Below are 57,671 nucleotides of genomic sequence, written 5' to 3'. Positions count from 1 at the left end.
TAAAACCGAATTTCGTTGAGTTTGAAACCATTGTTGGGCAATGTGCCACGGACTCCGAGGTTCAAAAGAAAGGTGAGCTTCTACGAAAACAATTTAGTTGGGGAGCTTTGCTTGTCACCCGCGGAGAAGACGGGTTAGTACTTTTTGAAGAGGGTTGCGTGCCGTTCTCTTTGGCAACGACTGCTAAGGAAGTTTACGATGTTACTGGCGCAGGTGACACTGTTATTGCTGTATTAACCGCAATATATGTTACGAGTAAGCGCTTTAAAGATGCGGTTGAATACGCGAATCAAGCGGCTGGATTTGTGGTCGGAAAATTAGGCACAGCATCCATTACAGCCGATCAGCTAGCTGGTATTATGTATCAGCGTTCACATTCAACGAATTTTGGTGTCTTGTCTCCTACAGATTTACTAGAGCAAATTAAGCTCGCTCAAGTGAGTGGCGAAAAAGTTGTGTTTACGAATGGCTGCTTTGATATTCTCCACCCTGGTCATATTGCTTATATGAAGCAAGCAAAAGGCTTGGGTGACAGGTTAGTTGTTGCTGTTAATACGGATGCATCTGTAAAACGCCTCAAAGGTGAAAAGCGTCCTATTAATAACCTAGTTCATCGCATGGCTGTATTAGAAGGAGTTGGTGCTATCGATTGGGTAACTTGGTTTGATGAAGATACTCCTAAAGAGCTTATAGAGATGCTATCGCCAGACGTTCTTGTTAAAGGGGGGGATTACACCATTGACACTATTGTAGGGGCATCTCATGTGCTTGAACGAGGCGGAGAAGTAAAAGTTTTAACCTTTGTAGACGGTTATTCCACCTCATCTATTATTGAAAAAGCGAATTTGTAAATGCAAGATAAAGCGTCTCCGCCTTCTCCAGAACAGCCAAGTAAGCAAGCACCTCAATCTGGTGCAAGAGTATATTTTCGGTTGCTTGGATATGTTAAATCCTCTTGGTTATATTTATTGCTGAGTGTTCTTGGCTATGTAATGTATTCCGCGATGGAACCTGCTTTGGCTGCATTACTTAAGCATATTGTTGATGTCGTATCCGAAGGGAAAATAACAGAAAGTCGTTTACTAATACCTCTAGCCATTTTAGGTATCTTTGTTGTACGTGGAATAGGGACTTTTCTCGGTGGCTATTTTATGGCGCAAGTGGCTAATAAGGTTGTATTTGACTTGCGTACCAGCATGTTTAATAAGCTTGTACTTTTACCGTCGAGCTATTATCACTCCATTCCTACCGGTCGATTACTGGCAAAATTAACTTATGATACTGAACAGGTCATTGGCTCTATAACTCAGGCCATACGAGTGATTTTACGTGAAGGCCTAACCGTAGTCGGTTTGTTGGGTTATATGATCTATATGAACTGGCGCTTGTCTCTATTGTTCTTGCTGGTCGTGCCTTTAATCGGTTTGGTTGTTTCTTATGCTTCTAAGCGATTTCGTAGACTCAGCACTCGAATTCAAAATGCAATGGGTGGTGTTACTGATGTTGCTTCAGAGGCGATTAAAGGTCATGAGGTGGTCAAAATATTTGGCGGAAGTCGCTATGAAACAGAGCGATTTTATAAAGCCGCTTTTGAAAACAGGCGTTCGCAGCTAAAAATGGAGAAGACGAAAGCGTTGAATGTACCTATTGTACAATTTATCCTGGCCTTTGCTATGGCTGTTTTGATTTGGTTTGCCTTGAGTCCTTCTATTAGCTCAAATATGACTCCAGGGGATTTTATTGCCTTTCTTACGGCGGCGGGTATGTTGGGCAAACCTATTCGTCAGTTGACGGATGTGAATAGTGTTTTGCAAAAAGGCATTGCCGCTTCCCATAGTATTTTCGATTTCCTTGATATGGAAGAGGAAGCAGATAACGGCACTGTTTCAATTGATCGTTTGAAGGGCAACATCGAATGGAAGTCGATGTCATTCAAATATCCGAACGCTGAAAAGCGAGCGTTAAAGAATATAAATTTATCATTGCCTGCTGGAAAAACGTTGGCTTTAGTTGGTCGCTCTGGTAGCGGGAAATCAACAATGGCGAACCTTATCCCGCGCTTTTATGATATTGACGATGGATCTTTGAGTATCGACGGTATCCTAATTAATGATTATAAGCTGACGGAATTGCGTTCTAATATTGCTTTGGTAAATCAACAGGTGGTGCTATTTAATGGCACGATTAGGGATAATATCGCCTATGGCTATTTGCGTGATAGCGCTGAAGAAGATGTTATTGAGGCGGCAAAGGCGGCAAATGCTTGGGGCTTTATTCAAGAGCTTGACGAAGGTTTGGATACCATGGTTGGTGAAAATGGTGTGCTTTTATCTGGAGGTCAGCGTCAACGTATTGCGATAGCGAGAGCTATATTGAAAAATGCGCCTATTTTGATTCTGGATGAAGCAACATCTGCATTGGATACGGAATCGGAGCGAGCCATTCAATCTGCTCTAGATAATCTAATGGAAAATCGTACTACGATCGCGATCGCTCACCGACTCTCGACGATTGAAAATGCCGATATTATTGCGGTGGTGGACCATGGAGAGATTATCGAGCAAGGCTCGCATAGTGAGTTACTGGCGTTAGATGGCGCTTATGCGCAGCTTCACAATCAGCAATTCAGTGAGACTCCAGCTTAACTATGTGGCTATACCGTTCTTTATTGGTGTTATTAACGCCGGTTATTTTATCGAAAATACGGCGTTTTAAGAAAACCTATAAACATTATCGTGCAAAAGAAGCCTTTGGCTTTTGGTCTTCTGTTGAAGCGGATTTATGGATTCATTGTGCGTCTGTGGGGGAGGTACTGGCCGTTCGTCCTTTGGTGCTTCAGTGGCGTGAAAAGTATCCTACGCAAAAATTGTTAATTACTACAATGACACCAACGGGTGCAGAGCAAGTGGTTAAAACCTTCCCTTTTGCTGAGCATCGATATTTGCCAATGGACTGGCGCTCAAGTGTTAAAAGGGCGCTGAAAAAGCTGACTTGCAAACATTTATTGATTGTTGAAACTGAGCTTTGGCCAAACTTGTTGCAACTCGCTAAGTATAAAGGTCTGCGTGTTGAAGTTGTGAACGCACGCCTTAGTGATCGTTCTTTTCTACGTTATAAAAAGTTTTCGACTATTTCTAAGTCTTTGTTTGCCTTGCCTGACTGCTTTCTGGCTCATGCCCAAGCTGATGCTGTGCGCTTTGAAGAGTTGGGAGCGAAGAAAGTATTGGTGACAGGAAGTATCAAATTTGATCTTGCTGTCCCCCCTGAAGTATTCCAAGCCAATTGGCGTGGGCAATTAGGGGCTCGTTTTATCTGGGTGGGAGGCAGTACTCACCGAGGTGAGGATGAAATGCTCTTGCGTATTCATAAGGTGCTCTTACAGAAGTACCCTGATGCGTTATTGATACTGGTTCCTCGTCATCCCGAACGTTTTGAAGCCGTGCAAAGTTTGGCAAAACAGTATTTTGATCGAGTTGCGCTTCGCACTCAAACATCTCTCGATCAATGGACTAACTTCGAAGTGGTGGTCGGAGATTCTATGGGGGAGTTGATGCATTATTATCAAGCATCTGACTTGGCGTTTGTTGGTGGTAGCTTAATTAAGCGCGGTGGACATAACCCTATTGAGCCGGCTTTACTTGGTAAAGCTATTTTGGTTGGACCATATACCTTTAACTTTTTAGATATTACCGAACAGCTTTTACAGGTAAATGGCGCGATTCGTTGCCAAGACGAGGCGCAATTAGAGAAAGTTGTCATTGATCTAGCGGGGCAGTCGTCTCAGCGCTTCCGTCTTGGACAAGCTGCATTGCGTTTCGCAGAAAAAAACCAAGGAGCTGTTACTAGAGTGCTTGCCGAAATAGACTTCCGTTGATCGACTCTTTACAATGAGCGCTCATTATCTCATGGGGTGTTTTAGCATTTAATAAATGTTAAAGCTGAGAAGCGGATTGACCGCTAACCCACCGAACCTGATCCAGATCATGCTGGCGTAGGAATCGAGATAGCAAGTTGAGCTACCAACATGTGTAGTGGCTCAAATATCATTCTTGCCATTTCCCCTGTACGCCGCTCACTTATTTTAGGAGCGACACTTTGAAACCCTTTTCTTTATCCTCTCTTTTTTCTGCGGCTGCCGTTAGTCTTAGTGTGGTTATTTCGCCTGTAACATTGGCGACTGACACTCTAAATGTTTATACCTATGATTCGTTTGCATCTGACTGGGGGCCTGGTCCTAAGATAAAAGCTAATTTTGAGAAAGAGTGCGGCTGTAAAGTAAATTTTGTTGCGTTGGATTCTTCGGTTGGTATCTTGTCTCGTGTGCAGCTGGAAGGTAAATCGTCACAAGCAGATGTGCTTTTGGGACTAGATCTCAATCTAATGGAAGCAGCAAAGCAAACAGGCTTATTAATGGATCATAATGTTGATACTTCTGCCGTGACGATTGCTGGTGGCTGGTCTAATAAGACCTTTGTGCCATTTGATCAAGGTCATTTCGCCTTTGTTTACAACTCTGAAACGCTTGCAAACCCACCAAGGAGTTTGAAAGACGTAGTAGATAACCAAGATTTACGAGTGATTTATCAGGACCCTCGTACTAGTACACCGGGGCTTGGTTTATTGCTATGGATGAAATCTGTTTATGGGGACAATGCTGCAGATGCCTGGGAGCGCCTGTCTTCTCATACAGTAACGGTCACGAAAGGCTGGTCCGATGCATACGGTTTATTCTTGAAAGGCGAGGCGGATGTAGTGTTGAGTTACACGACTTCTCCTGCTTACCACATTGTTGCCGAAGGTGAGAATAAGTATAAAGCTGCAACTGCTAGTGAAGGGCTTTACCCACAAATTGAAGTGGCCGCTATGATGAAAGATGCACCTCATCCCGCGTTGGCTAAGCGTTTTATGCAGTTTATTCTACAGCCAGGATTTCAATCGACTGTCGCTACGGGGAACTGGATGTTGCCAGTGGTTAAGCTTGATGAGAAATTGCCAGCGGCTTTTGATAGTGCTTTAAAGCCTACAAACAATTTGGTCTTGCCAGCAAAAGACGTCGCGCAGTATCGAAAAGCGTGGATTAATGAGTGGTTAAATGCCACGACTCGATAATAGGCGTTAAGTTGCTTTCTTTTCGAGCTGTAAAAGGGTTGTGGCCAGCGCTATTGGGCGTTGGTTTTTTCCTGTTAATGGGGGCTGCCAGTTTGGCGGCTCTTTTGCGTTATAGTGAATTATCCTCCTGGTATGGTTACCTGCAGCAGCCTTATCTTTGGCGAGTTGTGCGCTTTTCCTTATGGCAAGCCTTGCTAAGTAGCGGTATTAGTTTGCTTATTGCTATTCCTGTTGCTTCTTGCCTTATTCATCGCCGGTTTTATGGGCGTGCCGCTTTACTTCAATTGTTTTCCGTCTCCATGGTGGTGCCAACCATTGTGGCTATTTTAGGATTGGTGGTTGTTTATGGACGAACTGGATGGTTGAACCAGTTGTTTGGGGTGCAAATTCCCTTATATGGTTTGGTGGGGATTTTATTAGCCCACGTGTTTTTTAATATGCCATTGGCGGTACGTCTTTTGTTGCAAGGGTATGACTTGATACCTTCAGGGCAGTGGCGCCAGGCTTCGCAGCTAGGGTTCTCTCGGTGGTCGGCTTTTCGCTGGATTGAATGGCACTATATTAAAAAGGTTCTGCCTGGTGCCTTTGTGTTAATTTTTATGTTGTGTTTTTCGAGCTTTGCTGTAGTGCTAAGCTTAGGCGGAGGGCCAAAATTTAGTACTTTGGAGGTTGCTATTTACCAAGCACTTAGGTTTGATTTTGATCTTGATAAAGCCAGTTTTTTAGCTTTGCTTCAGGTGTCGATATGTACTTTATTTGCGATTATTGTATATCGCTTAGCACCTATTAATCGTCAAGATGTGAGTTTGTTGGCGGTAAAAAGTTATGAGCTCAAAGATTCTGTTTGGGCTAAAACCGCTGATTTTTTAGTCATGCTTTGTGCGTTGTTATTGGTTATTCCACCCTTTTTAGCGATTTTTGATCCAATTTTCTCACCGGTTTTTTTGAAGACATTGCAATCCGTTGCATTGTGGAATGCTGTGCTAGTTTCCTTACAAATTGCGATTCCTGCTGCGTTGGTGAGTTTGTTGCTGGGTGTCTGCTTTGCTGTGCTTGCGCGTTTTTGTATGGCACGTCGATATTTGGCTTGGTTACCAAATAAGATTGAACATTTAGGGAATATTATTTTGATGGTGCCAGGGCTGGTGATTGCAACTGGGTTGTTTTTGACTCTACGTGACCTTGGCTTGGGGTTGCAGTCCAGTTATTGGATTGTTGTCTGGGTCAATGCTGTAATGGCCTTGCCTTTTGTGTTGCGGGCTTTGATGCCTGTCATGTATCAGCAGGAACGGCGCTTTCGAAATGTGTATGTGAGTTTAGGTGTTCAGTCATGGTCCCGATGGTGCTTAGAATGGCCGCTCGTTCGAAGCAGTGTTGCCCAGGCTTTGGGTTATGCGCTACTACTTTCTTTGGGTGATATGGGAGTCATTGCGTTATTTGGTAGTCAGGGCTTGGTGTCCTTGCCCTTGTATTTGTTTCAATTGATTGGTTCTTATCGTTTGGAAGAGGGAGCTTGTGTCGCAGTGGTATTAATCTCTCTGTGCTTGATGTTGTTTTATTGTTCATCTCGCTTTATTGGTGGAGTAACTGATCGTGTTAAATATTAACCTTCAATATGATTGGGAGAATTTTCATGCGAGCTACAGTGTGGATATTTATCCCGGTGTCACTACTTTGCTTGGAGGTAGTGGCGAAGGAAAAAGTACCCTCTTACATTTGCTGGGGGGATTTTTAATCGGTCGAGGATCGCTTTCTTTCAACGAGGAATCTCTGCTTTCTTTGCCTGCCTATGAAAGGCCAATCTCGACCTTATTTCAGAGTGATAATTTATTCCCGCAATTAAGCGTTTGGCAAAATGTTGCTATAGGCTTGTCTCCTTCTTTGTCCTTGAGCAAAGAGCAAAAGCAAAAAGTCCAATGGGCACTTGATAAAACGCAATTGATTGATAAAGCCGAACGTTTCCCGCAGGCTTTGTCTGGCGGTCAAGTTCAGCGGGTGGCTATTGCTAGAGCACTGGTTCGGAAAAAGCCGATTCTATTACTTGATGAACCTTTTAGTGCCTTAGATCCAGCGTTACGAGAAGAAATGCTCTACTTGGTGAACGACGTGACGTTAGAACTGGGATTGACTACTTTGCTGGTGTCGCATTTGCCGCAGGAAGCGAGTCTAGTTGGTGGTCGTGTGATTTTGATAGAGCAAGGTTGCGTAACCGCTCATGAGAACGTGTCGGTATTGTCTCAGGCTGAGCCTCATCCGCTTTTCTCTCGTTACTTTGGTGTTTCTAGTGCTGGAGAGATTTCGCGTCGTAATGTCTAATAGCTCGACAAGTTAGCCTTGTTAGGTTAAATACTTCTGCTGATTTTCTTAAATAAAGAGTGACCGAGTGCTTGATAATCATGAGTTGTTGAAAAAAGGGATTATGATGACAATCGCATATGCGTTTGTAATGTCCCTTACGGCCTTAGCGGCTAAGCAGGCGCAAACCATAATTGCCGTATCAACTTTGGTTTTTTGGCAAAGCTTGTTTTGCGCTTTAATTTTGTTACCGCAAATGCGTGGACGTTGGCAGAAACGATCTTTTTCAGTGTGGAGGATTCATTTTTTACGTAGCTTCGGTGGCTTTATTGGTTTTCTTTTTTATTACTGGTCATTGAATCATATCCCCCTTGTAGAGGCTTCTTTACTCCGAACTTGTGCGCCATTGTGTGTTCCGTTTGTGGTATTGATACTGCATAAAATTAGGATTCCGAAGGCTCGTTGGTTGCCGCTTATTATTGGTTTTATTGGCGTGGCATTTATTATTCACCCTACACCAGATCACTTAAACCCTTGGCACATCGTGGGGTTTGCTTCAGCAATCGGTTTGGCGTTGTCTATGGTGACCACACGGATGCTGTCTCAACAGGTGTCAGGCCAAGAGACATTATTTGTGTATTTTTTTGTGTCGACGATTTTGTCTATACCATTGATTTTGGTGCAGGGTGACTCTTTGATCTTACCTGCTTCGGTATGGCCTCTTGTTGCTGCTGTTACTGTTACTTTATATGTCGGTATGTTTCTTTATAATTTAGCTTACACCTACGCACCAGCAAGTATTGTTTCTCCCGTTAGCTATATTGGTGTGGTGTTTAGTGGGTTTTGGGGGTGGGTTGTTTGGGGACATGTGCCTGATATTTACGCCATTCTTGGGATGCTGTTTATTTTTTCAAGCATTTTGATTAGTACTCGAATGGCGCGAAATAGAGGTTAGGCTGTTTGTCGTCGTTGTTTGTTTAGCTGTTTTTTATTTAATATAGTCGCCACGAATATTCCTGAAAAAATCAGTGTAATACCTGCATAGTGGAAGCTAAGCAATTGTTCACCTAAAAAAATCACCGATAGACCGATGCTGAATACGGGTAAAAGGTGGACGAAATGTCCAGCGGTCGCTGCTCCAAGCTTTTGTACACCAGTATTCCAACATAAAAATGCTCCAATTGAAGCAAATACTCCCATGTAGACAATGGCTCCCCAATTGCTTGCTGTAAAATCAGTTATTTGGCTATGTCCAAATAGTAAAAATAGAGGGGCTTGAAACAGGGTACCTATCAGTGCAGTGCAAGCAAAGAAACCAATCAAAGACATCTCTTTTGGTCGTTTAACAATAAGTACGGAATAAATGGCCCAACTAATAGCGGCGGTAATAATCCATAAATCGCCCTGCGAAAAACTGAGATGTAAAAATGTATCCAAACTGCCGCGACTAACAATGGTAATGGCGCCTAATGTGGAAACAAATATACCTGTATTTTGCAGCCAAGATGTTTTGTTTCCCAGTAGCAGACGAGCAGTAATGAGTATCATCACTGGCATGATGGAATTGAGTAAAACCGCATTGGTAACGGTTGTAGTACTGAGTCCAATATATAGGAAAAGATTGTAATTACAGATGCCAAGCCAGCCAAATAGAACGAGTAAAGGCCAGTTTTTGGCAATGACTTTTCGTTCCCGCCACAGCTTTTTATACGCAAAAGGTAAGATCATCAGACAGGCAAGGCTCCAGCGTAAAAAAGAGACAGAAAATGGATCTATCCCGTCAGAGACCAATATACGTCCTAAAATATAGTTGCCAGACCAGAAGGAAATAGGTAGTAATAGATAGATAAAAGCGGGCATTTGTTATCCTATTTTTATTTTGATTGTCTGTTTCTTTTTGATGCGTTTTGGATGAATAAACCAATAAGAATGCAAGCTAAACCAATGATAGTTGAACGTAAAATGGGCTCGCCAGCAAATTGGGATAGCCAGATAATGGAAAGTAAAGGTGACAGAAAAATTAAGTTTGCCACTTGGCTCGCGTTATTGGTTAGCTTTAGTGCTTTGTTCCACAAGACAAAACTTAGCCCCATTTCAAATAGGCCAATATAAATTGCGCCCCAAAGTCCTTCACTGTCCCAGTGACTTAGTTCACCTGTTAAGCCTGCGAATACAATGATTAAAGGGAGAGCAAAGGCAAAATTTAGTGTTAAGCCAATAAGACTAGGGCGTTTATCTTTTGTGTTTAGTAACCAGTAAAGCGCCCAGATAATGGTGCTTAAAAGGGCAAAAGCAACACCGGTAATGTTTGAGAACTCTAGTGAGGCTATTTGGCCACGAGTGGAAATATAAAGTACCCCAAAGTAGCAAGCGGCAGCAGCAATATAGTCCGCACTTTTTAGGCGTTGTTTAAGAATGGGAACGGCCATAAAGCTAAGCATGATAGCCCAAGTGTAATTAATGGCTTGCGCTTCTTGTGCAGGAAGTGTGTTGTAAGCTTGCAGCAATATCAAATAATAAAGGAATGGGTTAATTGCACCAAAAAACAAAGACGATTTCCATGATTGCTTAGCAAAACCAATAAGTTGTTTTGCTTCACCTTTTATAGTGATTAAGGATACTAAAAAAATCAAGGAGATGATGTTTGCAACAAGTAGCAATTGCGTTGGTGAAAAGTGCCTTAGTGATATGGAAAAGGCAGTAGCGACCGTTGACCAAAGCATGACAGCCCCAAGTCCAAAAAAAATGGCCTGAGTATTATTCGATAGTTTGTTCATGTATCGATTCCGAAAGCGCTAAATATGTCAGTTTATCTTTGGTGGGGACGCATATTCCAATTAAAAAGAATAAGTAAGGCCAGCTAATAAGGATGTTATCGTATTGTCCTCTACAATTGGGCTTTGTAAAATTTTATCGTCGTATCTTGAGTGGCTGATTCCAATAATAAAAGTGGCATTGCGAGACAGAGGGTAAATACCTCTTAAGCCATACTTAACCTCAGAAACAGATCCAGTGTTGTAGGCGGCAATAGCGCCACTGGTTAGTGTAGATTCAGCTTGAGTGGTTCCAAATAGGTGGTTACTCATTTTGCCGTCCATATATTGATAAGAAATAGACGGAATTATCTTCCAAGCACCGACAGGAACAGGGAAGCCGGCGGAAATTTGTGCGTAGTATCCATCGTGTGCGCCGCTGATATCTTGTGCGATTTTGGTCGATATTGGGCCAATTCTATAATTCGCAAACATCATTACGCTGTCATCTCTATCATCAAGCATACTGATATTTATGTCATCTGAATTGTCAGGGTCAAATTTAGCGCGTTCATAAGATAAGCCAACAGCAAAATTTTGTAGTGAGCGTTGTGGAAAAAAGCGATAGCCAATTTCAGGTAAACGTAGAAAAAAGTGCTCACCTTCATAGGCAATGTTTGGTAGGGCAGTGGATTTCGAATCTGTATCTTTGTAAACAGTTTCTGATATGACTCCCATGACTCCTAAACGTGCTTCGGCTTGAGCGATAAATGGGGTAAAAAGAGCAAGTATTAGAAATAGTGTTTTCATGATGTCCATATCTTCTGTTGAGTAAATTTAGATAGTTGGCCATTGATTCTATGGGCTTCTATGAAAACTGTAAAATGGTTTATCAAATAGCGACTTTTCATTTGTGTAGTTAGTTCTCTAACGAATTAGGTGGTTGTTTTTTCAATGAGGCGTGTATTTCGTTTACTTATTGTTCACTAGTGCTATATAATGCGCGTCCCTGTAAATCAATACTCCTTGTCTCACAGCTTTTTAACAGGGGAAGCGTGGAGACTAAGAACCCATAAGGAGAGCTTAAATGCGTCATTATGAAATCGTCTTTCTGGTTCACCCAGATCAAAGCGAGCAAGTACCAGCAATGGTCGAGCGTTACACTAACCTAATCACTGAAGATGGTGGTCAAGTTCACCGTCTAGAAGATTGGGGCCGTCGTCAACTAGCTTACCCAATTAACAAAATTCACAAAGCACACTATGTTCTTATGAACATCGAGTGTTCTGACAGTGTTTTGTCTGAATTAAACGACACTTTCCGCTACAACGATGCCATCATCCGTAACTTGGTGATTCGTCGTAAAGAAGCGGTAACTGACGTATCTCCTATTAAAGCTTCTGAAGGTCGTGAAGATCGTCGTTCTGCTCCTCAACGTGAAGAGCGTAATAACGACAATTCTGACGAAGTATCTGAAGAATCTGAAGATTAATCTATTTTTATTAGGAGACACTCATGGCTCGTTTTTTCCGTCGTCGTAAGTTCTGCCGTTTCACTGCAGAAGGCGTTAAAGAGATCGATTACAAAGATCTAGACACACTGAAAGGTTATATCACTGAAACTGGTAAAATCGTACCTAGCCGTATTACTGGCACTAAGGCTCGTTACCAGCGTCAGCTAGCGACTGCAATCAAACGCGCTCGCTACATTGCTATTCTTCCTTACACTGACAGCCACTTTAATTAATAGGCTGAAAGAAGCGCTTTTATGAGTGGTTTAGCTAAATGGGTTATGAAAAAACGCTTAAATGCCATTATTGGTGTGATGGTGTTTGGTCTAATCCCTATGATGTTTTGGCTAGCCGCTGCAATCTTAGGGTTGGTGGTGCTTCGTCAAGGTGTAAAAGAAGGAATACCTGTATTAGCTTGGGGTTGTCTACCAGCACTTGTGCTGTGGATGTACCAAGGAGATGCAACGGCACTTATGGTGTTAGTTGATGTGATGTTGTTGAGCTATTTGCTTAGATCAACAATGTCATGGAGTTGGGTTCTATTAGTCGGCAGCTTTTTGGCGGTTATTAGTACTCTGCTTCAGCCTCTTTTGATGGCGGATGTTCTGAATCTAGCAGTAACCTTGGTTCAGAGTGTTTTGACAAAAGAAGGTGTTGAAGTTCCTGATAGAAATTTAATTTTTAACCAGGCGGTGATGGCTATATCCATCTTCCAAGTGGTCATTGCTATTATTTCTTTGTTTTTGGCAAGGAAGTGGCAAGCAGGGCTCTATAATCCAGGCGGATTACGTGCTGAGTTTCATCAGTTAAGATTGCCAGTAGTGTTTAGTTTGGTATTGGGTGGAATGATCCTAATTGGCGAAAGCTTAGGTGGATCATTTAGTATTTTGTCCCAAGCCGCTATACCTGCTTTGGTACTGCCGGGGCTCGCTCTAGTGCATGGTGTTTTAGCAAAAAAAGAAATTGGGATTGTTGGACTGATCGCATTTTATCTTGTAGGTTTTTTTGTTCTGAATGTGTATTTTGCAAATATTCTCGTTGCACTTTGTGTGATTGATAGTTTTGTAGATATTCGTTCTAGAATACAAGGTAAGGCGTCCAACTCAAGTGATAGCTAATGATTAATTAGAGGTGATCGAGATGGAAGTTATTCTACTCGACAAAGTAAACAAGCTAGGCGGTATTGGTGACGTTGCAGTTGTTAAACCAGGCTATGCTCGTAACTTTTTGATTCCGAACAAAAAAGCTGTAATGGCTACTAAAGCTAACTTGGCTAGCTTTGAAGAGCGTCGTGTTGAACTTGAAGCGCAAGCTGCAGAGCGTAAAGCGGCTGCTGAAACTCGTGCTCTAACACTAGAAGGCAAAACTTTCACTATCGCGGCAAACGCTGGTGATGAAGGTAAGCTTTTCGGTTCTATCGGTACTCGTGACATCGCTGACGCTATTTCTACGCAAGTAGCAGTAGAAAAAGCTGAAATCCGTCTTCCAGAAGGCGCGATTCGTCACACAGGTTCTTTCGAAGTAGACGTTCAGCTTCATTCTGAAGTTATTGTAACGGTTGTTTTAGAAGTAATCGCTGAGTAATTTGCTTAGGTAAATTGCTTAAGAAAGATGCGAGTCTTTCTTAAATAAGAGAAGGGTATCTTGCTTTGCAAGATGCCCTTTTTTTGTTGGCGTGATAAGCTAATCCTTCTCTATTTTTTCTGTTCTTGTATGGGTATTTTGCGTGCAACTAAATGATTCTGAAGTCGCTTCTATTAAATTACCACCGTATTCCATTGAGGCTGAGCGTTCAGTTGTTGGCGGGTTGATGTTGGATCCTCAAGCTTGGGAGAAGGTTTCCGAGCTTGTTATTGCTGATGATTTTTATCGTCCAGAGCATAAGGCGATTTTTACTGTAATCGCTCGTTTGGCCGATGAGTCAGAGCCTATTGACGTGGTGACTATTGGGGAGCGATTAGACAAGCGCGGAGACTTAGAATCAATTGGTGGAATGGCGTACTTAATTGAGGTCGCCGAGGCGACGCCTAGTGCGTCTAACATCGCTTCTTATGCTGATATTGTTCGCGAGCGTTCTATTTTGCGCCGCCTTATCTCTACAACAAATGATATTTCTGCTCGTGCCTTTCACCCTGAAGGGATGACGGCAGCGGAAGTGTTGGATGAGGCTGAGCGAAAAATCTTTCAAATCGCAGAAGGTGGTGAGAAAAAAGGTGGACCGCGAATTGCGGCAGACATTCTTAGTGCTACCGTGGATAAAATTGATGAGCTCTACCATCAAGATGGTGCCATTACAGGATTAAGTACTGGCTTTACCGATTTAGATGCGATGACCGCAGGGTTGCAGCCTTCTGATTTGATCATTGTTGCGGGTCGTCCTTCCATGGGTAAGACAACGTTTGCGATGAATCTGGTAGAAAATGCCGCCATGATCAGTGATAAACCCGTTATTGTATTCAGTTTGGAGATGCCTGCCGAGTCGCTGATGATGCGTATGTTGTCTTCTCTTGGGCGAATAGATCAGACGCGAATGCGTTCGGGGCAGTTGGTTCAAGAAGACTGGGATAAATTAATGTCTGCGGTGAAGATGTTAAAAGATCGCAAACTTTTTATTGATGATACCGGTGGTATTAGTCCGACCGAAATGCGTTCACGTGTGCGTCGTATTGCTCGTGAACATGGAGGTGTGGCCATGATCATGGTCGATTACCTTCAGTTGATGCAAATTCCTGGTTTTACCGAAGGTCGTACCAATGAAATCTCCGAAATTTCTCGATCGTTAAAGGCGATTGCCAAAGAAATGGAATGTCCTATGGTTGCTCTTTCTCAGCTCAACCGTAGTCTGGAGAACCGACCTAATAAGCGCCCAGTTAACTCGGATTTGCGTGAATCTGGGGCGATCGAGCAGGATGCCGATGTTATCTCCTTTGTTTACCGTGATGAGGTTTATCACGAAGATACGCCACATAAAGGTATTGCGGAAATTATTATTGGTAAGCAGCGTAATGGTCCAATTGGTACCTGTAGACTTGCATTTGTAGGTAAATACACTCGCTTTGAAGATCTGGCGCCGGATGCTTATCGAGATTTTGATGACGAGTAATATTTACTGATGTATTTTGTTTTCTATTTCAATTAGTAACAATCTAAAAGACATGATAAAAATAACTAATATAAAAATCGAGAGTTGTTTATGCGAAAAATGCCAGTGACAAATAAAGAAAATGATTTCCCTGAAAACTATGTTTTAGTTTCCAGTACGGATGTGAAAGGACGCATTACATTTGTAAATGATGTTTTTTGTGAAGTAGCTGGTTACCAGCGTGAAGCTTTAATTGGTGCACCTCATAACCTTATTCGTCACCCAGATGTGCCGTCTGCTGTTTTTGCCGATATGTGGGCTAATCTTAAGCAAGGTAAAAGCTGGATGGGGTTGGTGAAAAATCGATGTGAAAATGGCGATCACTACTGGGTGAGTGCTCATGTCAGCCCGTTGTTGGACGGCAGCAAGGTCATTGGTTATGAGTCAGTGCGTCGCAAAGCAACAAAAGATGAAATTCAGCATGCCCAGTCTATTTATGACCGTATTAATGCAGGTAAAGCTTTATTGCCAACAACGACAAAAGTATCTGCACATCTTAGTAATGCTTCTTGGCCAATAATGTCGTGTTTTATTTTATTAGCCGTTATCGGTCTGCTATCTAATGTGTTGGCTTTACAAATAGCGGCGCCTATTTTGGCTTTATTGGGCATGTGGTTGACATATTATCAGGCTCAGTCATTGAGTTCAGTGGTTTCTGGTTTGTCGTCAGAGGCACATAATCCAATAGGTCAGTATTTATATTGTAAAACCGTTGGCATTAAGGCTGCGATTAAGTTTGCTAAAATACATCAAGAGGCCGCAGGTAATACCTTCCGCTACCGTCTAAAAGAAGGTGCTCAGCAGCTTCGTCAAAGAGCGTCGGATGCTAAGGAAAGTGTCACAGCGAACTTGGCTAACTTTAATAAGCAGCGCAACACTTTTCAGGAAGTGGTTGCTGCTAGTTCTCAGTTATTGGGTAGTGTTACCCATGTTGCGGAACATGTTCATGTGGCGGTTGAAGCGACAGAGTCGGTTGGTGGCTTGTCTCGTGAGAGTCGTTTGTTGGCTCAGCAAACGGGTGAGACTATGCGTCAGGTTTATCAGGATATTTCTGAGGCTAAAAAAGTTGTCGCTATATTGGCAGAGCGCAGTGATAGTATTAACGAGGTGGTGAATTCTATTAGTGATATTGCAGAGCAAACTAACTTGCTTGCCTTGAATGCAGCGATTGAATCTGCTCGTGCGGGCGAGGCGGGACGAGGTTTTGCTGTGGTTGCGGATGAGGTTCGCGCACTGGCAATACGTACTCAGAATGCAACGCAAAACATCAATAGTATGACGGAAGAATTGAAGAAAAATACCCTAGATGTGACAAATACCATAGATAAAGGGACTGCTGTGGCGCAAGAGGGTGTTGATAGTGTGAATAAGGTTGCTCAAAAAATGAGCGATATAGAATCCGCTATAAAACAGGTTGTTGAAATGACAGCGCAAATTAATGTTTCTTCTGAAGAGCAGGCAGGTGTGGCGAGAGATCTAAATGATAAGATGCACGATGTGGATCAATTGAGCGTTCATAGTATTGAGCGAGCAGAAAACATTGTCATCAATATAAGTCATATTGAAGAAGAAGCCTATGAGCAGGGAAACCTTGCTGAGCGAATGAAGCAGTAAAAAATAATGCGATTTTGAGAGTTGGATGTGATTTTAAAGGCCTTTGATAGTTATTTATCAAAAGCCTTTTTTGTATGAGCCATTTATTTATTTTGGTTTAGTGAGGGAGTTCGCTAGCGACGTGATAAATGGCTTTACCAAGAAAATTAATTTGCTCTTTACTGATTACGTAAGGTGGCATTAAGTAAATGAGCTTGCCGAAAGGTCGTATCCATACGCCTAGCTCAACGAATTTTGGCTGTATTTCGTGTAAGTTGACCGGATTTTTTAACTCGACAACGCCAATGCCACCCAGGCAGCGGATTTCTTTTACTTGTTCAAGTTGTTCACATGGCCCTAGGGCTTCTTTCATCCAGGTTTCTAGTTGAGTGATTTTTTTTGGAATATTATATTCGCTTAATAGAGTGAGGCTCGCATTGGCTGCGGAGCAGGCAAGAGGGTTTCCCATGAAGGTTGGCCCGTGCATGAATACGCCGCCATTGTCGCTGATTCCCAATGCAACTTTGTCATTGGTTAGTGTGGCTGCCAGTGTCATGTAGCCGCCTGTTAATGCTTTGCCTACGCACATGATATCTGGACAGATGTTGGTGTGATCTGTGGCGAACAACCTGCCCGTTCGACCAAAACCTGTAGCGATTTCATCGAAAATTAACAATATGTCGAACTCATCGCAGAGTACGCGAATCTGATTCAAATACTCTGGATTATAAAAGCGCATTCCGCCAGCATTTTGCACAACGGGCTCGATAATAAAACCTGCTATACGTTCATGGTTTTCATCAAACATGTTACGAATTTCGTTTAGATATTCGATTTTGATTGGTTCGTTCAAGCCAGTTGGTGGTGGTGATATGAAGAATTGTTTTGTTAGCGCGTCAGTGAATAAATTGTGCATGCCGTTTTCTGGGTCACATACTGACATAGCTGCGAATGTGTCGCCGTGGTAACCGCTTTTTGGTGTGACGAAAAACTGTTTGTCAGGTTTTCCTTGGGTGTTCCAGTATTGGATTGCCATTTTTAGAGCGACTTCAACGGATACCGAGCCAGAATCAGAAAAGAAAACACGTTGTAACTCAGTAGGAGTGATAGCGATCAATTTTTGAGCGAGTTCAATGGCTGGTTTGTGGGTTAGGCCGCCAAACATGACATGAGAGAATTGCGATAGTTGCTCTTGAATTGCGGTATTAATGGTTGGGTGATTGTAGCCATGAATAACGCTCCACCAAGAAGACATGCCATCGATGAGAGTGCGTCCGTCGCTGAGGGTGATGTTACAGCCTGATGCTTTTTCGACAAGGAAATGCGGGCTGGGATTGCTCATTGATGTGTATGGATGCCACAGAAGTTGTTTGTCTAAATCTAGGTATTCTTGATCTGTTTTCATAACGTCACCATTGCTTTGTTGAGGGCATAGTAAACAAAGGTGTCTTCTGTGGCTAGGCTGATATCTTTTTCTATTATTAATTTTCTTTGTCCGGCGTTCGGGCGATAACCCAAACATCCACTCGTTCTGCCCCTGCTTTTAATAACAGTTTGGTGCAATTTTCTATAGTGCTTCCTGTGGTCATGACATCGTCAAAAATCGCGACATGTTTGGCGATAGTGCCATCAAGTTGATAGCTGCTTTGGGGGCTTTTGAGTCGTTCTTTTCGGCTTAATGAGTGTTGAGCTAGCGTGTTTTTAATTTTTTTGAGAGGATTTTTTTTAGGAACAGTAGGGGGGTTTTTATCCAGACGTTCTTTGAGATCTTTGGTGAGTTGGGTGGTCATGGCTTTTGTTTGACAAAATCCGCGTTCCTTAATTCTGCTTGGGTGGCTAGGTACATAGAGTAATTGCTCTGGCCAGTGATCAGTTGAATAGGACTCAATGAGGTGCTCGCTCAATAGGTGAGTGAGTGGTCGTATGTAATGAATGCCTTGATTGAATTTAATGCTGTGAATGAGTGTTTTAATAATGCCTTCGAATCGATAAGGAGCGACGCATATGTGATAAGCGGGTCGGCTGGTTTGGCAGTTTCCGCATAAAATATCTGCACTGTGGGTTGGGCGTTTGCAGTGCTGGCAATGGTTTAGATTGGCTGGAAGGCCTTCATTGCAGGAATTGCAGAGCGTGCTTTGTGCTTTTGCATTGCAGATATAGCACTGGTTTAAAAATATACTCTTGTAAACCTGCGTTATTTTTGTGGTTGACAGTTTTTTCCAGTCCATTAGTATTACTCCATTATTTTTTTCTGGATCGAGGATACTATGTCTTTAAGTGCGTCTACAAATGCGTCTGTAGCGAATATATCGTCTGCTAATACCTTGAGCGCACCGCGCTTTGACTGGACTCATGCGGAAATAAAAGCCCTGTTTGATTTGCCTTTTATGGATTTGATGTTTCGTGCTCAGACAGTCCATAGAGAGAACTTTGCACCAAATGAAGTGCAAGTAAGTACGCTTTTATCGATCAAAACTGGTGCTTGCCCAGAAGACTGTAAATACTGCCCACAGAGTGGTCATTACAATACAGAGCTAGAAAAAGAAAAATTAATGGAAGTTCAGAAGGTGCTGGAAGAAGCGGCCTTGGCAAAAGAAAAAGGCGCTAGCCGTTTTTGCATGGGCGCAGCGTGGAAGCATCCTTCCGAGAAAGATTTTCCCTACGTTCTAGAAATGATCAAAGGTGTTAAGTCGTTAGGGTTAGAGTCTTGTGTCACGCTTGGGACGCTAAACGATGAGCAAGCGCAGCGATTGTCTGATGTTGGGCTGGATTATTACAACCACAACCTAGACACCTCTGCGGAGTTTTACGACAGCATCATTACGACTCGAACTTATCAGGATCGTTTAGATACGCTTTCTCGCGTGCGTGACTCCGGTATTAAACTTTGCTGTGGTGGCATTATGGGTATGGGGGAAGAGCAAAAAGACCGCGTAGGTTTGCTGCGTCAATTGTCTCTAATGACGCCTCACCCAGAAAGTGTGCCGATTAATATGTTGGTGAAAGTAGAGGGGACACCGCTAGAAAACGTTGAGGACCTGGATACTTTTGAATTTATTCGCACTATTGCTGTGGCGCGTATCTTAATGCCTAAGTCTCATGTTCGTTTATCTGCTGGCCGCCAAGGCATGAATGAGCAAACGCAAGCCTTGTGTTTCATGGCGGGCGCTAACTCTATTTTCTATGGTGAAAAACTGCTGACTACGGGTAACCCTGAAGCCGATAAAGACATGGCGTTGTTTGCTAATTTGGGTATTAACCCTGAAAAACGTGAAGAGCATTCAGATGAGGCTGTGGCTGAAGCCATTGCAGCGCAGGCGGTTAAACAAGAAGAGTCTAAGTTGTTTTATGAAGCCAGCGTCTAAAACGCCGGATTGGGTATTGGCGGCGCTTGAAGAGCGCCACCAACAGAACTTAATGCGCCACACAATTACATTGGAAAGCCCGCAAGTTCCACATACTCAAATAGCTTCGCAAGATTACACCGCGTTTTGCTCGAACGATTACCTGGGGTTGGCTAATCATCCCTCGCTGATCAAAGCGATGAATGATACGGCTGACACCTATGGGGTGGGTGGTGGCTCGTCTCATTTGGTGTGTGGGCATTTAGCCCCCCATCAAGCGCTTGAAGAAGCCTTAGCTGACTGGCTAGGCTACGAGCGAGTGATGCTATTTAGTACAGGTTATATGGCGAACCTTGGTGTGATTTCTGCACTTGCAGATAAAAAACGCCCTGTTGTGCAGGATAAACTGAATCATGCCTCTTTGATTGATGGTGCTCTGTTAGCACAAGCGCCTTTACGCCGTTATTTGCATGGCGATGTAGTGAGTGCTCAGAAATTGCTTACTAAGTCTTCGGCGGCAGGGTTGTTGATTACCGATGGTGTTTTCAGTATGGATGGAGATATTGCCCCCTTGGCTGAGTTGTCCCAATTGGCTAATCAGCATGATTGGATGTTCATGGTCGATGATGCTCATGGATTGGGATGTCTGGGTGAGAATGGCAGGGGCTGCTTGTCTTTGGAAGGGCTAGATTCTGCGAGCTTGCCTATCTTAGTGGGTACATTTGGTAAGGCATTTGGCACCGCGGGTGCTTTTGTTGCGACCTCCCATGACTATGCAGATTATCTTACGCAGTTTGCACGTCCTTATGTTTATACCACTGCAATGTCACCGGCCGTTGCTGGCGCCACTTTGGCTTCGTTGCAGCTTATTCAGTCGGTAGAAGGTCAGGAAAGGCGTGAAAAATTGGCTCGACATATTAGCTACTTCCGTCAAAGGGTGCAGTCATTGCCTGTTGAGCTAATGCCCTCAAATACCGCGATCCAGCCGATTGTGATTGGTGATAGCAAGACTGCGATTGCCATTAGCGAGCAATTAAAAACGCTTGGAATCTGGTGTACTGCGATTCGCCCACCTACTGTACCGGTAGGCAGCGCTCGTTTAAGAATTACCTTAAGTGCCGCCCACTCTGATGAAGATTTAATGTTATTATGCGACTCACTCGAAAAAGTTTTAACAGCAGAACTTTTAAGCGCAAAACGTTTAAATCCAATGTAATAGAGGGGCAGCATGCGAGCACGTATTGAAACAGAAGCTTTTGGGAACTTGTCTAATCAAGCGATTTTTATGGTCTCTGGTTGGGCGATGCCAAAAGAAGTGATGCGTTCTTTTGCTTTGCGCCTTAGTCAGCGTTTTTATGTTGTGATGGCGAACTTACCTAGCGTCTCTCTTGATGAGCAATGGATCTCTCGCTCCCGTATTGGGCCTAATTACGATATTGCAGCCTTGTCAGAACAGCTTATTGAAGTTGCACCAAAAGAAGCTTGGTGGATTGGTTGGTCGTTGGGTGGCATGGTGTCGGCTTACGTGGCGGCTCGTCGCTCTAGTTGTGTGCTTGGCTTGATTACCTTGTCATCTTCACCAAGTTTTATTAAACGTGAAGACTGGGAGGAAGCAATGTCTGTTGAAGATTTTGATGCCTTTGCTAACTTGGTTGAGCAGTCGCCAGAAGAGGGGCTTAAGCGCTTTGTCATGTTACAGACTAAGGGCACGGGCAATGAACGAGCTTTGGCTAAACAGTTACAAGCTTTTTTACCAGTCAAAACCTTGAGTCGTCCGGCTCTGATTGGTGGGTTAAGATTGCTTCGTTCTCTGGATGTGCGTCGCGAATGGTCGCTTTTGGATCTTCCTAATTTACATATATTGGGCGGCAAGGATGCGTTGGTTTCTAGTAAATCATTAGAGCAACAAACTGATGTAAATCCTTTGCAGCAATGTGTTGTACTGTCAAATTGTGCGCATCAGCCTTTTTTTGAAGATGAAGAGGCTTGTGTGCGCCATATAGAAAACTTTATCGATGCTAATAACTCCTGATATATCCGCGCTTAGCTATAAACGACAGCTTGCTAAGCGCTTTGATCGAGCTTCTCGAACCTATGATTCTTATGCTAACTTCCAGAAAATTGTCTTAGATCGTTTGTTGGCGATGCTGCCTTTAGATCAGGCTGATGTCGTACTAGATCTTGGGACGGGAACAGGGCAAGCATTAGGGGCTTTATCTGAACAACTCAATACCACTTGTAACATTGCGCTTGATTTGTCTCCGCAGATGCTAGCGGTGGCATGTGAGCGTTATTCTTTTTTGCCCAATACCTATTATGTTTGCGCCGATGCTGAAAGATTGCCTCTTCGGGATAAGCAGTGTGATTTGGTTTTCTCAAGCCTTGCAATTCAGTGGTGTCTTAATCCTTTAGATTTATTTAAAGAGCTTTATCGTGTCACCAAGCCAGGTGGTTATGTGGTTTTCTCGACCCTATCGCAAGGTTCTATGCCAGAGATTAGCCAAGCTTGGCTTGACCTAGATAATGAACAACATGTGCATGAGTATATGGCACCAGAGACACTTTGGGGTTGTATTAGAGAGTCTGGCTTGAACCTTTCTTCCTCTTTGTTATCTGATATCCCTATGTGGTTCGATACGCCAGAAAGCGCTATTTATTCATTGAAAAAAGTAGGGGCGAGTCTGATTGCCTCTGATGGCGAAAAGCCAATGTCACCAAGTAAGTGGAAAGCCTTCTTACATGAGTATGAAAAGCAGCGGAATGAGTTGGGTATTCCGTTAAGCTATCAGGTTTCATTTGTTGTGGCTCAACGACCTTTCAGTATTCAGGAGTAATGGGTGAAAAAACGTTTTTTTGTAACAGGTATTGATACCGATGCCGGTAAAACCTATGTCACTGTGGGGTTATTGAATGCTGCCAAACGCGCAGGATTGAGGTCAATTGGACTTAAACCGATTGCGGCGGGAGCAGATCGCATTGATGGTAACTTACGCAATGATGATGCTTTACTTATTCAGCAGGCAAGCAGTGTTAAATTAGCTTATGAGCAAGTGAATCCGGTTGTTTTAGAAGAAGCAATTGCACCTCATATTGCCGCGATGAAAGAGGAGCGTTTGGTAACGATTTCTCGGTTAGAAGGGTTTATAAAAGGGACATTACTTACTCCCCATGATATTGCGTTAGTGGAAGGGGCTGGTGGTTGGCGAGTACCTCTGAATGACAGGGAGCTTTTATCTGGGTTGGCGAAATCACTAGGCTTTCCAGTTATTATGGTTGTTAACATGAAGCTAGGTTGTTTAAATCATGCGATATTAACGGCTGAAGCGATTGCTCGCGATGGCTTGACGGTTGCTGGTTGGGTTGCCAATACTGGTGTTGAAGTTATGCCCTGTTATGAAGAAAATCTTGCAAGCCTTGCTAGTATGCTGTCTGCACCATTGCTAGGCGTGTTGCCTTGGTGTGAAAACGAGGTTGATTCGCAGCAAGTTTTTGATGAGTTGTTGCTAGCACTATAGGAGACCTTTGCACAACTGCTGTGCTTGCCAATACTTTGTTAAAAATAGACTCGAAATGCTTATTTATAGCCCATAAACTCCGCTTTCTCGTCTATTTTTGCCTCGTCTTAGCTTCGCTTGCGACTTTGTGCAAAGGTCTCCATGAGTTTTATGCGATGAAAAACAATGTAAATGCTTGAAAGTAGGCGGTAACTACGCATTATAATAGAGTCCAGATAAGAGCTGCTTATTTTTAAGGTTGAGGTGATGGTGTGAAAGCTTGGTTATGCGGTCTAGATGACGAAGAAATTTCGAGTGTTTCCAGCATTTTGACCTTTATTGGTATTGAGCATGGCACATCGTTGACGGCCTTTCCTATGCCTGATTTTGTGGTGCTTGGTCGGTCTGTAAGATCCTTTGAATTGGACGAGATGATTCCTGTTATCTCGCTTTGCGAGTCAATGGATGTGGTGGGAGATTATAATGTTTGGTTTTGCCCTCTCCCTTGGCGCTCTCAAATGCTCTCATCTGTGTTGAAAGAAATTAAGCAATTACACTCTTTTCCTCAGGCTTCTGGTGTGAATCTCAATTTACATGTTCGCCATCTAGAGGCTCTTCTTATTCGTCAAGCTTTGGTATCTACTCAAGGAGTCGTGTCTAAAGCGGCACAAAACCTACAAATACAACGTACTACGCTTATTGAAAAAATGCGTCGCTATAATATTGATAAATCGGAGTTTTAGTGACAAAAGATGAAGAAATAGCGGAGCTAAAAACCGCGTTTAAAGCGTTTTCCGAATCTTCTGATGTATTGGCAAAGTCCTATGTGGATCTTCAGCAAGAAGTGGTTCGATTATATGAGCAACTAGAAAAATCTGAACAGGATAAGCGCCAAGAGCAGGACAAAAATCGTGTCTTGGTTTTACAGTTTCAGCAGCTTTTTGAATCTATGCCTGTTGGTGTTTTATTATTAAATGAAGAAGGTGTGGTTGTAATGGCTAACCCTGTTGCAGATCGCTTATTTAATTTGCCATTAGTTGGCCAGTCGTGGGGAGCAATCGTCCCGTTGAGCTTTCGTCCGCAAGAGGATGATGGCCATGATGTTAGTATGGTTAGTGGTCGTCGCGTACGAGTAGAGACAGCTTCTCTTGGGAATGTGCCTGGGCAGTTGGTTATTCTTGTGGATTTGACGGAAGCGTATTTGCTACAGAAAAAGCTGAATCATCATGAGCGGTTGTCTAATATGGGGAAAATGGTTGCTGCGTTAGCTCATCAAATTAGAACGCCTCTATCATCCGCGACACTGTATGCAGGCCATTTGCAAAAACCAGATTTGGCACCCGTTATGCGCCAAACGTTTGCAAATAAGCTGGTGGATCGACTGGCTAATATTGAAAAGCAAATTCGGGATATGTTGATTTTTTCTCGTAGCGAAATAAAGCTGGATGAAACGGTGAGCGTTGTGGCTTTTCTCAAGGAGTTAACGGCTCATAGTGAAGAGATTTGCAGTCAAAAAAATATGCAACTTGAAGCGTCAGGTCCCTCTTTTTTAACGACAGATTGTATTCAATGTAACAAAGAAACATTATTAGGAGCTTTATTAAACCTTTTGAATAATGCAGTGGATGCACAATCAGAAGGTGAGACGGTCCAGCTTAATTGGCGCAATAATGATGGCTATGTGACACTGACCGTTAAAGATCGTGGCGTGGGTATGTCTAAAGCACATTTAGAGCATGTCCAAGAAGGCTTTGTAACAACAAAACAACATGGAACTGGGTTGGGTTTAATGGTTGTTAAGGCCATTGCAAGAGCTCATCACGGGCAATTTGAAATAGACAGTATAGAGGGGGCTGGTACGACTGCCAGTTTGACGCTTCCTCTTGTAAGGGTATGACATGTCTGAAGTTAAGTTATTAATTGTAGAAGACGACAAAGGGCTGGCTGAGGCGTTAGAAGATACGCTGATGTTAGCAAGTTACCAGTGCAAAATAGTATATAGCGCTGAAGAGGCTGTGGTCGCATTGAAACATAGCTTATTTGACATGGTGGTATCTGATGTGAATCTGCCTGGTATGGATGGCTATGGCTTATTGCACCATGTTATTGATACATATCCAGAACTGCCTATTATGCTGATGACGGCTTACGGTGATATTGCTCATGCCGTAGAAGCAATGCGTGATGGTGCTGTTGATTATTTATTGAAGCCTTTTCAAGAAGAAGAGCTTCTCAACGCCATAGCAAAATACACGATAAAAGAGGCACCATCTGCCAACCCTCAGCCTATCGCAAAAGACCCATCCAGTATTGCTTTATTGGAGCTGGCAAAACGTGTTGCTGTTACGGATTCAACCGTCTTAATTTGTGGTGAAAGTGGTACAGGTAAAGAAGTGCTTGCTCACTTTATTCATCAGAACTCCAGTCGACCTCATGCGCCTTTTGTTGCCATTAACTGTGCGGCGATTCCTGAAAATATGCTTGAAGCCATTCTTTTTGGCTATGAAAAAGGGGCTTACACTGGCGCCGTGTCTTCTCAGGCGGGTAAGTTCGAGCAGGCTAATGGTGGAACTTTGTTGCTTGATGAGATTACTGAAATGGATGTTGGCTTGCAGGCCAAACTGTTGAGGGTTCTGCAAGAACAAGAGGTGGAGCGTCTTGGTGGCAAAAAGTCCATTCCTTTGGATGTGCGAATTATAGCAACAACTAACCGCGATCTTGCTGACTATGTTCGCGATGGCGGCTTTAGGGAAGATTTGTATTATCGCCTGAATGTTTTTCCACTGCGTTGGTTGCCTATCCGTGAGAGAAAGGGTGATATTTTGCCTGTTGCACAGAGTTTGCTTGCAAAACACGCTGCAAAAATGCGGATTACTGGTGCAGTGTTAAAACCATCTGCGCAAAGTAAATTGGAATCGCACCCTTGGCCAGGTAATGTCCGTGAACTTGATAATGTTATTCAGCGAGCTTTGATTCTAAGTCCAAATGCGCAGATTAACGAGGATCATATCGCGTTTGATATGATGAGTTTGGCGCCTGTCGTTGTTGAAACCGTCGCTGATGAAGACAGTGCAGCTTCAATATTAGGTAAGGGGGTTCAGCAGCATGAATTTCGTATCATTGCGCAAGCATTGGTCGATGCAAACGGCAAACGTAAAGTTGTTGCAGATAAATTGGGTATCAGTCCTAGAACTTTACGCTATAAAATCGCTAAAATGCGAGAAAGTGGCATAGACGTTGATTGATTTTTGTATCTTGTTTTAATTAGCTTTATGCTAAGCTGTGTATTAGCGATATTTCGAATCGTACAAATGTGATTTTTTAGGTGAATAACATGATTTCTGGTCGACCAGACATTAATCAGGTGTTGTCCCAAATGAGGGACATGCGGTCGCAGGTTCAGGCGCCCAGCTCTCCTGTGTCTAATGTTGCCAAGGTGGGTGGTGAAAATGAAGGGGCCCAGGCTGTAGAGCGTGCTGATTTTGCAGAAATGTTGAAAAACGCAGTTAATAATGTAAATGCTTTGCAGAAGGAATCTACACAATTAGCCCAATCTTATGAACGCGGTGACGAAGGGGTGGATTTGCCTCAAGTTATGATTGGTCTACAAAAATCGAGTGTGTCATTCGAAGCAATGACTCAGGTGCGTAATAAACTTGTAGACGCGTATGAAAAAATCATGAATATGCCTATTTAGGCATAATAAACCGCTTGGCGCTTTTTAATGGATAATGTCCCTGCAGAACAATCGGAGCAAAAGCTCTATCTCGAGTTAGTTACCGGCTTTAATAAGCTGACGGTAATTCGTCAGCTTGCGTTAATGGTCGGTTTGGCGGCATCCATCGCAATTGGTTTGTCGGCTGTGTTATGGACGAATGGTCCCGATTATAAGCCTGTATTAAGCAGTATTACGGATTACAACGCGGATCAAATAGTCGAAATCCTCAGTGTTAATAATATCCCTTTTAAATTAGATGAAAATACAGGTGCCTTACTTGTCGAATCCGATTTTTATCATCAAGCTCGTCTTAAATTAGCTGGCTCTGGCATTGTTTCCGACAATATTGTTGGTATGGAGATAATGGATCAAGAGCAAGGTCTTGGCACCTCTCAATTTGTTGAAACGACTCGCTATAGAAGGGGGCTTGAGGGTGAGCTGAGCCGAACTATTACTAGTCTGCAAAGTATTAAAAGCGCAAGGGTGCACTTGGCTATACCAAAAGAGTCTGTTTTTGTTCGTGATACGCGAAAGCCTTCTGCCTCTGTTTTTTTGGAGCTTTACCCAGGGAGACGTCTTGATAAGAGTCAGGTAGAGGCGATTGTTAATTTAGTCGCTTCTAGTATATCTCAGTTGAGTGATAAAGATGTCACCGTGGTTGATCAGCGTGGTACTTTGCTTACAGAAAAAGACTCAGACTCAGAGTTGTCAGTCGCAGGTAAACAGTTTGACTACGCTCGTAAAGTTGAAGATGTATTGCTACAGCGAGTGAATAATATTCTCGGGCCTGTTATTGGGCAGGGGCGATTTAAAGCGGAAGTCTCCGCAGATGTAGATTTTACCGCCGTTGAAAAAACCAATGAACAATACAACCCTGATTTGTTGGCTTTGCGCAGTGAGCAGACTTTACGAGAGAATAAAGGTGCAGGTGCGAATACGAGTGGTATTCCTGGCGCCTTGACAAACCAACCTCCTGGGGCTGTAACTATTCCAGAGGCAGTAGATGAAAACGGAGCTCCTATTGGTGGAAATACTGCGGCTAATAATGGTCAATCACGGGAAGAAACAACCCGTAATTTTGAACTTGATCGAAGCATTAGTTATACCAAGCGTCAACAAGGTATGGTGCGGCGCTTGTCTGTTGCTGTCGTTGTTGATGATTTAGTCAGCCTTAATCCAGACACGTCCGCAATTGTGCGTACTCCTTGGAGTGATGATGAGTTGGGGCGTTTAACTCTATTGGTTCGTGATGCTGTTGGCTACGATCCAACTCGCGGAGACAGTGTGAGTGTGATTAATTCACCGTTTGCTTTGCCTGAACCTGAAGAGCCTGTTATTGAATTGCCATTTTATCAGCAGACGTGGTTCTTGAATTTAATACAGCCAACATTGGTTGGTTTATTTGTTCTTATTCTGTTGCTGGTGGTGGTTCGTCCAATTTTGAAAACCCTTAGTGATCAGAATAAAATTGCGGTTACAGAAGACACTGAAGCTGCAATATTTTCTGATGAAACGGATGAGATCTCAGATGATCAAGTGTCTCTTGTAAGTGCTGAAGATATATTGGTGCCTGGTTCACCTGAAAAAATTGACCGTCAATTAAATGCGATTCGCGGTTTGATTGCAGAAGAGCCAGAGCGTGTTGCTCAAGTCGTTAAACAGTGGGTAATGGAGAGTAAATGAGTGATGCAGGCCAAGGTGCAGAATTAAGTTCCGTTCAAAAAGCTGCCGTCCTTTTGATGTCGCTTGGTGAGTCTGATGCCGCGCAAATACTGAAACATATGGGCCCGAAAGAGGTTCAAAAAATTGGTCAGACAATGGCACAATTGGCTAACATTCAGCGTCATCAAGTAGAAAAAGTATTAGATGATTTCTTGGTGTTAGTTGGCGACCAAACAGGGTTAGGTCTTGGTGCAGATGGTTACATTCGGAACATGTTAAGAGAAGCGCTTGGTGAAGAAAAAGCGGGTAGCTTAATTGACCGCATCTTGCTTGGTGGCAATACGACAGGGCTTGATACGCTTAAGTGGATGGAGTCTCGTGCTGTTGCTGATGTTATTCGTTACGAGCATCCTCAAATTCAAGCCATTGTTATATCTTACTTAGACCCTGACCAGGCGGCAGACATTCTAGCTAACTTTGATGAGCGGGTACGTTTAGATATTGTGTTGCGTGTTGCCGCACTAGAAACAGTTCAACCTGCCGCTTTACAAGAGTTGAATAATATTCTTGAACGTCAGTTTTCTGGTAATAATTCCACACAATCAACGACTATTGGCGGTATTCGTACGGCTGCCAATATTATGAACTTTATCGACAGCTCGGTGGAGTCGGAGTTGATGGAGTCTATTCGTGATGTAGATGAAGATTTGGCGAATACTATCCAAGATTTGATGTTTGTCTTTGACAACCTTATGGAGGTAGACGATCGTGGTATTCAAGTTATTTTGCGTGAAGTCGAGTCTGAAACCTTGATTCTTGCTCTGAAAGGCGCTGACCCAGATATGCAAGAAAAAGTCTTCAAGAATATGTCATCTCGTGCTGCAGACATGTTGAAAGATGATTTGGAGGCGAAAGGTCCAGTCCGTGTAAGTGAAGTAGAAGTCGCGCAAAAAGAAATTCTGGCCGTTGCCAGACGTCTTGCTGATAACGGAGAGATTGTTCTCGGTGGCGGCGGTGAGCAGATGGTTTAACTAGAGTATGTCCGATCAAAAGCAGGAAAAAGAAGAAGGGAAGCTAACGGCTTATGAGCGCTGGGAACTGCCTCATTTAGAAAACAATAAGCCAAAAACGAATTCGGGCCCTGCGATTCTCGTACAGAAAAATGACGCTATAACAACGGAAGAAGTAGATGAAGACTCTTTAATTTATGAGCCGCTAACGGCTTCGCAATTAGAAGAGATTCGCTCTGCAGCCTATGATGAAGGCTTTATTCAAGGTGAAGAGGAAGGCCACAAAAAAGGTCATTCTGACGGCTTTGCTAAAGGTGAAGTGGATGGTTTTGAAAAAGGCCACGAAGAAGGCCGAGCTATCGGCTTTGAAGAAGGCCTGGCTCAGGCAAGAGCGGAAGCACAGGCTCATTTAGAGATAATTGAGACTTTATTGGCGAATGTTGTAAAAGAAATGACATCGCCTTTAGAGGAGAGTCGTGTTGCGGCAGAAAATATTCTGTATCAATCAATGACCAGAATGATTGAAAATGTTTGTCTTTCGAAAATGACTGAAGATGGACATCAAGTATTAAAAGAACAGCTCACTCGAGTATTTGATGAAATTGGCGAATACGAGGGAAGAGTTAGACTGCGGCTTAATCCTGCTGATGTGGTTATTTTGGACGAACTTGGCGTCAAAGATCGTTTAACCATACAGTTGGAAGAAGATGATTCGCTTATTAATGGTGGTTTTGTGATTGATTCAAAATCGTTTCATATAGATGGGCGGGTAGAGCAGCGACTAGAAACCGTATGTAATGAGCTCCGTCAACTCTCCCTTCCTGAGCAGGTTTAACGCTCGTGTCCACTCTTGTAGAACGCCTAAATAAGCTAAGTCATGTTTCCTCTACTTCGTTACCGCCTCAAATTGAAGGCAAGGTGACTCGTATGGTTGGTTTGACCATGGAGGCGGTTGGTTGTGTCGTGGCTCTTGGTGATCGTTGCTCTGTTCAAGTTAGAAAGGATCGCTGGGTAGAATCTGAAGTGGTGGGCTTTACTGGTGATTTAACTTATCTCATGCCGACCGAGGCGATTGAGGGAATTTCTCCAGGGGCGCGTGTTCGTCCGCTACTGGGTGACAGTAAGATGCCAGTTGGTGATGAGTTGCTTGGTCGTGTAGTAAATGGTTTGGGGAAACCTTTAGATGGAAAAGGGCCTATTAAAACCAATGACTCGGTGACTTTGCACGGAAATGTAATTAACCCTCTACAACGAAAGCCCATTAGCGAGCCTTTAGATGTTGGTATTAAGGCAATAAACAGTTTGCTGACTGTTGGTAAAGGTCAGCGTCTAGGTCTTTTTGCAGGCAGTGGTGTGGGTAAGAGTATGTTGCTCGGTATGATGACAAAATATACTGAAGCGGATATTACCATTGTTGGCTTGATCGGTGAGCGTGGTCGAGAAGTAAAAGAATTTATTGATCAAATATTGGGCGAGGAAGGTCTTTCTCGTTCTGTCGTCGTCGCGTCCCCTGCTGATGATTCTGCGTTGATGCGTTTGCGTGCTGCTATGTTGGCAACGCGTATCGCTGAGTATTATCGGGATCAGGGGAAAAACGTATTATTGTTGATGGACTCTCTGACGCGATACGCTCAAGCTCAGCGGGAAATTGCATTGTCTGTTGGAGAGCCGCCGGCGACAAAAGGCTACCCGCCATCGGTGTTTTCTAAGCTTCCTCAGTTGGTAGAGCGGGCTGGCAATGGTTGTGATGGCAGTGGCTCGGTAACGGCTTTCTATACTGTATTGACGGAAGGGGATGATCAGCAGGACCCTATTGCGGATGCGTCGCGAGCGATTCTTGATGGTCATATTGTGTTGTCTCGGCGTTTGGCTGAGGAAGGTCATTATCCTGCTATTGATATTGAAGCATCCATCTCCCGAGCTATGCCGCATATAGTCAGTGAAGATCATTTGTATGGAGCAATGCGAGTGAAGCAGCTCTACTCTAAGTTCCAACAAAATCAAGATCTTATTTCTGTTGGAGCTTACGCAAGGGGCAGTGACCCAGACTTGGATCAAGCTATTATACAAATGCCAGAAATTCGCAACTTTCTTCAGCAGTCGCTGGGTGAAAGCTTTAGTATTGATCAGAGTTTACAGGCCCTTGTTACTGCAATGACGAAGGAGCAGTAGACGATTGCGGGTAAAAGCGTCTATTATTTAGCTAGTTTCTGAATGGGCTTTGCATGAAAAAATCACATCGAATGCAGATATTAGTCGATCTTGCTAAACGCAAAGAAGATACGGCCGCACAGCAGTTGGCTCGTGACAAAGCCAAAGTGCAGTACGATGAGCAAAAGCTGAACGAGCTGCGAGAGTATGCAGGGCAATATGAGTCAGAGCGTAATTTGCTTGGATTAAGTGCTTATTTAACAACGAATTATCAGCACTTTGTGAATCGAGTTCAGCAAGCGATTATTCAGCAAGAGGCTGCGGTGGGGCGATCTGAGCAGCAGGCAGACATGAGTATGCGACGCTGGTTGCAAGCTCGTTCGAAAACCAAAAGCATGGATTGGCTAAAAGAAAAAAACCACAAAGCAGAATTGGTCGTTGAAGCTAAGCAAGAGCAACGTCAAAGCGATGAGTTCGCCATGCGCCGTTTTTTAGACAATATGCGATAGTTTTTTATGGGCTTTTTTGTATAGCAAACAGGCTTGTTGTTAGGATCAAGTATGGCGAGATTGGATAACGGACTAATTGATTTGTCTCTGCCTATTTCTAATATAGAAGTGGCTTTGCATGATTACGTCTATCATCCTCGTCGTGGATTAGAAAAGCTTAAGTCGGCTTTATTGTCACTGCAAGAAACCTCTCTATCAAATATAACTAATCGTCTCTATTATCTACGTTTGAGCTCTTTTACAGCGGCAGTTGATGAGCTTTTACTATCCGGTTCTCCTTATTTTAGTCACTACCGTTCTGCGCTTTTATCTTCAGCTGATGCACTTTGTCAAGTCGCCATGGCAGGTCAGTTTTCTAATGATCGTTCGCAACAGTTAGATAAGCTTTTGTCTGTGGATCGCTCCTGTTGGGCCCTTGTTATTTCCATTGCTAATGAAAAAGACAGTTCGTTAGTGTATCGAAATTACGAAGCGCGACTGGACTCCACTCAATCTAATGTGTTGAGAGTGGACGATTATTTAGAGGCTTTTTCGAGTGCTGGGCGAGTATCTTTTCAGTTAGATTCGGTGAAAGGTTCTCGTATAAATGGTCGTTTTATATTAATAAGTGTGCAGTCTTTATCTTGGCTGAAACGACGCTTTCCTTCACTTCAATGGCAAATGCTTTCTATTAATGAAAAAGAACCATTGCGCGTCTTGTGTGAATTGAGCTTTTTGCCTCTTTTTCAAAATGTCACCATGTCTCGTGATTCTCGATACCGCCTGTTAGCTTTATTTGAAGATAGGTTTAAAACACTATTTTATCAGGTCTTTAGTTCCCTTTTTCCATTAAGTCTTAACCATGTAGATCAGGTTGGGCGGCTAGTGCCAAGTGTTAATAATGTGACCACTTTTGAGCAAGACGAGCAGTTAGCGTATTTCCCTGTTCGCCACGGGGGCTACGTTTATATCTCTGGTCGAACATTAGAAGCAAGCACTGAAACTTCATATGTAAAGTGTTTGGGTCGTGATTACTTATCGTATTTTTTATATGAAATTGATACTTCGTTTGGGCGCTTTGTTTTTGATCAACAAGAATGTCTTGGTCGATATGAGGTTGAAAGTGGGGATCTTTTTGTTGAGAGGGAGTCCTTTTGGTTTGAGCCTAAAGCAGGTGTGAGGGCGGAAGTTGTGTTAAATATGCCTTTGCTTTCTCCGCAATATACTGTGTGTTGTCCGTTGTTAGAGACTATCAATCAAGTGTTGGTTGTTAAGCAGGGGGAGCTGTATTTTGCATTACCTTATTTGTTTGTTCGTGAGGTGGAGGCTGTTTGCTCTGTTGTTTCTGCTCGCGGTGCTTGGGTGAAGAATATTTGGTTAACTCAAGCCGGAGCGCCTTTGTTAGAGCCTTGGTTATTAGGCAAAAATGAGATTTTCCAATTCTGTATATGGCCAGAAAAAAATAAATCTACACATCCTTCTAGGAATGGTTATTATTTTGGAAAGGTATATGGCAGGATGTTTTGGATAGAAGCGGATTTGATATTGGCATTGTTGCCTTATAAAGCCCCTTTTTCTGTGGGGCGCATGGAAGATGATGAGCTTCGTTCAATGCCTTTTTTTATTCATGATGGACGATGTTTTGATAGGGTAATGTCTGAAGGGCTTCTTTCTGAAGAGTCTAGTTCTTCAGTTGATAAAATGTCTTTTTCAGTCATTCTTGAGTGGATGTCTGAGGCTGTTGTCTTGCCTTTTGCTTCATGTGAGTGGTCTGCCACTTTGAATGCGAGTCACTGTGTTCGAGAGTTCTCTTTGCCTTCTGACATAATGATGAATGGTGACGAGAATATGAAAAGCCAACTTGCTGATACGCAAGAGGGTGATTTTGTAATTAATAAGAAAAATTATTTATCCTTTGTTGCTGGCTTTTGGCCGACATCATCTTTGCTTGAAAGTGATTATTGACTATGAATACACCACATTCACCGTTTGGGGCTCCAAGAAAAGAGCTGATCAATAGCTTACAAAAAGGCGTTGTTGCATTGCTGTTTGTATTGCTGCTGGCTTTTGTTGGCATGTATATGTTGATGAGCACTAATTTGGAAAAACAAAACGCTCACCAAGAAAAGCTTAGTGGGCTTATTGGTTTGGTACACAGTGCAGAAGAGCATTGGTTGCAGTGGCTGTTGGTTGGTGATCGGGTGATTTTCAGCTCTGACAATAATGTTGATGAGCCGTCTGCTAGCTATTTTCATCGGATGTTGGTGGATGAGTATCGCTTGATCAGTAGTCATCTTACTGAGTTTGAATTGACATCTGATGTAGATATTTCTGATTCATTGGCTTTGTTAGATTCTTTGTCATTAAAAGAATTGGACTCAGTGCCCCTAACGGATGAAGAGCGCAGCGCCATTTACTTAACTTTTGAGCATTTAGAAGCGTTAGATGACGAGCTTTTGCAGATAAGAGTTGGTTTGGATTATGAGCGCCAACTTTTCGTTGAAAGGTTGATTTGGGTGCCAGTCTTTATCTTTTTAATGTTGTCCGCGATTCTAGTTATTCTAGCGGTTAGGTTTAGTCGTCAGCTGCGTTCTGGTTTTTCAAGTTTGCACTCTGTTCTTGATCATCGTAAGCATGGTCATGCTTCTGCGATTCAGTCTCGAAATATCATAGATGAGTTCACCGACTTGAGTCACTTAGTCGATAATGAGTTGGCGTCCCGAGATTTTGATCTGGACCAGCAAAGTGAGAATCTTGATTTGGTTGAAAAAGCGCTTGCTCAAGTGGCTGAGCCTTTCTTTGTAACAAATCGCCAAGGTGATATTGCATGGTTAAGTGCAGGGGCTGAACGACTATGGTTCAGGAATACCTCATTATTTGAGTCTTTATTTGGCATTGATTCAGGCTTGGATGACCCTATTGGTGAGCGCATTGCTGATTCTATTTTGTTTTCAGATCAAGATTTAAAATTGGATTTATCAGATGGCGTTCACTGGTTAAGTGTTCACCACTTTGCCTCCGAAGTGGAGGAGGATGTTGATAGCCTTCAATGTATTATTTCAATTCAAACGAAAGCAGAGATGGCAGAGTTTAATATTTTGCATCACAGTTTGAAGTTAATTGAGCAAGATGTTTGGAATGCTCCAATTCGTTTGTCAAGACAGGATTCACCTTACGCAGGCTTTGCTAAGTCATTAGAATCTATGCGTAGAAAGGTTGTGATGATTTTTGATGCGCTGAGTGCGTCCTCTATGCAAACACATTCGCTTGAAAAGATTACGAAACTACAACAAATAGCATCCCTAATTGACGAAAAAACGGATCACAATGAGCAATCGGCAAATGATATTGTTGTTGTAAATGAAGCCCCGTTTGAAGTATTTAATGTTGAATTAAATGACATGGCTTTGCTCTCTGAGCAGGTTAGGGATTCATTAATATTGGGTTATGAATTGGTGTTACAGCGCTTGGCTCTAGTCGAGAAGGATTTATCTTCAGATGTGTTTTTGTTGGGTGATGTTGATCGTTGCCTAAACGAAGTAAGGGCTGGGGTGTTAGCGAGCCTTGCGGCATCAGAAGGGGAAAGTGAAAAAGTTCGTCATCGCTTTGCTGTAGATATAGAGCATGATATCAGTAAAGTTCAAGAGCAGATTGAAGGCATGAAGTCCATGGCGGCCTCTACGCTTTCATTGCTTGAGTCTGATCGTAGTGTTGGTGTTGCTCGTTTGGATAGGGCAAGAGAGTCAATCAATGAGATGCTTGAGCGTATTCATGGCTTGATATCTAAAACGGCACCTAACATTTTAGATGACGACAGGGGCGATGTATTTATAAAAGAATCTAACGATGAGTTGGACGAGTTTTAAAAGCTTTCCACTCATACTCTAGGAGTAGGCTGTGGTTGAAAGCTTTTTCGATAAAAAAACAAAATGTCTAACTATTCTCGTAAAAGGACGTTTTGATTACAGCTGTCATAAAGCGTTTAAAGACGCGTTTTCTAGTGGTGAGAACGTTAAAAAGTATGAAGTGAATCTCACCGATGCTACTTATCTTGATAGTTCTGCCCTTGGGATGTTGTTGCTACTTAGAGATCACGCAGGCACAGAAAAAGCAGAGATTCATTTGGTTCATGTTAACAGTGCCATTATTGATATCCTTAAAATAGCTAATTTCCATCGACTTTTTGATATTACTGAGTAGTGTTATATGGAACAAGTCTTAACCATATTGATTGCAGATGATAATCCTTCCGATCGTATTTTGTTAAAAGCGATTCTCAGTCAATTTGGTCACAATGTAATTTCAGCTGTTGATGGTCAAGATGCAGTTGATAAGTTTGATCCTCATACTATTCAGCTAGTGTGTTTAGACATCAAGATGCCCCGTAAAGATGGTTGGGAGGCGGCGCTTGAAATCCAGCGCATAGCAGGGGATGTGTTTGTTCCTATTATTTTCCTTTCTGGTGTGACTGATCCGATTGCTTTATCAAATTGCTTGCGTATTGGTGGTATTGATTTCATTTCAAAGCCTTACAGTCCCGCTCTTATTACTGCGAAATTAAATGCCATAGTCAGACTGTTAGTGATGCAAAAAACGCTTGAAGAGCAACGTGATGCAATGAGTTTGTATAATGAAAAACTGCTTAATGAGCAAGAAGTCGCGAAAGTGGTTTATGAAAATATAACCAACTCTAACTGTCTGAAGGACTCTGCTCTTTCGACAATTCATTATGGCACGCACACCTTTAATGGTGATGTCATTTTGGCTGCTTATAAGCCGAACGGTGGTATGCATATACTGTTGGGAGACTTTACTGGACATGGACTTTCTGCCGCCATTGGTGCGTTACCTCTTGCTGATATCTTTTTTGACTGGACGAAAAAAGGCTTTTTGATGCGTCAAATTATCCCTGAGATAAACGCGCGTCTAAAAAGTATCTTACCGTCTAATATGTTTTGCAGTGCTGCGTTTATTGATATTAAAGTAAATAATAAAAGCATTGAGGTCTGGAATGGTGGGCTTCCTGATTTATTGTTTTTCCCTCAAAATACCGACAAACCAATACGATTCCCTTCTAAGAATTTACCTTTAGGGGTTCTGTCTCCTGATGCGTTTGAATGCCAAATTGATCCTATGTCTTTTGCCTCTGGTGATCGGTTGATGGCTTTTTCGGACGGTGTTTATGAAGCACAGGATTTATCTGGTCAGATGTTTTGTCATTCGGTTTTAAAGCCTCTTTATCAAGGCGAGGTTGATGCTGATAAGGCTGTTAGCTGGCTTGTTCAGCAGTTAGAAAGAGAAGGAGTTCTGGAAAACCCGCATGACGATATTTCTTGTCTTAGTGTTTGTTTGGATACCAATATAGGCATCGATTCATCAGAATACAGAGTATCAAGAGGTCATGATGAGGCGCCTGCGGACTTTTCTTTTGAGTATGTCTTAAACGCCGACTCACTTCGTAACACTGATCCTTTGCCCTATGTTTTACAGATATTGACTACCGTTCCAGGGTTGAGTCGTTTTTCTAGTCAGATATTCATGATTCTTTCTGAATTATATTCTAATGCACTTGAGCATGGTGTTTTGAACCTAAGCTCAGATAAAAAAAGTTCTAGTGATGGTTTCTCTCGTTATTATGAGGAACGTGAACGTAATCTTGCTAATTTGAAAGAGGGTTATGTCAAAATTTCCATTAAAGTGACATCTGATGGAAATAGTAGGGCGCTTATTTTATATGTCGAGGATAGTGGTTCTGGCTTTGATTTTCAGGATGTTAATTACGATATATCCAATACTGAGTTGCTTTACAACCGAGGTTTGGCGTTATTGGATCAGCTGTGTTCAAAGCTAGAGTTTTCCAAAGGTGGAAGCGCGGTGACGGCTCATTATCGATGGCAAGTAGGCTTGGATAGTTAGTTAGTGGTGTTGGCCTCTCTATTGCATGGTTTTCTTTATCGTTGGAGGAAATTATGCGCACAGATTCAAATTCAATATTGTCTTTACCTTCAGGTGTTCCACCTAAAAAACCTGTTTTTACTAAGTCTCCCTCTAGTAATGGCGCTGATTTTGCGAGTGATTTTAATAAAGCAAGAGAAGCAGTCAGCTCTAAAAAAGCATCAAATGCTGAGACTTCGTCGACTTCCTCTGCTGCATCTCCCTCAACTACAAGCAACAAGGTGGCAGATAAAAGCAGCACTTCTGTTAGTGCTAAAGAGAAAGGCTCAGTATCGAAATTAGAGTCTGCCGACAGTAGCTTAACTACTGAAAAAAGTAATACGGCAGTGAGCGATAGCGGCAACGCTTTGCAGCAAGAAGGCGAAGGCTTACCTGTTGAAGACTCATCTGTTGCTGTTGATGCGTCTGATGGTGAAGGTAAGGCTTCTTCAATTGCTCTATCAGCAGAATTAGATGGATCATCTGTCGAGCCTTCAAATCAGCTTAATTCGACTGATTCCCAAGAGATAGCTTTCCCCCGAGATGCTGTAAATATTCCTGTTTCATCACACAATACTTTGGCGAAAGGCTCTGGTGCTGTTGATGTACCTGCAGGTGAAGAGAGTGCAGAGGCTCTTTCGGGCGTTATACTTTCCGAAGGTGCTGCGCTTTCCGGTGGCGCTACTGTTTCTGGGGACGCTACAGTTGAAGGTGGTGTGGTTGGTTTGAGTTCTATCAAGCGTAGTGGCTCTAGTGATATTGTTGAAAATACTACACCATCGACTTTAGTTGCGTTATCTGACAAGGCTTCAGCGGATAGTATTGATCCTTTTACTGATGAAATAGCTGATGGAGAAGAAAGTGAGCTGTCTTGGGTCTTGTCTCAGATGGGGGGGGCAGGAATGAAGGGGGCGACAGCTGAACCAGGAGGCAATGTTGCACTTGATGCAGCAAAAACGACGGTTGCTGCTGGTGTGATCGCTGCTACCCTTGATAAGCAAGGGCGTTCCGAAGCATTGCCGTCTGCTTTGCTGGCAAGTGGTGAAACTTCATTATCAGGCGATGTGGATTTAGATTCCGCAGAATCTCTTTTGAGTGAAGATGGTATCTTAATTAATGAGCCGATTGAGTTGCGTAAAAAAGAACATGAAGCCATGCTTAGCCGAATGACGGCGCAAATTGATGGGGCTCTAGGTGATGATAGTTCATCTGGTGGTTTAAACAGTTCATTGCATAATAACGTTAATCGCCCTGCTGCCGCTGCGGCTCTTAATGCTTCAATGTCTAATCCTCAAGCCAATAACTTGGCAATGAGTTTGCCGCCTGGTCATCCAGGGTGGGCCAATGAGATGACTCAGAAGGTTGCTTGGATTGCCCGTGATGGTGGTCATACGGCGCATATTCGCTTAGACCCACCTGAATTAGGTAGTTTAACGGTTAAAGTCTCGGTCGACAGTGATTCTAATACACAAATAAGTTTTGTTGCTGCGACGCCACAAGCGAGAGACTTACTGGAAGGACAAATGGGGCGTCTGAGGGAAATGCTTGCTCAGCAAGGAATGGATTTAAGTCGAGCTGATGTTGATGTCTCGCAACAAGACACTTCAGGCGCACAGGATAGAGCTAATAATCGTAATGGGGGCTCGTCTCAAGGAGGTATTGCTGGTAATGATGATATTGATGAAGAGCCGATCCAGAGTAATTTATCGTATGTTTCAGCATCTGGTGTTGATTACTATGCTTAAACTTTTGAGAAATTGATGGTGCTATGTTTGATTCTTTGTAGAATAGAAGCTTGTTAATGCATAAGAGCGTTATTATCGCTCTGTATAAAGAATTTGATACACCTAAGGTTTGTGAATATGGCTGAAGAAGACGGTTTGGATATCGGTGCAGAAGAGGGAAAATCTGGTGGTAAGAAAAAGCTTATTATCATTGTTCTTCTTGTCTTGGTTTTGGTTGGCGGCGGTGCCGCGGCTTACTTCCTATTTTTTAGTGGGTCTGATGATGCTGGTGATTCAGCAGAGTCCGCAGAAGCGGCGCTAGCTAATGAGCCCTCCACGTATTTAGCCTTAGATCCTGCGTTTATTATCGATTTTATGGTTGATGGTCGTCAGCGTTACGTACAGTTAAATATGTCTGTTAAGTCAAAAAATACAGCTCAAATAGATGCTGTGACGCTTCATATGCCGCTTATACGTAACAGTCTAGTTTTGCTTTTTTCTAGCCAATCATTTGCAGAATTGCAATCCGCGGACGGGAAAGCGGCTTTGAAGCAGGCGTCTCTTGATGCAATCAATGGCATTCTTGAGCAGGAAACTGGTCAAGGGGGAATTGATGCCGTGTTATTTACTAACTTTGTGATGCAATAAATTATGTCAGCTCAAGATCTGTTATCGCAGGATGAAATCGATGCGCTTTTACATGGTGCCGATGAAAAGCCCGCGGATGAAGACAATCGAGATGCCAATGGTGTGGCATCTTATGACATTACCAGCCAAGAACGTATTGTGCGTGGGCGTATGCCCACCTTGGAAATGATAAACGAACGTTTTGCTCGTTATACGCGTATCAGTTTGTTTAATATGCTTCGTCGTACCGCAGATGTGTCATCTGGTGGTCTACAGGTGATGAAGTTTGGTGAATATGTCCATACGCTTTATGTACCCACTAGTTTGAACTTGGTGAAATTCAGGCCATTAAGAAGTACCGCACTTTTTATTCTTGATGCTAAATTGGTTTTTAAGTTAGTAGACAACTTCTTTGGTGGTGACGGGCGTCATGCGAAAATCGAAGGTCGTGAATTTACGCCAACTGAAATTCGTATTGTACAGTTGATGCTTGAGCAAGTTTTTAAAGATTTAACGGAAGCTTGGGCGCCTGTATTAAAGTTAGAATTGGAATATATTAGTTCAGAAGTAAACCCTGCAATGGCTAATATTGTTAGTCCAAGTGAGGTTGTCGTCGTTTCTACTTTTCATATTGAATTGGACGGTGGTGGCGGTGAGCTGCATATTACTTTACCTTACTCTATGATTGAGCCTGTTCGCGAGCTACTTGATGCGGGGGTTCAAAGTGATGTTGATGAAAAAGATGATCGCTGGGGTAAGTCATTAGAACAAGATGTCAAAGACATTAGTGTGAATTTGTCGGTGAATGTGGCGAATAGAAAAATTTCTTTGGGCGAGGTATTAAAGTTCAAAGCGGGTGATATTATACCGATAGAGATGCCGGAGTTTGTCACGGTTCGAGCGAATGGCATACCAACGTTTAAAGGTAAATTGGGCGTCAGTGACGAGCGCTATTCAGTACAAATGGAAGAAAGTTTTAAGGCGAAGGTGACTAAGTAACATGGCAGAAGAACAAAATCCAGACGCAGCAGGCATGGACGAAGATTTGGCCGATGAATGGGCTGCAGCAATGTCTGAAGCGGGTGAAACAGATGGCGACGAAGAAATAGAAGATGAATGGGCTGCTGCAATGTCTGAGCAGAAAGTTGAGCCTGTTAAGTTAGAGAACCTGACTAATCCTTCTGTGCCTAGCGGTGGTGTCGGTTCTGATCTCGATTTAATCATGGATATCCCGGTTGTTCTTTCTATGGAGTTAGGGAATACCGAGATAGCAATCCGAAACCTAATGCAGTTAACACAAGGGTCTGTTGTTGAGCTTGATCGTTTCGCTGGCGAGCCTCTTGATGTGCTTGTAAACGGCACATTGATTGCGCATGGTGAAGTGGTTGTAGTGAATGATAAGTACGGTATTCGTTTAACGGATGTTGTAAGTCCTAGTGAGCGTATTAGACGACTGAAGTAGTGCCCATTGAATTTTTCTTTTAATCGTTATGTCTTTATGGCCATGCTTTGTATGGCCGTTCCTTATTTGCAGGCCGCTGGTGTGCAAGATGTTTCTGTTACTTCCTCTATTTGGAAAGTGGTGGTTTCGTTAATTTTCGTTATTGCTTTTATACCTGCTTGCCTTTGGTTAATGAAACGCTTTCAGTTTGCTCAAATGAAACTGGGTCAGTCGGATATTAAGATTGTAAATGTCCAATCTTTAGGCACAAAAGAAAAATTGATGCTTGTTGAGGTTGAAGGGGAGCGCCTATTAATTGGTGTGACTGCTCATTCTATTAGTCATTTGAGAAGCTTTCCGTCAAAGGGGAAATCGTTTGCTTCTATGATGGACGAAGTGGATAGAGAAAGCTCTAATGACAATAAGAACAACAATGAGGGTGCCCAATGATTCGTTTTGGCCTGATTCTGTTGTTATTGTTACCCACTTTGTCGTGGGCTGAGGTCGGATTACCTGCAGTAAAAGTTGTAACAAATGCCGATGGTAGTCAAGACTACAGTGTTTCGTTACAAATCCTATTTATCATGACGGCTTTGACACTTCTGCCTGCGGCCTTAATGATGATGACGGCTTTTACTCGAATTATTATAGTGTTGTCTATTTTGCGTCAGGCCATTGGTTTGCAACAAACACCGTCTAATCAAATTATGATTGGTATGGCTTTGTTTTTAACCTTATTCATCATGACGCCAACGTTAGATAGAGTGAATGAGGTTGCATTGCAGCCATACTTAAAAGAAGAAATGACATCTGTGCAGGCTGTTGAAGCGGCCTCTGTGCCTATACGGGACTTTATGTTGGCTCAAACCCGAGAAGATGATATTGCTCTTTTTGTTAAGTTAGCAGGTAGGGAGGGGACTATTCAGTCAATGGATACTTTGCCGTTTACTATCCTGATGCCTGCTTTTGTGACAAGCGAGCTTAAAACAGCTTTTCAAATTGGTTTTATGATTTTTATTCCGTTTCTGATCGTCGACATGGTGGTGGCCAGTGTTTTAATGGCAATGGGTATGATGATGTTGTCGCCAGTTATTATCTCGCTACCTTTTAAAATCATGCTTTTTGTTATGGTTGATGGTTGGTCTATGATTATGGGTACGTTGGCTGCGAGTTTCGGGATTTAACTATGAATCCTCAAGTAGTGTTAGATTTATACGGACAAGGTTTTTATCTCATTGTTTTGATTGTTGGGGTGGTGATGGTACCCAGCCTGATTGTGGGGCTTATTGTGAGTGTGTTTCAGGCTGCAACACAGATAAACGAGCAAACTTTGTCTTTTTTGCCTAGATTGATCGTAACAATTTTAGTCATTATGCAATTGGGGCCGTGGATATTGATGAAGTTGACGGATTTCACGACCAATTTGTTCATTAATATTCCTATGATAATAGGCTGATGTTAGAGCTTCATCCTGATCAGCTGCTGGGCTTGACGATTAGTTTTCTTTTGCCTTTTTTTCGGATTGGGGCTTTTTTTATGGCACTGCCTTTATTTGGTAGTCGCTTAGTTAGTCCTCGAGTACGTATTGCTTTTTCCTTTCTTGTTGCCGTCATTGTTACTCCTGTAATTGATGTGCCAAATTATGATCCTATCTCTCCAGCTTACATTGTGTTGATTGCTGAGCAATTGGTCATTGGTTTTGTGCTTGGTTTTGTGGTTACTATCTTGTTTCAGTTGTTTTCACTTGCGGGGCAGTTGGCCGCGATGAAGGCTGGCTTGGGTTTTGCGATGTCTAATGACCCTGCCAATGGTATTTCTGTTGCGACGCTTGGTCAGTATTATTTATCCATGGTGTCGCTGGCTTTTTTGGGAACGAATGGCCACTTGGTGATGATAGAGTACCTAGTTGAAAGTTTTACCTATTGGCCAATTGGGGGAGGATTTGATAGTCAGCGTTATTGGCAGCTAGTATTACTTGGTGGTTGGATGTTTGAAAAGGCACTACTGATTGTAATGCCTTTGGCTGTTGCTGTATTGGTGATTAACTTGTCTTTCGGTGTCGTGGCCAAAGCATCTCCGCAATTGAATGTTTTTGCGTTAGGGTTCCCAATCATAATGTTATTTTCTTTGTTCTTTTTCTGGATTATGTTAGATGACTTCTTGAATATCTACTTGTTGTTTTTCGGAGAGATGATTGACTGGATGCAGACAACATGGGGGATTCGTTTAAATGGCTGAGAATGAAGACGGTAGCGAAAAGACGGAAAGTGCCAGTAGTAAGAAGCTTCAGGATGCTCGGAATAAAGGTAATCTCCCCCGTTCTAAAGATCTAAGTTCTGCTCTTTTGTTGATTGTTGCTGCTGCAACTATATACGGGACAGGCACTTTACTTGTGCGTGACTTAGCCGTTTTATTTGACTTTAACTTTCTTGTTGATAGATCGGATGTATTTGATTTAAATCGCATGGTTTTTCATCTCTATGAGTCCGTCGTTGCTATGATGGATTCTATGGTCTTGTTGATGTCTGTTTTGGCCGCTGCTGGCATTATCGGTAGTATTGCTCTCGGTGGTTTGAATTTCGCTTGGGAGCCTTTGACGCCAAAGCTCAGTAAAATGAGCCCAATAGCAGGTCTTAAACGAATGTTTTCCGTTCAGTCTTTGGTGGAGCTTTTAAAGTCTATTGCTAAAGTGACGTTGGTTGGTGTTATTTCTGTGTTGGTGGTGAATTATTTTTTGCCTGAAACGCTTGGATTAACTTTCCAGTCTATAGAGCTGGCTATTGCTCATGGTATTGATATTGTTATTTGGTCTTTCGTCTTTGTGACGCTTGCTTTGGCGTTGATTGCGGCAATTGATGTGCCTTTTCAGGTATGGTCACACAAAGAAAAGTTAAAAATGACTAAGCAAGAAGTGAAGGATGAATATAAGCAGCAAGAAGGTGATCCTCTAGTTCGAGGTCGAATTCGTCAGTTGCAGCGGCAAGCTGCGATGAATCGCATGATGTCTGATGTGCCAAATGCGGATGTTATTATTACTAACCCAACACATTTTTCCGTAGCTCTAAAATACGATCAAACTGGCGGTGTTGCGCCTGTGATGCTCGCCAAAGGTGGCGATTTTATTGCATTGAAAATTCGTGAAGTCGGCAATCACTATGATATCCCTGTGATACAATCGCCCGCATTAGCAAGGGCAATATATCACCATACTGAGATCGGTGATGAGATACCAGAGGGTTTGTTTAAAGTGGTGGCACAACTGTTGGCTTATGTGTATCAATTGCGCAATGCTCGCATGGGGGCGCCACACCCAGAAGCGATGCCAAACTTAGATGTGCCTGATGAATTTCAGTGGGACGGTAGTTAATCATGTTTTATAGCTTTTCTTCCAATAAGGATGTCGTGTGAATTTTGACCGCGGCCGACTTACTGGGCAGGTTCAAGGGATTTTAAGTGGGAATTTAGGTATTCCTATTTTGTTGTTGTCGCTGTTAGCGATGATGATTTTACCTATTCCTGCTTTTTTATTGGATGTCCTTTTTACTTTTAATATTGCCTTAGCCATTGTTGTGCTTTTGGTCGCTATCTATTCCATGCGGCCTTTAGATTTTGCTGTGTTCCCTACTGTTCTTCTAGTATCTACATTAATGCGATTGGCGCTTAACGTAGCGTCAACTCGCGTGGTGTTATTGAATGGTCATGAGGGTGGTGATGCGGCCGGTAAGGTTATTCAAGCTTTCGGTGAAGTGGTTATTGGTGGTAACTACGTTGTTGGTTTTGTTGTCTTTGCCATTCTGATGATTATTAACTTTGCCGTTGTTACCAAAGGTGCTGGCCGTATTTCGGAAGTAAGTGCGCGCTTTACCTTGGATGCAATGCCCGGTAAGCAGATGGCAATTGACGCCGACCTAAATGCCGGCATGATCGACGCAGATCAGGCTAAGCAGCGTCGTACTGAGATTGCTTCCGAAGCTGAGTTTTATGGCTCTATGGATGGTGCCTCGAAGTTTGTGAAAGGGGATGCTATTGCTGGTCTGCTTATTCTGGGTATTAATATCATTGGTGGTTTGTCCATTGGTATGGCGCAGCATGACCTTTCTTTTACAGAGGCTATCGAACGTTATTCATTGTTGACGATTGGTGATGGCTTGGTTGCTCAGCTTCCTTCTTTGATGCTTTCTACTGCAGCTGCAATCATGGTTACTCGGGTTAACGAGACGGGTGATATGGGCGGACAGATTGTTCGCCAAATGTTTGGTTCCTCAAAAGCGCTGTATGTAGCTGCTGGTGTGATGACGATTATGGGGATCGTTCCAGGTATGCCGCATTTTTCATTCTTGTCCTTGGCTGCATGTTTGGGTGGTCTTGCCTATTTTCTTGAGTATCGTAAGAAGCAGAAACCTAAGCAAGGGCCGAAAAGTGCTGGTAAAACGTCAGCAGACAATCCAGTTCCAGCTGAAGTGAAAGACCTGAGTTGGGATGATGTGGCTCCTGTTGATATGCTTGGGTTGGAAGTGGGTTATCGTTTGATACCTTTGGTTGATAAAACTCAGGGTGGTGAGTTGCTTGCAAGAATTAAAGGTGTGCGTCGTAAGTTATCTCAAGACTTAGGTTTTTTGGTGCCGAGTGTGCATATTCGGGATAACTTAGATTTGATGCCGAATGCCTACAGAGTTACCTTGATGGGTGTGAGTTTGGCAGAAGCTGAAGTTCATCCGGATAAAGATTTAGCAATCGATCCAGGTCAGGTATTTGGTTCGATTGATGGTATTGCAGGTAAAGATCCATCATTTGGTTTAGATGCCGTTTGGATTGATCCTAAGAAAAGAGATCAGGCACAGACTTATGGCTACACAGTGGTCGATGTGAGTACGGTTGTTGCGACTCATATTAATCAGATTATGCACAAACATGCCTATGAATTGATTGGTCATGATGAGGTTCAGCAGCTGTTGAGTCTTCTGAAGCAGTACAATCCCAAATTGGCAGAAGAGTTGGTGCCAAATACGGTGCCTTTGAGTGTTCTGTTAAAAGTACTGCAGAATCTATTGATAGAGGGAGTGCCGTTAAGGGATATGCGAACGATTGCTGAATCAATTATGGGGGTTCAACCAAAGACTCAAGATCCTATGATATTGACTGCAGCAGTGAGAACATCATTATCACGTTTGATTATTCAAACCTTGGCTGATGGGGTTGAGGAAATTCCTGTGTTAACGTTAGAGCCTCAATTAGAGAAAATGCTGATGCAGACGGTTCAGCAAAGCCAGCAGTCTGGGATTAAAAATGAAGAGGCATTAATTTTAGAACCGCAAATGGCAGAGCAGTTACAGTCATCTTTGCGTCAGTCTGCCGAGCAGCAAGAGGCAATGGGAAACACTCCTATATTAATTGTGTCTGCTCCTATACGTCCTATGTTGGCGCGTTTTATGCGCTATGGTATGGTGAATATGTCAGTACTTTCTTATCAAGAAGTGCCGGATCATAAACGTATTACTGTGGTAGGTGTTATAGGTCAATAATATCTACCTATTAACGTGATGGATTGTATCTATATTTATTGTAATCTTTCGGGTAAGCTATGGATTTGTAAGAAAAATAAACTGGAAGGATTAAGTTATTCATGCAAATTAGGCGGTTTCGAGCACCTGACATGCGGCAAGCGATACGGAAGGTTCGTGATGCTGTAGGCCCCGATGCGGTCATTTTGTCAAATCAGCGTCTGCCTACCGGTGAGATAGAAATAGTTGCCGCTCTAGATTACGATGGATCTTTGCCTTCTAGTATGACTTCAAAGCGCTCGCCTGCGCCTCGTTCAGAGCAATATGCAGACCCAAGTGCAGATTATTTAGAGCGTATTGAAAGAGCAAAGCAACAGACTACTGCCCCGCAAAATACTTCATCTTCAAATACATATTCAGAAAAACAACCTGCAACTCAGTTCGAAATGCCTCCTTTGTCGAAGGATAAAGAGGATCCAGCTGTCGAAGAAGCATTGTCAATTCATAATAGTGAAAGTGCTAAGCAACTACGAGAGATGGAACTTGAACTTAAAAATGTTCGAACTATGCTAGAACAGCGTCAGCAAACTGACGGCAAAGCTGATGCAAAAGAAAATGCAGTAGAGTTACGTGCTAGGGAGAAGTTAAAAGGTTTAGGTTTGTCTGAATTTGTCGTGTCTAGATTGATTGATGATATTGATTTAAAAGGGCGAGAAGATGACTGGAATCGTTTGCTTGCCCATTTAGCTGACTATATTCCTGTTCGTTCTAGTTCTTCAGAATTAAAAGGCTGTATTGCGTTTATGGGACCTACTGGCGTTGGTAAAACAACAACGATCGGTAAAATTGCCGCCCAACACGTTTTAAAACATGGTTCTGAAGGTGTTGTCTTAATTACTACTGATACTTACCGTATTGCTGCCCATGAGCAGCTGCGGACTTTTGGGCGTATATTAAATGTCCCAGTTGAAGTAGTGAATGAATACTCTGACTTAAACGAAGTTTTGGCAAAATATGCTAATTATTCTTTGGTGCTTGTTGATACAGCAGGTATGAATCCAAGGGATTCGAATCTTGAACGACAGCTTCTAATGATGAAGCGTGCGCGAGCAAGTCTTAAAAAATTATTAGTATTACCTTGCACAAGTCAAAGGCAAGTATTAAAAACAGTTGTCGATGTTTATTCTCAAGTTCAATTAGATGGTTGTGTTTTAAGTAAGCTTGATGAATCAGCTTCACTTGGTGAAGCTATTAGTGTAGTTATTGAAGAAGGTTTACCTGTTGTATATATCGCAGATGGCCAAAGAATTCCAGATGACATAGAGCCAGCTCGTGCACATAATTTGATTAGTAGGGCTGTGTATACCGCAGAACATTACAGTCAGCTTTATGGGTCACTAAAGTATGGTAGTTAGTAAAATTTTGTTATTACTGAAAGCGTTGCGCGAAACTATGTAGTACAGTTAGTTAGCGCAACTCACTTAAATGGTAAAGGTTGCTTAGACTATTTTATGCAAAGCAAGAATGGATATAACACATACTCTAAAAAAGCAACGCTTTCGATTGATGCGATTGTTGAGCAATATGGGTATTTGGTAAAAAAAATTGCTTACCATCTATTGGCGCGTTTGCCCGATAGTGTGGATGTTGATGATTTGATTCAAGCTGGCATGATGGGGCTTATTGAGGCCTATAAGCGCTTTGAGTCGACCAAGGGTGCTAGTTTTGAAACTTACGCCGGTATTCGTATTCGCGGCTCCATCATGGATGAGGTGCGAAAAACAGATTGGGCCCCTCGCTCGGTTCGTCGCAATGGTCGAGCAGTTGCTAATGCAATAAAAGAGTTAGAAGCTAAGTTGGGCCGTGAAGTGTCCGATATGGAAATAGCGGCTCATATGAATATAAGTATGGATGAATATCACGACATGATTCATTCATCTATGTCTACTCAGTTGTTTAGTTATGAAGAAATGCTAGACTCTGATACAAATAATTTAGATAGTGTCGAATCTGAGGTAGAAAATTCACCTTATTCTTTAGTAGAAGATGGCGGTTTTCAAAATCAATTGGCGAAAGAAATTGATGAATTACCGGAAAGAGAAAAATTGGTTTTGTCTCTTTATTATAATGAAGAGCTTAACCTGAAAGAAATTGGTGCTGTGTTAGGCGTTAGTGAATCTAGAGTCAGTCAAATTCATAGTCAAGCGGCTATGCGATTGCGAGCTCGATTAAGTGATTGGCGAGATTAATTATGAGTTATGGAATAATACCTTTGGGGTGTGGAGGTTGCATTGGATAAAAACATGAAGATCCTGATTGTTGATGATTTCTCGACAATGAGACGTATCATTAAAAACTTATTACGGGATTTAGGGTTTACCAATACAGTTGAAGCGGATGACGGAACAACTGCATTGCCTATACTTCAAGCTGGAACAATTGATTTTCTTGTGACCGATTGGAATATGCCTGGAATGACAGGGATTGAATTGCTTCGTGCTGTTCGTGCTGATGAAAAATTGAAAAGCATTCCTGTTCTCATGGTAACGGCTGAAGCTAAGCGTGACCAGATTATTTCTGCGGCTCAGGCTGGGGTGAACGGTTATGTTGTTAAGCCTTTTACTGCAGTGGCTCTCAAGGAAAAAATTGAGAAAATATTCGAACGAATAGACGCTGCAAAATAGGGAGCTTAGATGTCGAATGTATTGGGATCTGGACTAGTGGATTTTGAAAACCTAGTAAAAGATGGTGCTGTGGATCTTTTAAATCACATTGAAGTCGGTGATTTCAGTGGTGCTATTAAAGTAATCCAAGAGTTAAGCGAAGCTCGTCATAAAAGCTTTTATAACGAAGTGGGATTTTTAACTCGAAGTCTGCATGATGCTATTCGTGATTTTCAAGTCGATTCAATGGACTTAGTTGTTGGTGAGGGTGGAAAAGATTCTGCTACTAAAATTACTGACGCCTCTGACCGACTGAATTATGTTATAGAAACAACTAGTGCGGCGGCCAATAAAACTATGGACATGGTGGACAGTAGTGTTCCTGTGGCCAGTGAGTTACAAAGTCAAGCAAGGGAGTTGCGAAAAGACTGGAGTCGACTAATTCAGCGAGACTTAACACCTCAAGAATTCCGAGACTTATATAAGCGTATTGATGTATTCCTATCTTATGCTGATGACAGTGCCACTACCTTGCATTCAAACCTCAACACAATTCTTCTAGAGCAAGGTTATCAAGACCTAACGGGTCAAGTGATCGCTAGAGTGAATGATTTAATTCGAGATGTAGAAGAAAAACTTGTGCATCTCGTTGCTGTTGCTGGACGCGTTGATAGTATCTCGGGGATTGAACACCAAGAGAAAGAGTCTGAACACGATGACACTCGTGGTCATGGCCCAGCTATTAATAAACAAAACAACCCTGAAGTACTGAGTAGTCAAGACGAAGTAGACGACTTGCTATCAAGTCTTGGTTTCTAGAAGGAGCTGAGGATGAGTTTCGAGGTCGATGAAGAAATTTTACAAGATTTTTTGGTAGAAGCTGGCGAAATCCTAGAGCAGCTTTCCGAACAACTAGTAGATTTAGAGCAAAATCCTGACGATAAGCAACTGCTTAACGCGATTTTTCGTGGTTTTCACACGGTAAAAGGTGGTGCTGGATTTTTACAATTAAATGCCTTGGTTGGTTGTTGTCATTATGCTGAGAACGTTTTTGATATTTTAAGGAACGGTCAGCGTAAAATAGATTCTGATTTGATGGACATTGTTTTGCAGGCACTTGATGCTGTAAACGAAATGTTCGAGGTTGTTCGTGCTGGTGGTGAGCCTGAGCCGGCTTCACCAGAGCTGATCGCTGCGCTTGCAGTATATGCAAAACCGCCAACCGCAGAAGAGCTTGCTAGTGCAGATGATGAAACGTTAGATGAAGTTGAAGAGATTGCCGAAGAGCAAGCTGACTCTGATGTTGAAGAAACTGAAGAAGTTGTTTCTGCTGCGGTTGAATCTGTTGATATTTCTGATGATGAGTTCGAATCTTTATTAGATGCCTTGGGCGATACTTCGAATGAAAATGACGAAGTAGAAAGTGGTTTAGCAGAAGAAAGTAGTGCAACGCCAAGAACTGACGACGAAATCACTGAAGATGAGTTTGATGCATTATTGAACCAACTTCATGGCAGCGGTGCGCCTGGAATTAATGACGAGCCAGCTGATAACGCTAGTTCAAATGATACATCTTCTGATGAAATTACCGAAGATGAATTTGAGGAACTTCTTGATAAGCTTCATGGAGAAACGCCTCCAGCAAATAAGAAAGAAGACACACCTAAAGACGATGCTAAAAAGGCAGAGCCTAGTGCCGGTGCAGAGTCGGACTTAATTACTGAAGACGAATTTGAATCTCTATTAGATAGCTTGCAAAGTAAAGGCGGTTCAGATAAGTCAGAAGCTCCTGCAGCTAAGAAGCCTGAACCTAAGGTTGCTCAAGCCAAGCCAAAAGCTGACCCGAAACCAGCTCCAAAGCCTACACCTAAAGCACCAGAGCCTGAACTCAAAGAAAAAGTTAATACTCCTGTTACCCAAGAAGCAACAGTGCGAGTAGATACAAAACGCTTGGATGACATAATGAACATGGTTGGTGAGCTTGTATTAGTTCGAAACCGTCTTGTTCGTTTGGGACTCCAAAGTGATGATGAATCTATGGGGAAAGCGGTTTCAAACTTGGATGTTGTTACGGGTGATCTACAAAACGCCGTAATGAAAACTCGAATGCAGCCAATCAAAAAAGTATTCGGCAAGTTCCCTCGAGTGGTTCGAGATTTGGCCCGCAACCTGAAAAAAGAAGTAAATTTAGAGCTTCGTGGTGAAGAGACAGATCTGGATAAAAACCTCGTTGAAGCACTCGCCGATCCGCTTGTCCACTTGGTTCGAAATTCGGTTGACCATGGTGTTGAGGCACCTGATGTTCGTGAAGCGAAAGGCAAGCCAAGAGTTGGCCATGTTATTTTGTCTGCAGAACAAGAAGGCGATCATATTTTACTCTCCATCGATGATGATGGTGCAGGTATGGACCCTGATGTGTTGCGTAAAAAAGCCGTTGAAAAAGGCTTGATGGATGCGGATGCAGCAGAGCGTTTATCTGATGAAGAAGCATTCAATTTGATTTTTGCACCAGGATTTTCAACAAAAGTTGAGATTACTGATGTGTCTGGTCGTGGCGTTGGGATGGATGTTGTTAAAACAAAGATCTCACAGTTAAATGGTACCTTACAGATTAAATCTGTCCTTGGACAAGGGTCTAGATTTATCATCAAAGTGCCATTAACGCTTGCTATTATGCCGACTCTGATGGTGACGCTATCAGATCAAGCGTTTGCGTTTCCATTGGTCAGTGTTAACGAAATATTCCATCTAAATTTGAAAAAAACCAATGTGGTAGATGGTCAGCAAGTGGTTGTTATTAGAGGTAAAACTTTACCAATTTTCCACCTAAAAAGCTGGCTAATCAAAGGGAATAGTCGAGATGACTTACCTGCAGAAGCACATGTGGTTGTTGTTCAGGTTGGTATGAGTGAAGTGGGTTTTGTTGTAGATCAGCTTGTTGGTCAAGAAGAAGTGGTTATAAAACCATTAGGTAAAATGTTGCAAGGTACCGCTGGTATGGCAGGTGCAACAATTACAGGTGATGGTCGTATTGCATTGATTCTGGATGTGCCTAGTATGCTTAAGTGTTACGCATCTAGGTAATATTTTTTTCATTTAGGGGATGTGATATGCCTGTTAAGGTGCTGGTTGTTGATGATTCTGGTTTCTTTCGTCGCCGTTTGGTCGAAATTTTTGAAGCCGATCCTCGACTAACCGTTGTAGGTACTGCAAATAACGGACGTGAGGCAATAGATAAGGTTCAATCCTTATCTCCTGATGTTGTTACTATGGATTACGAGATGCCTGTTTTAGATGGTATCGCCGCTGTAGTTAACATTATGAAGCTTAAGCCAACACCTGTACTGATGTTTTCCTCATTAACTCATGAGGGTGCAAAGGTTACTCTAGATGCCCTAGAGGCTGGTGCTGTTGACTTCATGCCTAAGAATTTTGAGGATATCTCTCGAGATTCAGCTGTAGTGAAACGTGCATTGGTAGATCGAGTATTAGCGGTTGCAAGAACTCGCTTAGCAGGTGATAGAAAACCTGTTGCAGCACTTGCTCCACGTGAGGCACCTAAGCCGATTGTGACTGAACGTGGCGTTATTATTCCACGTATGAGAAAGCGAGTGAGCCTTGTCGCTATAGGTACATCTACGGGTGGTCCTATGGCTTTGCAGGCAGTGTTAAGTAAACTGCCTAAGGATTTCTCCGCTCCTATCGTATTGGTTCAACATATGCCAGCGGCCTTTACTGGGGCTTTTGCTGACCGATTGAATAATATCTGTCAGATTACGGTGAAAGAAGCCAAAGATGGTGATCGTTTGCAGGCTGGTGTGGCGTTATTGGCGCCAGGTGGAAAGCAAATGATGATTGACCCTCGAAATGGTGGTTGCGTTCGTATTCTTGATGGTGATGAACGACTTAACTACAAACCTTCAGTTGATGTTACTTTCGGCTCAGCATCGAAATGCTATCCAGGAAAAGTATTGTCTGTTGTTATGACTGGGATGGGCGTTGATGGTCGTGAAGGTGCTCGTATGCTGAAAAGTTCGGGCTCAAGAGTTTGGATTCAAAGTGAAGAGTCTTGCGTGATCTACGGTATGCCAATGGCTGTTGAAAAAGCAAACTTAGCGGATGATATTATTGATTTAGACCATATCGGTGAGCGTATTGCACGTGAGGTTGGCTAGTGGATTTTGTTACCTTAGCAGGACTATTAATTGCATTCAGTTCAGTATTTCTAGCTAACTGGTTAGGGGGAGGAGAGATCGTACTCCTTCTAAACCTTCCATCCGCTATCATCGTTATTGTTGGTAGTATTGGCGCAACACTTATTCAAAGTAGCATTCAAGAAGCAGCTCGTGCTCTTGTGTTGATTAAGTGGAGTCTTTTCCCGCCTGTTTATGATTTCAATTCTGCTCGTGTATTAATAAACAATCTTGCCCATAAAGCGAGACGACTTTCTCTGCTTGCTTTGGAATCTGATATTGAGGCGTTGGGTAACCGTTTTACTAGTCGAGCTATGCAAATGGCTATCGATGGGACTGATCCTGATTTATTAGCTGATAGACTTCATGATGACGCCGTTCGTATTTATGACAAACGGATGAAGAGCGTGTCATTTATAGAGTCGATAGGCGGGTATGCACCTACTTTAGGTATCATGGGGTCTGTACTGGGCTTGATTCAAGCTATGGCTAATTTGGACAGCCCAGAAGCATTGGGTCATGGTATTGCCGTTGCTTTCGTTTCCACTCTATACGGCCAAGGCTTTGCGAATCTGGTTATATTTCCTATCGTTAAAAAATTAATGGGCTATGTTGATAAAGAGCTTCTTTATCATCAGCTACTAATTGATGGTATCTGTGGCATTGCTACAGGCAAGCATCCATATCGATTAGAGTTAGAGCTAAATACCTATGAGTGATACTCCTCCTCGGGTTTCAAAGCGCCGTCGGATGGCGACTAAGTCGCCAAGGACGAACATGCAGGGGCGAGACCGTTGGATCCTTTCTTATGCAGACTTTATCACTCTGCTTTTTGCTTTTTTTGTGGCGTTGTACTCTCTCTCATTAAAAAATTCCGGTGATGAACAGCGTTTGAAAGAGACGTTGCATGGCGTTTTTGATGCTGTTCAGAAGTCTATTAAGCCTATCAACATAGGAGAACCTATTGTTGGTGAGCCAAAAGATGTCGAAGTGGTTGAGGCAAAACCAATTCCAGCTGCACCTCCGACTATAGAAGAGAGTAATTCGTCTGCTGTGTATGCATTGCTAAGTCAAGTTGTGGAAAACCAATTCTCTGGGTTGCATGCATCAGGTCAGATATCCGTTACTGAATCGGCGGATTGGGTAAGCTTGGAGCTGAAGTCTGGTCTATTGTTTGGACAAGGAGAATACGACTTAACGAATGAGGCGGTCGCTTTGTTGATTTTAGTTGCCAACATATTAAAAGCGTATCCTTCAGTTATATTGGTTGAGGGTAATACAGATGATTTGCCTGTTAACTCAAGACGTCTAATTTCGAATTGGCATTTGTCTAGTTTACGTTCTTCTTCTGTTGTGGATGAATTGGTTTACAGAGGGGTCGATCCAAAGATGATCGCACCAATCGGCTTTTCCAGTGAACATCCTAAGGTAAGAAACACCAATGATTATGCTCGTCAGCAAAATCGTCGTGTAATATTGCGTATTAGTAAGCGTAAGGCCGATAATCTCTATGATTACTTGTTTCAATAGCGTGTTACTGTATATGATTGCAAGCAATTCGTAAGCAAAATAACAGCATAGGGTATCAGGGGAGTCAGAGTGCACATTTGGGCAGTGGCGAATCAGAAAGGCGGCGTTGGTAAAACGACCACAGTAGTTTCATTAGCAGGGTTGTTAGCTGATGCTGGCCATCGGGTATTAATGATTGATCTTGATCCTCATGGGTCACTGACCAGTTACTTCCGCTTTGATCCAGACTCCATAGAAAAAAGCGCGTACAGTCTATTTCAAGCTACTGGAAAAATCCCAGAGGATTTACCGGCTTCGCTAATTCTAGAAACAGGCCATCCTAATTTATCTTTAATGCCTGCGTCGACAGCGTTAGCTACTTTGGAGCGTCACGCTCAAGCGCAAGGTGGTATGGGATTAGTTATTTCTAAAACGTTAGCGATTTTATGGGATGACTATGACTATGTGTTGATTGATAGCCCTCCAGTATTGGGAGTTTTGATGATCAATGCTTTGGCGGCTTGCCAGCAGTTGGTTATACCTGTGCAGACTGAGTTTTTAGCGATAAAAGGGTTGGAAAGAATGGTCCGTACATTGACCATGATTAACAGAGCAAGAAAGCGACCAGTACCGTTTTTAATAGTGCCAACTCTTTTTGATCGCCGTACTCAGGCTTCTAATAAAAGCTTACGTAGTTTAAAAGATACTTATGAAGAGTTGGTGTGGCATTCAGTAATTCCTGTTGATACAAAGTTAAGAGACGCTAGTACAGCAGGTATTGCTCCTTCAGCGTTAGATCCGAATGCTCGAGGAATTAAGGCTTATGCAAGTCTGATGGATTCTTTGCTGAACCCAGCGGGATAGTAACAGTTTATGAAAGATACAAAGAGTAAAGAGCAGACGTTAATAGGACCGCAGATAGCCGTTCAACGTTACCTTGATGACCTATTACAAGAAGCGACTTCTGAGCCGTCTGTAAGCGAGGTTGATGAAGCTGAATCTATGGCCGATGGGGAGCCAGACTTTAGTGAACCTGAGGCCGCCGATTTAGGCGATGGACTTACTGAAGAAGAGCTTTCGTCATTAGATGCTTCATTTCACGATTTTGAAGAAGCGATTTCTGCTCAAGTTGATGGCTTGCCAGCAGATTCTGAAGAGCACAATATTATTCAGCCAGAGCCAGAGCCAGAGCCAGAGCCAGAGCCAGAGCCAGAGCCAGAGCCAGAGCCAGAGCCAGAGCCAGAGCCAGAGCCAGAGCCAGAGCCAGAGCCAGAGCCAGAGCCAGAGCCAGAGCCAGAGCCAGAGCCAGAGCCAGAGCCAGAGCCAGAGCCAGAGCCAGAGCCAGTTAAAAAAGTCTCAAAAACAGATCCTTTGCCATGGGCTGTAGGGAGATTCGAATGTTTGCTGTTTTATGTTGGTGGCTTGAAACTCGCTGTTCCCTTAGTTGAACTGGGGGGGATTTTTCAGAGTGGCGAAGATAAATTGACCTCTATCTTTGGTCAGCCTGATTGGTTTATGGGCGTTGCGAATGTAGGTGAATTTAATCTTCGTACAGTGGATACTGCTCGTTGGGTTATGCCTAATCATTACGAAGGTGAAATGAAAGATAATTTTAAATTCGTAATACAACTTGATCGAACCGATTGGGGTGTTGCTTGTGAGCGAGTTGCTGAAGCAATTACCTTAGAGCCATCACAAGTTAAATGGCGTAGTGATAGAAGTAAGCGGCCTTGGCTAGCCGGTACTGTAATTGATCATATGTGTGCCATACTAGATGTACAGGGCTTTGTAGAATTGTTGGATGATCCAC

At 42.8% G+C, this 57,671-nt stretch carries 56 protein-coding genes and 1 riboswitch (2 of these 57 running past the window's edge); of the genes, 51 read left to right on the top strand and 5 right to left on the bottom strand.

What is annotated here, in order from left to right; all coding sequences use genetic code 11:
• From hldE to KDW99_RS15755, 7 genes are all read left to right on the top strand, one after another.
• Window positions 1–851, top strand: partial view of a bifunctional D-glycero-beta-D-manno-heptose-7-phosphate kinase/D-glycero-beta-D-manno-heptose 1-phosphate adenylyltransferase HldE gene (gene hldE / locus KDW99_RS15785; protein ID WP_255829304.1) — the 3' portion only. Its footprint begins 577 nt before the window's first position; only the last 851 of its 1,428 coding nucleotides appear in the window; its start codon lies beyond the left edge, outside the window; the stop codon is at window positions 849–851.
• Window positions 852–2,645, top strand: coding sequence for a lipid A export permease/ATP-binding protein MsbA (msbA, locus tag KDW99_RS15780; protein WP_255826055.1), 1,794 nt, complete (start codon window positions 852–854; stop codon window positions 2,643–2,645). It abuts the gene before it with no gap.
• A 2-nt stretch (window positions 2,646–2,647) separates the two neighbouring features.
• Entirely contained in the window at window positions 2,648–3,874 is a 1,227-nt protein-coding gene (locus tag KDW99_RS15775) for a 3-deoxy-D-manno-octulosonic acid transferase (RefSeq protein ID WP_255826054.1), read from the top strand.
• A gap of 22 nt (window positions 3,875–3,896) precedes the next feature.
• Window positions 3,897–4,016: riboswitch (TPP riboswitch) on the top strand.
• Between the two features lie 79 nt (window positions 4,017–4,095).
• Window positions 4,096–5,109: a thiamine ABC transporter substrate binding subunit gene (thiB, locus tag KDW99_RS15770; protein WP_255826053.1), complete on the top strand. Its 1,014-nt coding sequence runs from the start codon at window positions 4,096–4,098 to the stop codon at window positions 5,107–5,109.
• A gap of 11 nt (window positions 5,110–5,120) precedes the next feature.
• The gene (thiP, locus tag KDW99_RS15765) at window positions 5,121–6,716 is read left to right on the top strand and encodes a thiamine/thiamine pyrophosphate ABC transporter permease (protein ID WP_255826052.1); all 1,596 of its coding nucleotides are present in this window, start codon (window positions 5,121–5,123) and stop codon (window positions 6,714–6,716) included.
• Complete coding sequence (locus KDW99_RS15760; RefSeq protein WP_255826051.1) at window positions 6,703–7,425, top strand: thiamine ABC transporter ATP-binding protein; 723 nt, start codon at window positions 6,703–6,705, stop codon at window positions 7,423–7,425. Before thiP ends, KDW99_RS15760 begins: the two co-directional genes overlap by 14 nt.
• A 67-nt stretch (window positions 7,426–7,492) precedes the next feature.
• Window positions 7,493–8,359 carry a DMT family transporter gene (locus KDW99_RS15755; protein WP_255826050.1) on the top strand — a complete coding sequence of 289 codons (867 nt, stop codon included), beginning with the start codon at window positions 7,493–7,495 and terminating at the stop codon, window positions 8,357–8,359.
• Here KDW99_RS15755 and KDW99_RS15750 read toward each other — a convergent pair.
• The 3 genes from KDW99_RS15750 to KDW99_RS15740 are packed head-to-tail and all read right to left on the bottom strand — an operon-like array spanning window position 8,356 to window position 10,967.
• Complete coding sequence (locus KDW99_RS15750; protein WP_255826049.1) at window positions 8,356–9,264, bottom strand: DMT family transporter; 909 nt, start codon at window positions 9,262–9,264, stop codon at window positions 8,356–8,358. The genes KDW99_RS15755 and KDW99_RS15750 overlap by 4 nt on opposite strands.
• 14 nt (window positions 9,265–9,278) lie before the next feature.
• Window positions 9,279–10,181 carry a DMT family transporter gene (locus tag KDW99_RS15745; protein ID WP_255826048.1) on the bottom strand — a complete coding sequence of 301 codons (903 nt, stop codon included), beginning with the start codon at window positions 10,179–10,181 and terminating at the stop codon, window positions 9,279–9,281.
• A gap of 60 nt (window positions 10,182–10,241) precedes the next feature.
• The gene (locus tag KDW99_RS15740; RefSeq protein ID WP_255826047.1) at window positions 10,242–10,967 is read right to left on the bottom strand and encodes a MipA/OmpV family protein; all 726 of its coding nucleotides are present in this window, start codon (window positions 10,965–10,967) and stop codon (window positions 10,242–10,244) included.
• Between the two features lie 277 nt (window positions 10,968–11,244).
• Between KDW99_RS15740 and rpsF the strand changes: the two genes are divergently transcribed.
• From rpsF to KDW99_RS15710, 6 genes are all read left to right on the top strand, one after another.
• Window positions 11,245–11,649 (top strand): 30S ribosomal protein S6, encoded by a 405-nt coding sequence (rpsF, locus tag KDW99_RS15735; RefSeq protein ID WP_255826046.1) that lies wholly within the window; start codon window positions 11,245–11,247, stop codon window positions 11,647–11,649.
• Between the two features lie 23 nt (window positions 11,650–11,672).
• Complete coding sequence (rpsR, locus tag KDW99_RS15730) at window positions 11,673–11,903, top strand: 30S ribosomal protein S18 (protein WP_012071134.1); 231 nt, start codon at window positions 11,673–11,675, stop codon at window positions 11,901–11,903.
• A gap of 21 nt (window positions 11,904–11,924) precedes the next feature.
• Entirely contained in the window at window positions 11,925–12,785 is an 861-nt protein-coding gene (locus KDW99_RS15725) for a hypothetical protein (RefSeq protein ID WP_255826045.1), read from the top strand.
• 22 nt (window positions 12,786–12,807) lie between these two features.
• Window positions 12,808–13,251 carry a 50S ribosomal protein L9 gene (gene rplI / locus KDW99_RS15720; protein ID WP_255826044.1) on the top strand — a complete coding sequence of 148 codons (444 nt, stop codon included), beginning with the start codon at window positions 12,808–12,810 and terminating at the stop codon, window positions 13,249–13,251.
• Window positions 13,252–13,393: 142 nt separating this feature from the next.
• On the top strand, window positions 13,394–14,770 hold the full coding sequence (dnaB, locus tag KDW99_RS15715) for a replicative DNA helicase (RefSeq protein ID WP_012071131.1): 1,377 nt from the start codon (window positions 13,394–13,396) through the stop codon (window positions 14,768–14,770).
• A gap of 90 nt (window positions 14,771–14,860) precedes the next feature.
• A complete protein-coding gene (locus tag KDW99_RS15710; RefSeq protein ID WP_255826043.1) occupies window positions 14,861–16,423 on the top strand; it encodes a methyl-accepting chemotaxis protein in 1,563 nt (520 codons plus the stop codon).
• A gap of 97 nt (window positions 16,424–16,520) precedes the next feature.
• Here the strand turns inward: KDW99_RS15710 and bioA are convergent, their stop codons facing one another.
• Window positions 16,521–17,807, bottom strand: a complete 1,287-nt coding sequence (gene bioA, locus KDW99_RS15705; RefSeq protein ID WP_255826042.1) for an adenosylmethionine--8-amino-7-oxononanoate transaminase — start codon at window positions 17,805–17,807, stop codon at window positions 16,521–16,523.
• 76 nt (window positions 17,808–17,883) lie between these two features.
• Window positions 17,884–18,630: a ComF family protein gene (locus KDW99_RS15700; protein ID WP_255826041.1), complete on the bottom strand. Its 747-nt coding sequence runs from the start codon at window positions 18,628–18,630 to the stop codon at window positions 17,884–17,886.
• A 39-nt stretch (window positions 18,631–18,669) separates the two neighbouring features.
• Here KDW99_RS15700 and bioB point away from each other — a divergent pair, with 39 nt between their 5' ends.
• The 38 genes from bioB to KDW99_RS15510 all read left to right on the top strand — a co-directional run.
• Complete coding sequence (bioB, locus tag KDW99_RS15695) at window positions 18,670–19,767, top strand: biotin synthase BioB (protein WP_255826040.1); 1,098 nt, start codon at window positions 18,670–18,672, stop codon at window positions 19,765–19,767.
• A complete protein-coding gene (gene bioF, locus KDW99_RS15690; protein WP_255826039.1) occupies window positions 19,751–20,962 on the top strand; it encodes an 8-amino-7-oxononanoate synthase in 1,212 nt (403 codons plus the stop codon). The genes bioB and bioF overlap by 17 nt, the downstream gene beginning before the upstream one ends.
• 12 nt (window positions 20,963–20,974) lie before the next feature.
• On the top strand, window positions 20,975–21,778 hold the full coding sequence (locus tag KDW99_RS15685; RefSeq protein WP_255826038.1) for an alpha/beta fold hydrolase: 804 nt from the start codon (window positions 20,975–20,977) through the stop codon (window positions 21,776–21,778).
• Window positions 21,762–22,580, top strand: coding sequence for a malonyl-ACP O-methyltransferase BioC (bioC, locus tag KDW99_RS15680; RefSeq protein WP_255826037.1), 819 nt, complete (start codon window positions 21,762–21,764; stop codon window positions 22,578–22,580). The genes KDW99_RS15685 and bioC overlap by 17 nt, the downstream gene beginning before the upstream one ends.
• 3 nt (window positions 22,581–22,583) lie before the next feature.
• On the top strand, window positions 22,584–23,261 hold the full coding sequence (gene bioD / locus KDW99_RS15675) for a dethiobiotin synthase (protein WP_255826036.1): 678 nt from the start codon (window positions 22,584–22,586) through the stop codon (window positions 23,259–23,261).
• Between the two features lie 251 nt (window positions 23,262–23,512).
• Window positions 23,513–23,983 (top strand): helix-turn-helix domain-containing protein, encoded by a 471-nt coding sequence (locus tag KDW99_RS15670; protein WP_255826035.1) that lies wholly within the window; start codon window positions 23,513–23,515, stop codon window positions 23,981–23,983.
• Entirely contained in the window at window positions 23,983–25,137 is a 1,155-nt protein-coding gene (locus KDW99_RS15665) for a sensor histidine kinase (protein ID WP_255826034.1), read from the top strand. The genes KDW99_RS15670 and KDW99_RS15665 overlap by 1 nt, the downstream gene beginning before the upstream one ends.
• 1 nt (window position 25,138) lies before the next feature.
• Complete coding sequence (locus KDW99_RS15660; protein ID WP_255826033.1) at window positions 25,139–26,485, top strand: sigma-54-dependent transcriptional regulator; 1,347 nt, start codon at window positions 25,139–25,141, stop codon at window positions 26,483–26,485.
• Between the two features lie 89 nt (window positions 26,486–26,574).
• Entirely contained in the window at window positions 26,575–26,937 is a 363-nt protein-coding gene (gene fliE / locus KDW99_RS15655) for a flagellar hook-basal body complex protein FliE (protein WP_255826032.1), read from the top strand.
• 27 nt (window positions 26,938–26,964) lie between these two features.
• Entirely contained in the window at window positions 26,965–28,641 is a 1,677-nt protein-coding gene (gene fliF, locus KDW99_RS15650) for a flagellar basal-body MS-ring/collar protein FliF (protein WP_255826031.1), read from the top strand.
• Complete coding sequence (gene fliG / locus KDW99_RS15645; RefSeq protein WP_255826030.1) at window positions 28,638–29,651, top strand: flagellar motor switch protein FliG; 1,014 nt, start codon at window positions 28,638–28,640, stop codon at window positions 29,649–29,651. The genes fliF and fliG overlap by 4 nt, the downstream gene beginning before the upstream one ends.
• Window positions 29,652–29,658: 7 nt before the next feature.
• The gene (locus tag KDW99_RS15640) at window positions 29,659–30,465 is read left to right on the top strand and encodes a FliH/SctL family protein (RefSeq protein ID WP_255826029.1); all 807 of its coding nucleotides are present in this window, start codon (window positions 29,659–29,661) and stop codon (window positions 30,463–30,465) included.
• A gap of 5 nt (window positions 30,466–30,470) precedes the next feature.
• The gene (gene fliI / locus KDW99_RS15635; protein ID WP_255826028.1) at window positions 30,471–31,802 is read left to right on the top strand and encodes a flagellar protein export ATPase FliI; all 1,332 of its coding nucleotides are present in this window, start codon (window positions 30,471–30,473) and stop codon (window positions 31,800–31,802) included.
• Window positions 31,803–31,855: 53 nt separating this feature from the next.
• Complete coding sequence (gene fliJ, locus KDW99_RS15630) at window positions 31,856–32,290, top strand: flagellar export protein FliJ (protein WP_255826027.1); 435 nt, start codon at window positions 31,856–31,858, stop codon at window positions 32,288–32,290.
• Window positions 32,291–32,341: 51 nt separating this feature from the next.
• A complete protein-coding gene (locus tag KDW99_RS15625; RefSeq protein WP_255826026.1) occupies window positions 32,342–34,234 on the top strand; it encodes a hypothetical protein in 1,893 nt (630 codons plus the stop codon).
• A 2-nt stretch (window positions 34,235–34,236) separates the two neighbouring features.
• Window positions 34,237–36,135, top strand: a complete 1,899-nt coding sequence (locus tag KDW99_RS15620; RefSeq protein ID WP_255826025.1) for a hypothetical protein — start codon at window positions 34,237–34,239, stop codon at window positions 36,133–36,135.
• Window positions 36,136–36,166: 31 nt separating this feature from the next.
• Window positions 36,167–36,469, top strand: coding sequence for an STAS domain-containing protein (locus tag KDW99_RS15615; RefSeq protein ID WP_255826024.1), 303 nt, complete (start codon window positions 36,167–36,169; stop codon window positions 36,467–36,469).
• Between the two features lie 6 nt (window positions 36,470–36,475).
• The gene (locus KDW99_RS15610) at window positions 36,476–38,185 is read left to right on the top strand and encodes a fused response regulator/phosphatase (RefSeq protein ID WP_255826023.1); all 1,710 of its coding nucleotides are present in this window, start codon (window positions 36,476–36,478) and stop codon (window positions 38,183–38,185) included.
• A 53-nt stretch (window positions 38,186–38,238) separates the two neighbouring features.
• Window positions 38,239–39,948 carry a flagellar hook-length control protein FliK gene (locus tag KDW99_RS15605; protein WP_255826022.1) on the top strand — a complete coding sequence of 570 codons (1,710 nt, stop codon included), beginning with the start codon at window positions 38,239–38,241 and terminating at the stop codon, window positions 39,946–39,948.
• Window positions 39,949–40,065: 117 nt separating this feature from the next.
• Window positions 40,066–40,575 (top strand): flagellar basal body-associated FliL family protein, encoded by a 510-nt coding sequence (locus tag KDW99_RS15600; protein WP_255826020.1) that lies wholly within the window; start codon window positions 40,066–40,068, stop codon window positions 40,573–40,575.
• Window positions 40,576–40,578: 3 nt separating this feature from the next.
• Window positions 40,579–41,553: a flagellar motor switch protein FliM gene (fliM, locus tag KDW99_RS15595; protein ID WP_255826018.1), complete on the top strand. Its 975-nt coding sequence runs from the start codon at window positions 40,579–40,581 to the stop codon at window positions 41,551–41,553.
• Between the two features lies 1 nt (window position 41,554).
• Complete coding sequence (gene fliN / locus KDW99_RS15590) at window positions 41,555–42,016, top strand: flagellar motor switch protein FliN (protein ID WP_255826016.1); 462 nt, start codon at window positions 41,555–41,557, stop codon at window positions 42,014–42,016.
• Between the two features lie 6 nt (window positions 42,017–42,022).
• Entirely contained in the window at window positions 42,023–42,445 is a 423-nt protein-coding gene (gene fliO, locus KDW99_RS15585) for a flagellar biosynthetic protein FliO (RefSeq protein WP_255826014.1), read from the top strand.
• A complete protein-coding gene (fliP, locus tag KDW99_RS15580) occupies window positions 42,442–43,179 on the top strand; it encodes a flagellar type III secretion system pore protein FliP (protein ID WP_255826012.1) in 738 nt (245 codons plus the stop codon). Before fliO ends, fliP begins: the two co-directional genes overlap by 4 nt.
• 2 nt (window positions 43,180–43,181) lie before the next feature.
• Window positions 43,182–43,451 carry a flagellar biosynthesis protein FliQ gene (gene fliQ, locus KDW99_RS15575; protein ID WP_255826010.1) on the top strand — a complete coding sequence of 90 codons (270 nt, stop codon included), beginning with the start codon at window positions 43,182–43,184 and terminating at the stop codon, window positions 43,449–43,451.
• Window positions 43,451–44,233 carry a flagellar biosynthetic protein FliR gene (gene fliR, locus KDW99_RS15570; protein WP_255826008.1) on the top strand — a complete coding sequence of 261 codons (783 nt, stop codon included), beginning with the start codon at window positions 43,451–43,453 and terminating at the stop codon, window positions 44,231–44,233. The genes fliQ and fliR overlap by 1 nt, the downstream gene beginning before the upstream one ends.
• Window positions 44,226–45,362, top strand: coding sequence for a flagellar biosynthesis protein FlhB (gene flhB / locus KDW99_RS15565; RefSeq protein ID WP_255826006.1), 1,137 nt, complete (start codon window positions 44,226–44,228; stop codon window positions 45,360–45,362). The genes fliR and flhB overlap by 8 nt, the downstream gene beginning before the upstream one ends.
• A gap of 37 nt (window positions 45,363–45,399) precedes the next feature.
• A complete protein-coding gene (flhA, locus tag KDW99_RS15560; RefSeq protein ID WP_304941364.1) occupies window positions 45,400–47,517 on the top strand; it encodes a flagellar biosynthesis protein FlhA in 2,118 nt (705 codons plus the stop codon).
• A 101-nt stretch (window positions 47,518–47,618) separates the two neighbouring features.
• The gene (gene flhF / locus KDW99_RS15555) at window positions 47,619–48,911 is read left to right on the top strand and encodes a flagellar biosynthesis protein FlhF (RefSeq protein WP_255826005.1); all 1,293 of its coding nucleotides are present in this window, start codon (window positions 47,619–47,621) and stop codon (window positions 48,909–48,911) included.
• 96 nt (window positions 48,912–49,007) lie between these two features.
• Complete coding sequence (locus KDW99_RS15550; RefSeq protein ID WP_255826003.1) at window positions 49,008–49,745, top strand: RNA polymerase sigma factor FliA; 738 nt, start codon at window positions 49,008–49,010, stop codon at window positions 49,743–49,745.
• 54 nt (window positions 49,746–49,799) lie between these two features.
• Complete coding sequence (locus KDW99_RS15545; RefSeq protein ID WP_013795356.1) at window positions 49,800–50,180, top strand: chemotaxis response regulator CheY; 381 nt, start codon at window positions 49,800–49,802, stop codon at window positions 50,178–50,180.
• Between the two features lie 9 nt (window positions 50,181–50,189).
• Entirely contained in the window at window positions 50,190–50,978 is a 789-nt protein-coding gene (locus KDW99_RS15540) for a protein phosphatase CheZ (protein ID WP_255826000.1), read from the top strand.
• A 12-nt stretch (window positions 50,979–50,990) separates the two neighbouring features.
• Window positions 50,991–53,243, top strand: a complete 2,253-nt coding sequence (locus tag KDW99_RS15535) for a chemotaxis protein CheA (protein WP_255825998.1) — start codon at window positions 50,991–50,993, stop codon at window positions 53,241–53,243.
• Window positions 53,244–53,269: 26 nt separating this feature from the next.
• A complete protein-coding gene (locus KDW99_RS15530) occupies window positions 53,270–54,334 on the top strand; it encodes a protein-glutamate methylesterase/protein-glutamine glutaminase (RefSeq protein WP_255825996.1) in 1,065 nt (354 codons plus the stop codon).
• Entirely contained in the window at window positions 54,334–55,071 is a 738-nt protein-coding gene (locus KDW99_RS15525; RefSeq protein WP_255825994.1) for a flagellar motor protein, read from the top strand. Before KDW99_RS15530 ends, KDW99_RS15525 begins: the two co-directional genes overlap by 1 nt.
• Entirely contained in the window at window positions 55,064–55,882 is an 819-nt protein-coding gene (locus KDW99_RS15520; protein WP_255825992.1) for an OmpA family protein, read from the top strand. Before KDW99_RS15525 ends, KDW99_RS15520 begins: the two co-directional genes overlap by 8 nt.
• A 69-nt stretch (window positions 55,883–55,951) precedes the next feature.
• Complete coding sequence (locus KDW99_RS15515; protein WP_255825991.1) at window positions 55,952–56,725, top strand: ParA family protein; 774 nt, start codon at window positions 55,952–55,954, stop codon at window positions 56,723–56,725.
• Between the two features lie 9 nt (window positions 56,726–56,734).
• Window positions 56,735–57,671 carry the 5' portion of a chemotaxis protein CheW gene (locus tag KDW99_RS15510; RefSeq protein WP_255825989.1) on the top strand. The gene runs 29 nt beyond the window's last position, so only the first 937 of its 966 coding nucleotides appear in the window; the start codon lies at window positions 56,735–56,737; the stop codon falls past the right edge of the window.

Origin of the sequence: Marinomonas rhizomae, from assembly GCF_024397855.1 — a bacterium.
Lineage (GTDB): Bacteria > Pseudomonadota > Gammaproteobacteria > Pseudomonadales > Marinomonadaceae > Marinomonas > Marinomonas rhizomae_A.
Note: the sequence above shows the minus strand (reverse complement) of the source record. Positions and strands in the feature narration are given on the sequence as shown.

Bases quoted from the DNA above. Each gene is read 5' to 3' on its own strand.
- bioB (WP_255826040.1), top strand. From the start codon at position 18,670: ATGTCTTTAAGTGCGTCTACAAATGCGTCTGTAGCGAATATATCGTCT.
- KDW99_RS15605 (WP_255826022.1), top strand. From the start codon at position 38,239: ATGCGCACAGATTCAAATTCAATATTGTCTTTACCTTCAGGTGTTCCA.
- fliJ (WP_255826027.1), top strand. From the start codon at position 31,856: ATGAAAAAATCACATCGAATGCAGATATTAGTCGATCTTGCTAAACGC.
- flhF (WP_255826005.1), top strand. From the start codon at position 47,619: ATGCAAATTAGGCGGTTTCGAGCACCTGACATGCGGCAAGCGATACGG.
- KDW99_RS15640 (WP_255826029.1), top strand. From the start codon at position 29,659: ATGTCCGATCAAAAGCAGGAAAAAGAAGAAGGGAAGCTAACGGCTTAT.
- KDW99_RS15600 (WP_255826020.1), top strand. From the start codon at position 40,066: ATGGCTGAAGAAGACGGTTTGGATATCGGTGCAGAAGAGGGAAAATCT.
- fliR (WP_255826008.1), top strand. From the start codon at position 43,451: ATGTTAGAGCTTCATCCTGATCAGCTGCTGGGCTTGACGATTAGTTTT.
- bioF (WP_255826039.1), top strand. From the start codon at position 19,751: ATGAAGCCAGCGTCTAAAACGCCGGATTGGGTATTGGCGGCGCTTGAA.
- KDW99_RS15610 (WP_255826023.1), top strand. From the start codon at position 36,476: ATGGAACAAGTCTTAACCATATTGATTGCAGATGATAATCCTTCCGAT.
- KDW99_RS15775 (WP_255826054.1), top strand. From the start codon at position 2,648: ATGTGGCTATACCGTTCTTTATTGGTGTTATTAACGCCGGTTATTTTA.
- rplI (WP_255826044.1), top strand. From the start codon at position 12,808: ATGGAAGTTATTCTACTCGACAAAGTAAACAAGCTAGGCGGTATTGGT.
- KDW99_RS15625 (WP_255826026.1), top strand. From the start codon at position 32,342: ATGGCGAGATTGGATAACGGACTAATTGATTTGTCTCTGCCTATTTCT.
- KDW99_RS15520 (WP_255825992.1), top strand. From the start codon at position 55,064: ATGAGTGATACTCCTCCTCGGGTTTCAAAGCGCCGTCGGATGGCGACT.
- KDW99_RS15540 (WP_255826000.1), top strand. From the start codon at position 50,190: ATGTCGAATGTATTGGGATCTGGACTAGTGGATTTTGAAAACCTAGTA.
- fliN (WP_255826016.1), top strand. From the start codon at position 41,555: ATGGCAGAAGAACAAAATCCAGACGCAGCAGGCATGGACGAAGATTTG.
- KDW99_RS15700 (WP_255826041.1), bottom strand. From the start codon at position 18,630: ATGGACTGGAAAAAACTGTCAACCACAAAAATAACGCAGGTTTACAAG.
- KDW99_RS15750 (WP_255826049.1), bottom strand. From the start codon at position 9,264: ATGCCCGCTTTTATCTATCTATTACTACCTATTTCCTTCTGGTCTGGC.
- rpsR (WP_012071134.1), top strand. From the start codon at position 11,673: ATGGCTCGTTTTTTCCGTCGTCGTAAGTTCTGCCGTTTCACTGCAGAA.
- fliG (WP_255826030.1), top strand. From the start codon at position 28,638: ATGAGTGATGCAGGCCAAGGTGCAGAATTAAGTTCCGTTCAAAAAGCT.
- fliM (WP_255826018.1), top strand. From the start codon at position 40,579: ATGTCAGCTCAAGATCTGTTATCGCAGGATGAAATCGATGCGCTTTTA.
- KDW99_RS15550 (WP_255826003.1), top strand. From the start codon at position 49,008: ATGCAAAGCAAGAATGGATATAACACATACTCTAAAAAAGCAACGCTT.
- KDW99_RS15545 (WP_013795356.1), top strand. From the start codon at position 49,800: ATGAAGATCCTGATTGTTGATGATTTCTCGACAATGAGACGTATCATT.
- KDW99_RS15530 (WP_255825996.1), top strand. From the start codon at position 53,270: ATGCCTGTTAAGGTGCTGGTTGTTGATGATTCTGGTTTCTTTCGTCGC.
- flhB (WP_255826006.1), top strand. From the start codon at position 44,226: ATGGCTGAGAATGAAGACGGTAGCGAAAAGACGGAAAGTGCCAGTAGT.
- msbA (WP_255826055.1), top strand. From the start codon at position 852: ATGCAAGATAAAGCGTCTCCGCCTTCTCCAGAACAGCCAAGTAAGCAA.
- KDW99_RS15660 (WP_255826033.1), top strand. From the start codon at position 25,139: ATGTCTGAAGTTAAGTTATTAATTGTAGAAGACGACAAAGGGCTGGCT.
- KDW99_RS15535 (WP_255825998.1), top strand. From the start codon at position 50,991: ATGAGTTTCGAGGTCGATGAAGAAATTTTACAAGATTTTTTGGTAGAA.
- bioC (WP_255826037.1), top strand. From the start codon at position 21,762: ATGCTAATAACTCCTGATATATCCGCGCTTAGCTATAAACGACAGCTT.
- KDW99_RS15745 (WP_255826048.1), bottom strand. From the start codon at position 10,181: ATGAACAAACTATCGAATAATACTCAGGCCATTTTTTTTGGACTTGGG.
- KDW99_RS15620 (WP_255826025.1), top strand. From the start codon at position 34,237: ATGAATACACCACATTCACCGTTTGGGGCTCCAAGAAAAGAGCTGATC.
- fliQ (WP_255826010.1), top strand. From the start codon at position 43,182: ATGAATCCTCAAGTAGTGTTAGATTTATACGGACAAGGTTTTTATCTC.
- rpsF (WP_255826046.1), top strand. From the start codon at position 11,245: ATGCGTCATTATGAAATCGTCTTTCTGGTTCACCCAGATCAAAGCGAG.
- fliP (WP_255826012.1), top strand. From the start codon at position 42,442: ATGATTCGTTTTGGCCTGATTCTGTTGTTATTGTTACCCACTTTGTCG.
- fliE (WP_255826032.1), top strand. From the start codon at position 26,575: ATGATTTCTGGTCGACCAGACATTAATCAGGTGTTGTCCCAAATGAGG.
- KDW99_RS15725 (WP_255826045.1), top strand. From the start codon at position 11,925: ATGAGTGGTTTAGCTAAATGGGTTATGAAAAAACGCTTAAATGCCATT.
- KDW99_RS15710 (WP_255826043.1), top strand. From the start codon at position 14,861: ATGCGAAAAATGCCAGTGACAAATAAAGAAAATGATTTCCCTGAAAAC.
- KDW99_RS15685 (WP_255826038.1), top strand. From the start codon at position 20,975: ATGCGAGCACGTATTGAAACAGAAGCTTTTGGGAACTTGTCTAATCAA.
- bioA (WP_255826042.1), bottom strand. From the start codon at position 17,807: ATGAAAACAGATCAAGAATACCTAGATTTAGACAAACAACTTCTGTGG.
- fliF (WP_255826031.1), top strand. From the start codon at position 26,965: ATGGATAATGTCCCTGCAGAACAATCGGAGCAAAAGCTCTATCTCGAG.
- KDW99_RS15740 (WP_255826047.1), bottom strand. From the start codon at position 10,967: ATGAAAACACTATTTCTAATACTTGCTCTTTTTACCCCATTTATCGCT.